This is a genomic window from Acidithiobacillus sp. AC3 (assembly GCF_050261095.1).
Taxonomy (GTDB): Bacteria; Pseudomonadota; Gammaproteobacteria; order Acidithiobacillales; family Acidithiobacillaceae; genus Igneacidithiobacillus; species Igneacidithiobacillus copahuensis.
This window is the reverse complement of sequence record NZ_CP189838.1, coordinates 2230001-2286282: the sequence shown is the minus strand read 5'-3', so window position 1 is coordinate 2286282 and position 56282 is coordinate 2230001. Positions and strand designations below refer to the sequence as shown.

The 56282-nt window shown below is 59.6% G+C and carries 58 protein-coding genes and 1 tRNA gene (2 of these 59 running past the window's edge); 35 read left to right on the top strand and 24 right to left on the bottom strand.

The genetic code is table 11. The annotated features are described in order from the left end of the window. The 22 genes from ACQAYK_RS11555 to ACQAYK_RS11450 all read left to right on the top strand — a co-directional run. Positions 1-2601, top strand: partial view of a bifunctional diguanylate cyclase/phosphodiesterase gene (locus ACQAYK_RS11555; RefSeq protein WP_215872949.1) — the 3' portion only. 1161 nt of this gene lie to the left of the window's left edge; the window shows 2601 of its 3762 coding nt (coding positions 1162-3762); its start codon lies off the left edge, out of view; the stop codon is at positions 2599-2601. Further along, a complete protein-coding gene (locus tag ACQAYK_RS11550) occupies positions 2588-5692 on the top strand; it encodes a bifunctional diguanylate cyclase/phosphodiesterase (RefSeq protein WP_483167620.1) in 3105 nt (1034 codons plus the stop codon). Before ACQAYK_RS11555 ends, ACQAYK_RS11550 begins: the two co-directional genes overlap by 14 nt. A 134-nt stretch (positions 5693-5826) precedes the next feature. Further along, entirely contained in the window at positions 5827-6171 is a 345-nt protein-coding gene (locus ACQAYK_RS11545; protein WP_226827671.1) for a hypothetical protein, read from the top strand. A gap of 22 nt (positions 6172-6193) precedes the next feature. Further along, the gene (locus tag ACQAYK_RS11540) at positions 6194-6448 is read left to right on the top strand and encodes a hypothetical protein (protein ID WP_215872090.1); all 255 of its coding nucleotides are present in this window, start codon (positions 6194-6196) and stop codon (positions 6446-6448) included. Between the two features lie 91 nt (positions 6449-6539). After that, positions 6540-7511 carry a pyruvate dehydrogenase (acetyl-transferring) E1 component subunit alpha gene (gene pdhA / locus ACQAYK_RS11535; RefSeq protein WP_215872091.1) on the top strand — a complete coding sequence of 324 codons (972 nt, stop codon included), beginning with the start codon at positions 6540-6542 and terminating at the stop codon, positions 7509-7511. Positions 7512-7513: 2 nt separating this feature from the next. Continuing rightward, positions 7514-8491, top strand: a complete 978-nt coding sequence (locus ACQAYK_RS11530) for an alpha-ketoacid dehydrogenase subunit beta (RefSeq protein ID WP_215872092.1) — start codon at positions 7514-7516, stop codon at positions 8489-8491. A 51-nt stretch (positions 8492-8542) separates the two neighbouring features. After that, entirely contained in the window at positions 8543-11503 is a 2961-nt protein-coding gene (locus ACQAYK_RS11525) for an FAD-dependent oxidoreductase (RefSeq protein WP_215872093.1), read from the top strand. Positions 11504-11508: 5 nt separating this feature from the next. After that, positions 11509-11985, top strand: coding sequence for a phosphate-starvation-inducible PsiE family protein (locus tag ACQAYK_RS11520; protein ID WP_226827668.1), 477 nt, complete (start codon positions 11509-11511; stop codon positions 11983-11985). 75 nt (positions 11986-12060) lie between these two features. Continuing rightward, on the top strand, positions 12061-12432 hold the full coding sequence (gene erpA, locus ACQAYK_RS11515; RefSeq protein ID WP_226827665.1) for an iron-sulfur cluster insertion protein ErpA: 372 nt from the start codon (positions 12061-12063) through the stop codon (positions 12430-12432). Between the two features lie 106 nt (positions 12433-12538). Continuing rightward, entirely contained in the window at positions 12539-13702 is a 1164-nt protein-coding gene (locus ACQAYK_RS11510; RefSeq protein ID WP_215872094.1) for a citrate synthase, read from the top strand. Next, on the top strand, positions 13699-14994 hold the full coding sequence (gene gshA, locus ACQAYK_RS11505; protein ID WP_215872095.1) for a glutamate--cysteine ligase: 1296 nt from the start codon (positions 13699-13701) through the stop codon (positions 14992-14994). The genes ACQAYK_RS11510 and gshA overlap by 4 nt, the downstream gene beginning before the upstream one ends. After that, positions 14991-15926: a glutathione synthase gene (gene gshB, locus ACQAYK_RS11500; protein WP_215872096.1), complete on the top strand. Its 936-nt coding sequence runs from the start codon at positions 14991-14993 to the stop codon at positions 15924-15926. The genes gshA and gshB overlap by 4 nt, the downstream gene beginning before the upstream one ends. A gap of 39 nt (positions 15927-15965) precedes the next feature. Then, complete coding sequence (locus ACQAYK_RS11495) at positions 15966-16523, top strand: YqgE/AlgH family protein (RefSeq protein ID WP_215872097.1); 558 nt, start codon at positions 15966-15968, stop codon at positions 16521-16523. Next, complete coding sequence (gene ruvX / locus ACQAYK_RS11490) at positions 16516-16956, top strand: Holliday junction resolvase RuvX (protein WP_215872098.1); 441 nt, start codon at positions 16516-16518, stop codon at positions 16954-16956. The genes ACQAYK_RS11495 and ruvX overlap by 8 nt, the downstream gene beginning before the upstream one ends. Next, positions 16935-17447, top strand: coding sequence for a bifunctional pyr operon transcriptional regulator/uracil phosphoribosyltransferase PyrR (gene pyrR / locus ACQAYK_RS11485; protein ID WP_215872099.1), 513 nt, complete (start codon positions 16935-16937; stop codon positions 17445-17447). The genes ruvX and pyrR overlap by 22 nt, the downstream gene beginning before the upstream one ends. Continuing rightward, positions 17444-18418 carry an aspartate carbamoyltransferase catalytic subunit gene (locus ACQAYK_RS11480; protein WP_215872100.1) on the top strand — a complete coding sequence of 325 codons (975 nt, stop codon included), beginning with the start codon at positions 17444-17446 and terminating at the stop codon, positions 18416-18418. The genes pyrR and ACQAYK_RS11480 overlap by 4 nt, the downstream gene beginning before the upstream one ends. Continuing rightward, the gene (locus ACQAYK_RS11475; RefSeq protein WP_226827662.1) at positions 18415-19701 is read left to right on the top strand and encodes a dihydroorotase; all 1287 of its coding nucleotides are present in this window, start codon (positions 18415-18417) and stop codon (positions 19699-19701) included. Before ACQAYK_RS11480 ends, ACQAYK_RS11475 begins: the two co-directional genes overlap by 4 nt. Then, a complete protein-coding gene (locus ACQAYK_RS11470; protein ID WP_215872101.1) occupies positions 19698-21188 on the top strand; it encodes a HAMP domain-containing sensor histidine kinase in 1491 nt (496 codons plus the stop codon). The genes ACQAYK_RS11475 and ACQAYK_RS11470 overlap by 4 nt, the downstream gene beginning before the upstream one ends. Further along, positions 21166-21501, top strand: a complete 336-nt coding sequence (locus ACQAYK_RS11465) for a hypothetical protein (protein WP_255789760.1) — start codon at positions 21166-21168, stop codon at positions 21499-21501. The genes ACQAYK_RS11470 and ACQAYK_RS11465 overlap by 23 nt, the downstream gene beginning before the upstream one ends. A gap of 1 nt (position 21502) precedes the next feature. Further along, entirely contained in the window at positions 21503-22876 is a 1374-nt protein-coding gene (locus ACQAYK_RS11460) for a sigma 54-interacting transcriptional regulator (RefSeq protein ID WP_215872102.1), read from the top strand. 23 nt (positions 22877-22899) lie between these two features. Continuing rightward, the gene (locus ACQAYK_RS11455; protein ID WP_215885407.1) at positions 22900-23247 is read left to right on the top strand and encodes a hypothetical protein; all 348 of its coding nucleotides are present in this window, start codon (positions 22900-22902) and stop codon (positions 23245-23247) included. Positions 23248-23288: 41 nt separating this feature from the next. Then, positions 23289-25343 carry a diguanylate cyclase domain-containing protein gene (locus ACQAYK_RS11450; RefSeq protein WP_215885406.1) on the top strand — a complete coding sequence of 685 codons (2055 nt, stop codon included), beginning with the start codon at positions 23289-23291 and terminating at the stop codon, positions 25341-25343. Here the strand turns inward: ACQAYK_RS11450 and msrB are convergent. Next, a complete protein-coding gene (gene msrB, locus ACQAYK_RS11445) occupies positions 25340-25789 on the bottom strand; it encodes a peptide-methionine (R)-S-oxide reductase MsrB (RefSeq protein WP_215873111.1) in 450 nt (149 codons plus the stop codon). The two genes, ACQAYK_RS11450 and msrB, sit on opposite strands and share 4 nt — an antisense overlap. Next, positions 25786-26376: a peptide-methionine (S)-S-oxide reductase MsrA gene (gene msrA / locus ACQAYK_RS11440; protein WP_215873112.1), complete on the bottom strand. Its 591-nt coding sequence runs from the start codon at positions 26374-26376 to the stop codon at positions 25786-25788. The genes msrB and msrA overlap by 4 nt, the downstream gene beginning before the upstream one ends. A gap of 136 nt (positions 26377-26512) precedes the next feature. Here msrA and ACQAYK_RS11435 point away from each other — a divergent pair. From ACQAYK_RS11435 to ACQAYK_RS11420, 4 genes are all read left to right on the top strand, one after another. Further along, positions 26513-27639, top strand: a protein-coding gene (locus tag ACQAYK_RS11435) for an IS3 family transposase (RefSeq protein ID WP_480082161.1) whose coding sequence is annotated in 2 segments (ribosomal slippage) — positions 26513-26779 and positions 26782-27639 — 1125 coding nt in all. Because the reading frame shifts where the segments join, the coding sequence is not laid out codon by codon here. Between the two features lie 170 nt (positions 27640-27809). Then, positions 27810-27885 (top strand) — tRNA-Lys (locus ACQAYK_RS11430). A 265-nt stretch (positions 27886-28150) separates the two neighbouring features. Next, a complete protein-coding gene (locus ACQAYK_RS11425; RefSeq protein WP_215872378.1) occupies positions 28151-28690 on the top strand; it encodes a protoglobin domain-containing protein in 540 nt (179 codons plus the stop codon). A gap of 7 nt (positions 28691-28697) precedes the next feature. Further along, positions 28698-29948, top strand: coding sequence for an EAL and HDOD domain-containing protein (locus tag ACQAYK_RS11420; RefSeq protein ID WP_215885800.1), 1251 nt, complete (start codon positions 28698-28700; stop codon positions 29946-29948). On the opposite strand, the gene ACQAYK_RS11415 is transcribed toward ACQAYK_RS11420, so the two are convergent. The 4 genes from ACQAYK_RS11415 to hemC all read right to left on the bottom strand — a co-directional run bounded on the left by ACQAYK_RS11415 (position 29945) and on the right by hemC (position 33313). Beyond that, on the bottom strand, positions 29945-30418 hold the full coding sequence (locus ACQAYK_RS11415; protein WP_255789757.1) for an energy transducer TonB: 474 nt from the start codon (positions 30416-30418) through the stop codon (positions 29945-29947). The genes ACQAYK_RS11420 and ACQAYK_RS11415 overlap by 4 nt on opposite strands. Positions 30419-30627: 209 nt before the next feature. Continuing rightward, the gene (hemB, locus tag ACQAYK_RS11410; RefSeq protein WP_215872681.1) at positions 30628-31614 is read right to left on the bottom strand and encodes a porphobilinogen synthase; all 987 of its coding nucleotides are present in this window, start codon (positions 31612-31614) and stop codon (positions 30628-30630) included. Further along, positions 31611-32399, bottom strand: coding sequence for a uroporphyrinogen-III synthase (locus ACQAYK_RS11405; protein ID WP_215872682.1), 789 nt, complete (start codon positions 32397-32399; stop codon positions 31611-31613). The genes hemB and ACQAYK_RS11405 overlap by 4 nt, the downstream gene beginning before the upstream one ends. Beyond that, complete coding sequence (gene hemC, locus ACQAYK_RS11400) at positions 32396-33313, bottom strand: hydroxymethylbilane synthase (RefSeq protein WP_215872683.1); 918 nt, start codon at positions 33311-33313, stop codon at positions 32396-32398. Before hemC ends, ACQAYK_RS11405 begins: the two co-directional genes overlap by 4 nt. 137 nt (positions 33314-33450) lie before the next feature. On the opposite strand from hemC, the gene pal reads away from it, so the two are divergent. The 4 genes from pal to queC are packed head-to-tail and all read left to right on the top strand — an operon-like array spanning position 33451 to position 36185. Then, positions 33451-34026, top strand: coding sequence for a peptidoglycan-associated lipoprotein Pal (gene pal, locus ACQAYK_RS11395; RefSeq protein WP_215872684.1), 576 nt, complete (start codon positions 33451-33453; stop codon positions 34024-34026). A 17-nt stretch (positions 34027-34043) separates the two neighbouring features. Continuing rightward, on the top strand, positions 34044-34856 hold the full coding sequence (gene ybgF / locus ACQAYK_RS11390) for a tol-pal system protein YbgF (RefSeq protein WP_215872685.1): 813 nt from the start codon (positions 34044-34046) through the stop codon (positions 34854-34856). A gap of 2 nt (positions 34857-34858) precedes the next feature. After that, on the top strand, positions 34859-35497 hold the full coding sequence (gene queE, locus ACQAYK_RS11385; protein ID WP_215872686.1) for a 7-carboxy-7-deazaguanine synthase QueE: 639 nt from the start codon (positions 34859-34861) through the stop codon (positions 35495-35497). A 10-nt stretch (positions 35498-35507) separates the two neighbouring features. Beyond that, positions 35508-36185 (top strand): 7-cyano-7-deazaguanine synthase QueC, encoded by a 678-nt coding sequence (gene queC / locus ACQAYK_RS11380; RefSeq protein WP_215872687.1) that lies wholly within the window; start codon positions 35508-35510, stop codon positions 36183-36185. On the opposite strand, the gene ACQAYK_RS11375 is transcribed toward queC, so the two are convergent. From ACQAYK_RS11375 to ACQAYK_RS11305, 15 genes are all read right to left on the bottom strand, one after another. Beyond that, positions 36182-36844, bottom strand: coding sequence for a LysE family translocator (locus ACQAYK_RS11375; RefSeq protein WP_215872688.1), 663 nt, complete (start codon positions 36842-36844; stop codon positions 36182-36184). The two genes, queC and ACQAYK_RS11375, sit on opposite strands and share 4 nt — an antisense overlap. Positions 36845-36889: 45 nt before the next feature. Beyond that, on the bottom strand, positions 36890-38155 hold the full coding sequence (gene tolB, locus ACQAYK_RS11370; RefSeq protein ID WP_215872689.1) for a Tol-Pal system beta propeller repeat protein TolB: 1266 nt from the start codon (positions 38153-38155) through the stop codon (positions 36890-36892). Continuing rightward, a complete protein-coding gene (gene tolA, locus ACQAYK_RS11365; protein WP_215872690.1) occupies positions 38148-39149 on the bottom strand; it encodes a cell envelope integrity protein TolA in 1002 nt (333 codons plus the stop codon). Before tolA ends, tolB begins: the two co-directional genes overlap by 8 nt. Then, positions 39146-39565 carry a protein TolR gene (tolR, locus tag ACQAYK_RS11360; protein ID WP_215872691.1) on the bottom strand — a complete coding sequence of 140 codons (420 nt, stop codon included), beginning with the start codon at positions 39563-39565 and terminating at the stop codon, positions 39146-39148. Before tolR ends, tolA begins: the two co-directional genes overlap by 4 nt. Beyond that, a complete protein-coding gene (tolQ, locus tag ACQAYK_RS11355; RefSeq protein WP_215872692.1) occupies positions 39562-40251 on the bottom strand; it encodes a protein TolQ in 690 nt (229 codons plus the stop codon). The genes tolR and tolQ overlap by 4 nt, the downstream gene beginning before the upstream one ends. A gap of 12 nt (positions 40252-40263) precedes the next feature. Next, complete coding sequence (ybgC, locus tag ACQAYK_RS11350; RefSeq protein ID WP_215872693.1) at positions 40264-40686, bottom strand: tol-pal system-associated acyl-CoA thioesterase; 423 nt, start codon at positions 40684-40686, stop codon at positions 40264-40266. After that, positions 40676-41722, bottom strand: a complete 1047-nt coding sequence (gene ruvB, locus ACQAYK_RS11345) for a Holliday junction branch migration DNA helicase RuvB (RefSeq protein ID WP_226827494.1) — start codon at positions 41720-41722, stop codon at positions 40676-40678. Before ruvB ends, ybgC begins: the two co-directional genes overlap by 11 nt. A 17-nt stretch (positions 41723-41739) precedes the next feature. Then, positions 41740-42321, bottom strand: coding sequence for a Holliday junction branch migration protein RuvA (gene ruvA / locus ACQAYK_RS11340; RefSeq protein ID WP_215872694.1), 582 nt, complete (start codon positions 42319-42321; stop codon positions 41740-41742). Beyond that, positions 42318-42827, bottom strand: coding sequence for a crossover junction endodeoxyribonuclease RuvC (ruvC, locus tag ACQAYK_RS11335; RefSeq protein ID WP_215872695.1), 510 nt, complete (start codon positions 42825-42827; stop codon positions 42318-42320). The genes ruvA and ruvC overlap by 4 nt, the downstream gene beginning before the upstream one ends. Before the next feature lie 35 nt (positions 42828-42862). Further along, on the bottom strand, positions 42863-43618 hold the full coding sequence (locus tag ACQAYK_RS11330; RefSeq protein WP_215872696.1) for a YebC/PmpR family DNA-binding transcriptional regulator: 756 nt from the start codon (positions 43616-43618) through the stop codon (positions 42863-42865). 65 nt (positions 43619-43683) lie between these two features. Beyond that, entirely contained in the window at positions 43684-44289 is a 606-nt protein-coding gene (locus ACQAYK_RS11325; protein WP_215872697.1) for a lysophospholipid acyltransferase family protein, read from the bottom strand. A gap of 8 nt (positions 44290-44297) precedes the next feature. Next, positions 44298-45389: a quinolinate synthase NadA gene (gene nadA, locus ACQAYK_RS11320; RefSeq protein ID WP_215872698.1), complete on the bottom strand. Its 1092-nt coding sequence runs from the start codon at positions 45387-45389 to the stop codon at positions 44298-44300. A gap of 39 nt (positions 45390-45428) precedes the next feature. Continuing rightward, on the bottom strand, positions 45429-45878 hold the full coding sequence (gene nudB, locus ACQAYK_RS11315; RefSeq protein WP_215872699.1) for a dihydroneopterin triphosphate diphosphatase: 450 nt from the start codon (positions 45876-45878) through the stop codon (positions 45429-45431). Beyond that, on the bottom strand, positions 45859-47649 hold the full coding sequence (gene aspS, locus ACQAYK_RS11310; protein ID WP_215872700.1) for an aspartate--tRNA ligase: 1791 nt from the start codon (positions 47647-47649) through the stop codon (positions 45859-45861). Before aspS ends, nudB begins: the two co-directional genes overlap by 20 nt. A 69-nt stretch (positions 47650-47718) precedes the next feature. Further along, positions 47719-47979 (bottom strand): FmdB family zinc ribbon protein, encoded by a 261-nt coding sequence (locus ACQAYK_RS11305; RefSeq protein WP_215872701.1) that lies wholly within the window; start codon positions 47977-47979, stop codon positions 47719-47721. A gap of 120 nt (positions 47980-48099) precedes the next feature. Between ACQAYK_RS11305 and ACQAYK_RS11300 the strand changes: the two genes are divergently transcribed. The 3 genes from ACQAYK_RS11300 (at position 48100) to ACQAYK_RS11290 (ending at position 51619) form a co-directional block, all read left to right on the top strand. Continuing rightward, the gene (locus ACQAYK_RS11300; protein ID WP_215872702.1) at positions 48100-48756 is read left to right on the top strand and encodes a MarC family protein; all 657 of its coding nucleotides are present in this window, start codon (positions 48100-48102) and stop codon (positions 48754-48756) included. A 156-nt stretch (positions 48757-48912) separates the two neighbouring features. Further along, entirely contained in the window at positions 48913-50442 is a 1530-nt protein-coding gene (locus ACQAYK_RS11295; protein ID WP_255790305.1) for a GspE/PulE/PilB domain-containing protein, read from the top strand. Then, positions 50435-51619: a GspE/PulE/PilB domain-containing protein gene (locus ACQAYK_RS11290; RefSeq protein ID WP_255789756.1), complete on the top strand. Its 1185-nt coding sequence runs from the start codon at positions 50435-50437 to the stop codon at positions 51617-51619. Before ACQAYK_RS11295 ends, ACQAYK_RS11290 begins: the two co-directional genes overlap by 8 nt. A 53-nt stretch (positions 51620-51672) precedes the next feature. On the opposite strand, the gene ACQAYK_RS11285 is transcribed toward ACQAYK_RS11290, so the two are convergent. Then, positions 51673-52179, bottom strand: a complete 507-nt coding sequence (locus tag ACQAYK_RS11285) for a DsrE family protein (RefSeq protein WP_226827496.1) — start codon at positions 52177-52179, stop codon at positions 51673-51675. A gap of 19 nt (positions 52180-52198) precedes the next feature. Next, on the bottom strand, positions 52199-53518 hold the full coding sequence (locus tag ACQAYK_RS11280; RefSeq protein WP_215872704.1) for a porin: 1320 nt from the start codon (positions 53516-53518) through the stop codon (positions 52199-52201). Between the two features lie 296 nt (positions 53519-53814). On the opposite strand from ACQAYK_RS11280, the gene tyrS reads away from it, so the two are divergent. Next, the gene (gene tyrS / locus ACQAYK_RS11275) at positions 53815-55023 is read left to right on the top strand and encodes a tyrosine--tRNA ligase (protein ID WP_226827498.1); all 1209 of its coding nucleotides are present in this window, start codon (positions 53815-53817) and stop codon (positions 55021-55023) included. A gap of 13 nt (positions 55024-55036) precedes the next feature. Further along, entirely contained in the window at positions 55037-55531 is a 495-nt protein-coding gene (locus tag ACQAYK_RS11270; RefSeq protein ID WP_255789755.1) for a glutathione peroxidase, read from the top strand. A gap of 91 nt (positions 55532-55622) precedes the next feature. Here the strand turns inward: ACQAYK_RS11270 and ACQAYK_RS11265 are convergent, their stop codons facing one another. Then, positions 55623-56282: the 3' portion of an ISNCY family transposase gene (locus ACQAYK_RS11265; RefSeq protein ID WP_483167386.1), read on the bottom strand. Its footprint extends 603 nt past the window's final position; only the last 660 of its 1263 coding nucleotides appear in the window; its start codon lies off the right edge, out of view; it ends in the stop codon at positions 55623-55625.

The window sequence follows — 56282 nt, the reverse complement described above, 5'->3', positions numbered from 1 at the left end:
GCCGTATGGATCGGGCATGTTCAGGAAGACGAGAACCGCATCGAGTTGACGGCAGCGGCCGGGCCTCTCGCCGCACCCTTGGCACGGGTGGTGCTGCCTTGCCATGCCCGTGCGGGAGTGCCGCAATCCCCTGCCGGACGGGCTATCGAAAGCCAGCGCACCATGCTGTTTTCCAGCGACGATCCGCTCTTTGCGCCGTGGGCAGACCTGATTCAGCAATACCGCATGGGGGGTGGTATCTATTCGCCTTTCACCTGGCCCGATGGTAGCGCCGGCGTGCTGGCCCTCTATCGCTACGTCGATACCGCCTTCCCGGCGGAAATCAATGAGCTGTTGGAACGCTTGAGCGCCGACCTTGCGGCTTTTCTCCGCCAGCGTCAGGTGGCGCGGGAGCTGGAGGATATTCGAACGCTCCAGAAGACTATGCTGGTGAGCGGTGACATTGCCCTGCGTGCTCGCGAGGCACCGCAGATGCTTCGTGCCATCTGCGATGAGCTGATCCGGAGTACCTTGTTCAATGCGGCCTTCATCATACGTCCAGATGCCGCAGGCGTGTTTCAGGCGCTGGCCTTGGCTGGACACAATGTCGAGTGGATTCTGCAGCGGCGTTGGACGATCCACCCGGACGATGTGCCGGACGGGCAATCTTTTACCTCGCGTGCCTGGCGTGAGGACAGATTCCTGGCGGTCCAGGATTATTTGGGCGCGTTGGGGGAAAATGCTGCCTGGTTTGCTCAAGCCCGAGAGAATCATTGGCATTCCGTCGCTACTTTGCCTATCTATCATCGCGAAGAACGCTGGGCGATGCTGAACGTCATCAGCGATCGAGCGCACTTGTTCAACGAGGAGATCATCGAGGTGTTGCAGCGCGTGGCATTGCTGGTTGGACATGCTTTGGATGAAATTCATCTGAAGGGACAGTTGTCGGAAGAACGGCAACGGCAGAGCCATCTCGCGCGTCATGATGCCCTCACGGGTCTGGCGAATCGACGCGGGCTTACCGAATTTCTACAGCCGGCCATGGCCCGTGCACGGCGTAATGACGGTTTGCTCGCCTTGGCGGTACTGGACCTCGACGACTTCAAACCGGTGAACGATCAGTACGGTCACGCAGCCGGGGATCTCTTGTTGCAAGAGGTCGCCAATCGCCTTCATTCTTCCTTACGGCAGAGCGATCATCTGGCCCGACTCGGGGGGGATGAGTTCGTTCTGGTTTGGGACAGCTTGCAAAGCCGCGAGCAAATCCATTCCATTTTAGAGAAGATTGGCGAAACCTTGGCACAGCCCTATTTTCTCTCCGATCTGCCGACGATCTATGTTCGTCTGAGCGCTGGGATCACGTTTTACCCGCAGCCGGATGTGACCCCCGGAGATGCCGACCTACTCCTGCGCCAGGCCGATCACGCCCTGTACGAAGCCAAAGAAAACAAAAAGATACGGGATTTCTTCTGGTCTTTCTTCGCCGATGACAAAGCGAACGAGCGGCGCCAGATTCAGGCGTTGTTGCGGGATGGCCAGCTACTTCTGCAGTACCAGCCAATTCTGGATCAGCTGCAAGATCGGATTGTCGGTGTTGAGGCCCTGGCACGACTTGCCGGCGCAGAGAGGGCGATATCGCCGGGAGATTTCCTGCCCTTCCTGTCTCCAGAGGATCAATGGACTCTCACCAAATTGGTCCTTGCTCAGCTCAGCAAGGACTGGGAAGAGTGGCAAGGCCAAGGAATCCATCTGTGGATCGCACTGAATATCCCCCCGGGTTTTCTGGCAAGTGAGCGCGGCCTGCAAAGGCTGCAGGAACTGCTCGCGGATTGCGCCGTCCCGGCCAGACATCTGGTGCTGGAAATACTCGAGAGTGAAGAGTTGTTGTTGCTCGACTTCACCGCGCAGTCGATTCGCAGTCTGCAGTCGCTTGGATACCGTGTTGGCCTGGATGATGTCGGAACAGGCTATGCCTCCCTTCTCTATCTGAAAGAGCTACCGGTAGACAAGATCAAGATCGACCAGGCCTTTGTGCTGCACCTGAGCGAGAATCCAAACGATCTGCACTTTCTGCGCGCCCTGCTCGACCTGGGGCAATCGCAGGGGCTGGAAGTCATCGTGGAAGGGGTGGAAAACCAGACCATTCGCAACGTCTTGCGCCTGATGCAGGTGCCTCTGCTGCAGGGCTTTGCCATTGCTCGCCCCATGTTTGCCGAGGCTATTCCTGCTTGGTTGCGAGAGCGTTCAGGCGTGCGCCCGCGGTCTGCGACAACGGATTATGATTTGTTGCAGCTCTACGCCGAGATTATCGACTATCAGAAGACCATCTTCGCCCTGGTGAGCTTGAATCCGGCCTGGTTTTTACGCTTGGCGCCCTGGTCCGGAAGCCAATGTCCCATCCACGCTCGCCTGTCTGCTTTTCCGTTTGTCGGCAGGGAAGAGGTACTGCAGGCCCACGTGGAATATCATCGACAACTCGAACGCATTACCACGGCCCTGGCAAGGGGTTCGGCTGGCGATATCTCTACCCTCCAGAGTGCCGGTGACCAAGTATTGCGTAGCATAGAACGAATTATCCACAGCCCGCGTTTGCCGCAACGCAATCGCTATGCCCAAGTCTGACTTCGCCATGCTCGCCGCGCAAGGTCAGCACGACTTTAATCGACGACGCCGGCGACTACGGCGCAGTATCCGTGGGTTTTTTGGGGGTATCGCCATCATATTTTTCCTGCTGTATGTTTGGCAGGCCCGCACAGAAATAGAGCGTCAGCAGGAAAACTTCTTCCATCTCAAAGCGCATCAGCTCAATACCATGGTACAGCAGATACGGCGACGTCTGGATGGCCATTTTCATGATCTGCTGTTTTTGCGGGAAACCTTGCATTTTGATGCGGGGCAGTCGCCCTATCCGGATCTCGAGAGCCGAAAGGCTCTGGAGAGTTACCAGAAGAACCACCGTAATTCTCTGGCGATCAATATCCAGGATGGCAGTGGAAATACCATTGTTTGGTCGACCAATCGCGCACAAAGTCCACATGCCATGGTCCCGGAGAGCGCGTTTTTTACTGCCAGTGACGAACCCGACTGGCTCGTTGCCGAACCCCTCTATGCGCCGAGGTATGGGTTGTGGATCGTTCCCACACGTATCCCTCTCTACGATGCACGGGGAAAACCGGCAGGTTTTCTGGGCCAACCGATTGCCATGCGGGATTTGCTAAGTGAGGTGCCTCAACCGGGAGTGGTGGTCTTGGTAGAGCACTTTGGTCAACCCATCGCGGAACTCGATGCCGATGGTCACTGGGGGCCGCCCGACCGGCAGAATATCTCCGATCTGCAGCGGGTACGGGCTCCCATACTGGACCTACCCTGGGATCTGGAGATGCGCTGGCGCGGCAGCGGTTGGCTGGATACCCTTTCTTTTGCCCAATGGTTGCAGCTCAGTCTGCCGTTTGTTGCGCTGGTGATCCTCCTTTGGATTTTTTATCGAATGGCGATCAAAAATGCGGATTCCTTGCTTGGCTTGCGGCAACTCCAGTCGGCAGCACTCGCCATTCATCATCGTTTGTTGCGGGTGAAAAATTTGTTCGATCTCTACCCTGCGATCTGCGATTCGGTAGTCCAGGAAAGTAGCATTCACAGTTGTTTTCTCCTGCAGGCCGATAGCAATGAATCCACCGTGAACTTGCTGGCCATGGCGAGTACCAATCGCCAGTTTGTCGCCTTGAAGGATCTCTCCCTACCCGTCGGGACGGCTGGAGAGGTACCCCAGACGTTGGTGGGTCGGGCGCTGCACCGTGGCAGTGTACAGCGCATCGACCGTATACAGGACTGTGTACTGCTTGCCTCGCTGAAGGAGTCGCTGACGAGGGAAGATCTGTGTTGCGCAATCGCCCAGCCCCTATTCCTGGAGGGGCGCTCCCAAGCCTGGGGCGTGTTGCTCTGTTTACTGCGAGAGCAAAGCCAGACGACGAATGCTGTGGAACCATTCCTGCAGCAGGTTGCGGAAAGCTTTGGCCTGATTCTGAGCCTCTGGCAGCGCCGGGATGCGCTGGAACAAGCCCAGGGAATGCTGGATCTTCTGGCGGACTTCGATCCCCTCACCGGTGCCGCGAATCGTTCGCGCCTGGAACAGGCCTATACCAGGTTTCACTTCCGGGTTGTAGAGAGTAGTGAGGGGGCGGCCCTGGCGGTGCTAGACATTGATGATTTCCATCAGATCAACGAACGTTTCCAACGTCAAACCGGAGACCAAATCCTAACGCTTGTACGGGAGCGTCTGGAGAGTGTCTTGGGACCGGACGATCTGGTGGCGCGTCTTGGGGGAGATGAATTCATCCTGCTGTTTTCCGTTGTGGGTGGCATGCCGGGTCTGCGGCAGAAGCTCAACGATGTGGAAAGCGCGCTCGGCATCGATTTTGCCTTGCCTGACGGTAAGTTGCGGTTGGCAGCCAGCATGGGCGTGGCGATGCTCGCCGGTGATGAGGAACATTACCTCGATAGCCTCCTGCGCCAAGCGCGGCAGGCATTGAGCTTGGCCAAGGCACACAAGGCCGACCGTTTGCACAGTTGGGCCATTGCCGGGCAGGAGCTGGAAACCAAGGCTCGCACCCTCGCGCAACGTCTACTGGCCGAAAACGCCCTGGAGGTCTGGTATCAGCCGATCATCGACGGTTTTGATGGTGGTGTCCGGGGAGTGGAGGCTCTTGCCCGTCTGCGGGATGTGGATGGCCGTGTCCTGACCCCGGCAGAATTTCTTCCCCATCTCAAACTAGAGGAGATCCAAAACCTGAGCTGGCAACTGCTCACAGCCGCTCTGCAGGACATCAGCGCCCTGGAGAAGGAGGGCTGGCTCCTGGGGCTTTCCTTCAATATCCCGGCACAATCATTCACGCGTTACTGCCTGCCTTGCCTGCGCGGTGTCCTGGCGGCAAGCCCTGTGTCGCCGGAACGCATCACCATGGAGATTCTGGAAGGTGGAGATTTCCTCGATCAGCCCGTGGCGGCAGAGGTGATGGCTGAGATTCGTGGCATGGGCATCCATCTGGCTCTCGATGATGTGGGTACCGCTTATGCCTCACTGCAGCGCCTGCGCGATCTACCAATTGACAAAATCAAGGTAGATCAACATTTTGTGCGCGCTTTGCCAGATCACCCGGAGGATCTGCACTTCATCCGGGTCCTGCAGGATCTCGCGGAGGAAATCGGCGTGGAGCTGGTGGTCGAAGGTGTCGAAACTGCTGAAATCCTCGATGTGCTTCTGACGCTCGGGGTCGCTAAGTTGCAGGGCTATGGCATCAGTCGGCCTCTTCCCTTCAAGGATCTGCGCCGTTTTCTGGAAGCCCCTCTGCGCCTGGACGGTGTAAGACCGGCCACATTGTTCGGATTATTTGCGGGGATTCTAAGTATTCACGCAGTGATCAAAAAGACCCTGCAGCCGCTGGGGCGACAATTGTTCGTTCTGGAGAGCGCCTTACGCCGCGATGGTCCCTATGATGCCGCCTTGTCTCGCTTAGGCTACACGCCAGGAGAACCTCTGCACATCGCCTATCGCCGGTATCAGTCGATGCTCTCCCGCGCTTTGGCGGGCGGAGCCGATTCTCCGCACAATCGCTACTGGCAGGACGTGGAGGAGGCGCTGCGCGACCTCCAGAGCCAAATCCTTGCCGAGCGTCAGCGAGAGATTCCTGGCAATGGAGACGAGCCCGCGCCCTAGGCGAAACTGTCGACATTTGGCGACAGTTGCCGAAACCAGCACGATGGTAGAGCGTTGATATTCCAACACCTTAATTTCCGGCATGTACTTTGCTTAGCAGTCTATCCGAAGGATCTGAACACAGAGGTGTCGCCATGAAATTCTTTGACAAAAAAGTTGTTGCTGCAATGGTGGGGGCGTTGTTGGGCCTTGCCTCCCTAGGCTACAGCGTGGGTGCAAGTGCCGACGATTTGAATCTTGGGGTTGCGGTCCCGGGCCTGAGTCTGTATCTGGGGGATGCGCCCCGTTACTATGTCGCTCCACCGGTGATTTATGCGCCGCCGCCCCGTCGGGTCTATTACGCTTCTCCGCCACCTCGGGTGGTGGTATATCAGCCAGCACCGCGCTGGCGTCCGGGCCCACCGCCATGGGCCGGTCGTTGGCAGCACGGACGCGATCGTGACGGGGATGATGGCTGGCATCGCGATTGGCATCACTAAGATTCAGAGAAGAGGAGATCGTATGAACATCATGACAGGCCGTATCGTAAAATCGGCGGTTCTGCTATTACTGGTCGCCGGCTTGGCGGGTTGCGCCAATATGAGCCCTACCGGCCAGCGTGCCCTGAGTGGTGGCGCTATCGGCGCCGCCGGAGGCGCCGTTCTAGGTACTGTCGTCGCTGGTAATCCTGCGGTGGGAGCGGCTGTTGGTGGCGCGGTCGGCGCCGGCGTTGGGGCGGCACTACCGAATATCGAGCGTTCCCTGAACGGGAATTGAAGTGGTTGCGGGGCGGCAGCGCTCCGCTTGACGCTTGTCCAACCCCTTTGCGATCATGGCACGATCTATCGGTTATGATCTTTGGGGGAATATGGAAGCCAGCGACCGAAAGCGCCTGCTGCGTGAAATGCTTTTTGCGCGTCGTTTTGAAGAGCGATGCGCCCAGGCTTATCAGGAACGGGAGATCGGTGGCTTTCTCCACCTCTATCCCGGCCAGGAGGCCTGTGCCATTGGGGTCCTGGAAAAGGCACGCAAGGGACAGGACTATGTGGTTACCGGGTATCGTGACCACATTCACGCAATCCAGTGCGGTGCCGATCCCAAAGAGGTTATGGCCGAGCTCTACGGCAAGGAAACCGGTTCTTCCCGCGGTCGCGGTGGTTCCATGCACATCTATGACGTCGATCATCATTTCATGGGTGGCTATGCCCTGGTCGGTGGCCCTTTCCCTCTTGCCGCCGGCTTTGCCAAGGCCATCAAGCTGCGCGGTGGGGACGAAATCGCCATCTGTTTTCTTGGCGATGGCGCTAACAATCAGGGTACTTTTCATGAAACCATGAATATGGCCAGCCTATGGAAGCTACCGGTGCTCTTCGTCTGCGAAAACAATCTCTACGGTATCGGTACGGCCATCGAGCGCGCCTCCTCCGAGATCAATCAGTACCTGCGCGTCGCCCCCTATAAGATCGCGGCTTCCCAGGTGGATGGTCAGGACATCGATGTGGTCATGGCGGAGGCAGAGAAGGCCATCACCCATGTCCGCGAAAAGAAAGAGCCCTATTTTCTCGAGTTGATGACCTACCGTCTGCGTGGGCACTCCATGTCCGACTCCGGCGCCTATCGCAGCAAGGAGGAAGTGGAGCAGTGGGCGCAGCGTGATCCCATCGGCATCTTCAAGAAACGACTGGAAGAAGCGGGCATCATCGATGCCGCTGCTTTCCAGGCGATGGACGAGGAAATCCTGGAGCAGATTGAGAACGAGATCGTCCGCTTTGCTCTCGCAAGTCCGGAGCCCCGGGTCGAGGATCTGGAGCGGTATGTGTATGTGGCAGAGGGGGCGTAAGCATGGCAGAGATGATGTATTGGCAGGCCATTTTGCGTGCCCACGACGAGGAGCTGGCACGGGATCCGTTGGTGTTTGCGATGGGCGAGGATATTGGTGTGGCCGGGGGGACCTACAAGGCGACATCGGGTCTCTACGCGAAATATGGTCCGGAGCGGGTAATTGATACCCCGATTTCGGAGAATAGCTATACCGGTATCGGGGTTGGTGCAGCCATGCTTGGTTGTCGCCCCATCGTCGAAATCATGAGTGTCAACTTCGCCTGGCTGGCGATGGATCAGCTCATGAACAACGCTGCCAAGATCCACTATATGTCTGGCGGCAAGATTCGCTGCCCCTTCGTCATGCGGGTGCCCGGCGGCACCGCGCATCAGTTGGGGGCACAGCACTCGGCACGGATGGAAAAGGTATTCATGGGGATTTCCGGCCTGCGCGTCGTGACCCCCGCCACCCCCCGCGACGCCTATGGCCTGCTCAAGAGTGCCGTGCGCTCCGACGATCCAGTCGTGCTTATCGAACATGAAAGCATGTATAACCTGAAAGGCGAGGTGCCGGACGAGGAGTTCTTTACCCCGCTGGAAGGCGTGGAAGTGATGCGTCCGGGGCGGGATCTGAGCATCTTTGCCTATAACATCAGTGTCCACTGGGCACTGCAGGCGGCGGAGCGTCTGGCCAAGGAGGGGATCGAGGCCGAAGTCATCGACCTGCGTGCCCTGAAACCTCTGGATCGTGCAGGCATTGCTGCCAGTGTGCGCAAGACCCACCGTGCCCTGATCGTCGAGGAAGATGAGGCCCCGGTGGGAGTGGGTGCCGAGGTGATGGCATTGATCAACGAAGATGCCTTCTTCGAGCTCGACGCCGCACCCGTGCGCGTACACGCGAAGGACGTGCCCATCCCCTACAATCGCCGCCTGGAAAAGGCGGCCATTCCCAATGCCGACGACGTAGTCGCAGCAGCCAAAAAACTGCTGGGTAAGTAATTTCCGGCGCCCCGCGAGGGGCGCCGCCCACCTATTTTGAAATGGTGAGATATGGCTGAAGCATACGTCATCAAAATGCCCCAATTGTCGGATACCATGACGGAAGGCGTGCTGGTCTCCTGGGAAAAGCAACCCGGCGAGCGCGTCGAACGCGGGGACGTGGTTGCGACGGTGGAAACCGACAAGGCCATCATGGACGTCGAGGTCTTCCGCTCCGGCTACCTGGTTGGCCCGCTGGCAGCCGTCGACGCCGTAGTGCCGGTAGGTGAAGCCATTGCCTATCTGGTCGATAGCCCTGACGTGAGCGTGGAGGCCAGTCCGGCACCGACATCGAGCAGCGCGACGTCTGGGCCAGCCACGCCTGGCGCTGACCTGGGGTATGCCATCAAGATGCCGCAACTGTCGGACACCATGACGGAAGGCGTGCTGGTCTCCTGGGAAAAACAGCCCGGTGAGCGTGTCGAGCGCGGTGACGTCGTGGCGACGGTGGAAACCGACAAGGCCATTATGGATGTCGAAGTCTTCCGCTCTGGTTTTCTGTCCGGCCCCTTGGTGGCGGCAGATGCCGTAGTCCCGGTGGGCGAACCCATTGCCTATCTGGTGGATGAGCCCACGCAGGTGCGGCGCGATACCGCCTCGGGGGCTGCGATGCCCACCAAGCCCACTGCAGAAACGGCGGCCCCTGCGCCCATGCCCCCTGCGCCCACTCCCGCTGCCAGCGCGCAAGCTCCGCTGCGGACGAGTGGCGCCGTCCAGCCGGCCGCCCGGCCGACGAGCGCTGCGGCCAGCCCCTATGCCCGCCTGCTGGCCGGGGAGCGCGGTGTGTCTCTGGAAGGGGTTCGTGGGTCGGGTCCCGCCGGCGTCATTGTGGCTGCCGATGTCTTCGCCCAGAGTTCCGCGCCGGCTGCCGTTACCGTCCCGGTAGCAACGCCGGTGCCTGGCAATGGCCGTGCGATGACTGCCATCGAAAAGGCCATCAGTCAGGCCATGACGGCTTCCCTCAGTATCCCGGTATTTCATGTGACCATCCACGTGCAGCCGGAGGCGCTGCTGCGCCTGGCCAAGGCCAGCGGGGTTTCGGTCACCGTGGCCCTGGCCAAGGCTGCCTCCGCGGCCCTCGCAAAGCATCCCCTGATCAACGCCGCCTATCAGCCGGGGGATCGCATCGTCGACAATCGGCCACACGATATTGGTATTGCTGCCACCACGGAAGATGGCGGTCTGGTGGTACCCGTCTTGCGCGACGTGGCCAGCCATTCCCTGCGTGAACTGCAGGCGGCGTGGAAGCCTTTGCTGGAGAAGGCGCGCAAGCGGCGCATGAGCCCGCCGGAGTATCAGAATCCCACCTTCACCATTTCCAACATGGGTATGTATGGCATCAGTCAATTCGATGCCATCGTCACTCCGGGTACGGCGGCGATCCTCGCGGTGGCGGCGACGGGTCCGCAGGGCATGCCGATCACCATCACCGCCGACCACCGGGTGGTCAACGGGGCGGAGGCGGCGGCATTCCTCAAGGATCTGAAAACGGCCATCGAGCAGCCCGAGGCTTGGGCCGGAAGCAGCGGTCCCGTCATCCCCGAGGGCGATTACGATACCCAGGTACTGGTCATCGGCGGTGGCCCCGGTGGTGAGGATTGTGCGCGGGAGCTGGCCGAGCATGGCATCCGGGTGACGTTGGTGAACAATGCCCCCTATCCCGGAGGCGAGTGTCTCTGGCGCGGTTGTATTCCCTCCAAGGCCTGGCGCGCGGCGGCCGACCGCATTCGCGATCGCGCCCACGATGCCGCCATGGGTATCGCCCTGGGCGAAGCCAAGCTGGATTGGGCGCAACTGGAAAAACATCGCCGCAGCATCCTGCAGACACGCGGTGAGATGGCGCTGAAGACTGACCAAGGTATGAAGATTCAGGTACTGGAAGGCTTCGCTCGGTTCACTGGGCCGCATAGCGTCGAAATCACCGGCAAGGACGCCCGCAGCCTGAGCTTCGGCGCCTGCGTTATTGCCACTGGTGCGCCGGCCTTCGTGCCACCCATTCCTGGCGCGCAGGAAACGCTGGCCGCTGGTGCTGCGGTGACCTCGGATACGGTCTGGGACCTTGCTGTGCCCCCGAAGAAACTCTGTGTCATCGGCGCCGGAGCCATTGGTATGGAAATGGCGCAGATGTTCCACGATTTCGGTGCCGAGGTGCTGGTGCTGGAGGCCCTGCCACGTCCGGTCGCCGAAATGGAGAAAGAGGTTGCTGAGCAACTGATGGCGGTGCTGGCCAAGAACAGCCCGCGTCTTACGGTGCGGACCGGTGTGGCGGTGCAGAAGATCAGCGGTGGCAAGGGAGATGTGACGGTATGCTATCGTGACGGAGAAGGTCAGGAACACGACTATGTCGCCGAGCTACTGCTGATTGCGACCGGAAAACGCCCGAATACCGAAGCCCTGCAACTGGACAAGGCCGGCGTACAGCTGGGCGAACGCGGCGCCATTGCCACCAATGATCGCTGTCAGACCAATGTGCCGCATATCTTTGCCGTCGGGGACGTCATCGGCGGCTACATGCTTGCCCATACGGCCGGCCAACAAGGGCGAGTAGCGGCGGCCAATCTGCTGGGTGAGTCGGCGCGCTATGATCAACGCAAGGACAGTGGCGTGACCTTCACCCGCCCGCAGGTGGCCTTCGTCGGTCTTTCCGGTGAGCAGGCCAAGGCCGCTGGGATGGATGTAGCAGAGGTCAAGGTACCCTTGTCCATCGACGCCAAGGCGATGATGACCGGCGAGACCGACGGCTTGATCAAGTTGGTCGCGGACAAGCAGAGCCAGCGTATCGTCGGGGTGCATTTCCTGGCGGATCACGCCGATACCCTGGTCGGCGAGGCCGTGTTGATGGTCCATGGCGAACTGACGCTGGAACAGGTGGGCAGCGCCATTCATCCGCACCCGACGCAGACGGAGCTCTTTGGTGAAATGGCGCGGCGTCTGCAATCTCGGCTGCGGCGCTCAGCGCGCAACAAGCACTAAACCCCTTGAACGAGCGCGCGCAAAAATCCGCCGCCAGCTACAGCGAGATCGCCGGCCTGCGCGGTTCAGTGATCCGTTTTTATGGAAGGATGCTGGATTTTGTCATCACAATCCTCATCTTCCTCATGCTGGTCACCTTGCTCTATGCGGTCTGGAGCCTGATTGGCGATGTCTACGCGGCATTTTTCAGTCTGCATCAAGAAGAGGTCATCTCTAGTCTGGTCTCGGATGTGCTCTCGGTTTTCGTGCTCATCGAGCTTTTCCGCACCTTTACCGATTACCTCGAGTTCCACCGCATTCGCCTGCGGGTCCTGGCAGAAGTCGCCATTGTCTTCATCCTGCGGGAGCTCTTCATTGGTCTCTATGCCCATCGGCTGGGCCCTTTGGACCTGCTGGCCACGGCGGCGCTCCTGGCAGTGCTGGTGGCAGCCCGCGTTGCCGCCATTCAGTTCGTGCCCAAGCGCGGTCAGGATGGTTCTTGACGCCCGCCGGTAAAGGCGAGCAAAATTGTCGGATATTTCTGATGGTACGCGCACGCGCGTGAGGAGAATGTGGGAATGAGCACAGCTACGGAAACCATGACGGATCTGGACACCCTGCCGCCGGTGATGACCCTGACCGACAGCGCCGCGGACAAGATCAAATCCCTGATCGAAGAGGAGGGCAGCCCGGATCTCAAGCTGCGGGTCTTCGTGACCGGGGGGGGCTGTTCGGGCTTTCAGTATGGCTTCACCTTTGACGAAAACGTCAATGATGGCGACACCGAGGTGGAGCAGTTTGGCGTCCGCCTCTTGGTCGATCCGATGAGCTATCAGTATCTGGTCGGTGCGGAAATCGACTATAGTGAGGGTCTGGAAGGCGCGCAGTTCGTTATCAAGAACCCCAACGCTACGACCACCTGCGGTTGCGGTTCGTCCTTCTCTGCCTGAAAGACCCCGGCAGAGCAAGGCCGAAAGGGAGGCGTCCGTCTCCCTTTCTTTTTTTGCGCGGGGTATGATGCAGTAGTTCCCTGCCCCTGTCCTAAGGAGAAACGCCATGACTGATGCCACTGTCGTCCCCGGACTGGAGGGGGTGCCCGCCACCCATTCCGCTATCTCTCATATCGATGGGACGGCGGGCTTGCTCTCGTATCGCGGCTATCCCATCGCCGAGCTGGTTGCGCAGAGTCACTATGAGGAGGTTGCTCTACTGCTCCTCGACGGGGAGCTGCCCAAGGCCAAAGATCTCGAACGTTTTGATGCGGGACTGCGGGCGCATCGCCAGATCAAGTACAACGTGCGGGAAATCATGAAGTTTCTGCCGGTGACCGGGCATCCCATGGACATGCTGCATTGCGCCATTGCCAGCCTGGGGATGTTCTATCCGCAACAGGAGCTATCTGATGCCGAACGGGACAATGCCTCGCATCTCGATGCCATGGCGATGCGCATCATTGCGCGGATACCCACCATCGTCGCAATGTGGGATCAGATGCGCTTTGGCAATGATCCCATCCCGCCGCGCAGCGACCTGTCGCATGCCGCCAACTTTCTCTACATGCTGCACGGGCGTGAGCCGGATCCGCTGCACGCGCGTATTCTCGATGCCTGCTTCATCCTACATGCGGAGCACACCATCAACGCCAGTACCTTCTCGGTCCTGGTCAGCACCTCTACCCTTACTAATCCCTATCATGTGATTGCCGGGGCGGTGGGCACCCTGGCGGGCCCTCTGCATGGCGGTGCCAATCAGCGCGTGGTGGAGATGCTCGAGGAGATTGGCAGCGTGGATAATGTCGTGCCTTTCCTGGAGGCGCGCCTCGCGGCCAAGGAAAAGATCTGGGGCTTCGGCCATCGGGTCTACAAGACCACCGACCCGCGTGCGGCCATCCTCAAAGAGATGATGGAGGACCTGGCGCAGGCGGGACATCTGCGGCAAAGCAGGCAGTTTGCCATCGCCCGCGCCCTGGAGGAGGCCGCTGCCGAACGCCTGGGGTCGAAAGGGATCCATGCCAATGTCGACTTCTACTCGGGTGTGCTGTACCACGAGATGGGAATTCGCAGCGATCTCTTTACCCCTATCTTTGCCATGGCGCGTAGCGTCGGCTGGCTGGCGCACTGGCGCGAGCAACTCAGCAACAACCGTATCTTCCGCCCCACACAAAATTATACGGGGGCCTCCACCCGCGCCTATCAACCTCTGTCGGAGCGTCACGCTTGATTTCCGTTCTTTCTACCCCAACGCGCCTGGTGACCAACCAGGTCGATCCGCTGCACGAACTGGAAGAGCACCTGATTCGTAACCAGTGTGCCATCGAGCGCTGGTTCCGCTGTCAGTGGCAAACCACCCCGCCGCCCTTTTATGGCTCGGTGGATCTACGCAACGCCGGTTTCAAGCTGGCGCCAATCGACACCAACCTGTTCCCCGCGGGCTTCAACAATCTCAACCCCGAGCATGAAGCGCTGCACATCACCGCGATCCAGCATTACCTGGATCAGTATCACCCGAGCTTGCAGCGCCTGCTGCTCCTTCCCGAAAACCACACGCGTAACTTGTACTATCTGGAAAATGTGGCGCGACTCGCGGAGTTGCTGCGGGAGGCGGGACTCGAGTTGCGTATTGCGTCCTGGATGCTGGAAGAGGCACATACTCATGAGCTGCCCTCGGGCGAGCGCCTGCTGATCGAGCCACTGCGCCGCGTAGGAGCCCGCCTGCAGGTCGATGATTTCGATCCGCAGATGATCCTGCTCAACAACGATCTCTCCGGTGGCGTCCCTGAGATCTTGCAGGGGCTGGAGCAAACGCTGCTACCGCCACTGGCCGCCGGTTGGCAGACGCGGCGCAAGAGCCAGCATTTTGCCCATTACCGGCGCTTGGCTGTGGACTTTGCCGAAGTCGTCGATATCGATCCCTGGCTGATCGACCCGTTCTTTCGCCGCTGCACGGAAATCAACTTTCTGCAGGCCGAGGGACTGGATTGCCTAGTCACCAATGTCGACGCGGTCATCGCCGAAATTGCCGAGCGCTACCGCCACTATGGCATCGACGCGCGCCCCTTCGTCATCGTCAAGGCCGATGCCGGAACCTATGGCATGGGAGTGATGACCGCCTACTCGGGTACTGAGCTGCGTGAGCTCAACCGCAAAGCGCGCACGCGCATGGCCAAGAGCAAGGAAGGACTACCGGTGAGCGATGTTTTCATCCAGGAGGGCGTGTATACCTTCGAGCGGACACCGGAAGACTTCGTTGCCGAGCCCGTCGTCTATCTGCTCGGACAACAGGTCCTCGGGGGATTCTATCGCGTACATCGGGAGAAGGGTGAGGATGAGAGCCTCAACGCCCCGGGTGCCCATTTCGAGCCGATGGCCTTTGCCGAACCGGGGATCAACCCCTGTCGTAAATCCGCGCCGGATGCCCCCATCAACCGCCATTACGCCTATGGCGTCATCGCCCGGCTGGCGTTGCTGGCGGCGGCACGCGAGGCCGAAGACTGGGCCAAGGCGGGGCGATGACCATGCGCGTTGCCGTAGTCATGGATCCCATCGCCGGGATCAAGCCCGCCAAAGACAGTACCTTTGCCATGTTGCTCTCCGCCCAGGCGCGCGGTCATGAATGCTGGCTCTGTACCCTGGATGGATTGTCTTTGCGAGATGGGCAGGCTTGGGGCCGGCTCCAGCCGGTGCAGGTCTGGGACAATAGTGAACGTTTTTTTGCACTGGGTGAAGCGCTTGCGCGACCCTTGCGGGATTTTGATTGCGTGCTGATGCGCAAGGATCCGCCGGTGGACATGGATTTTCTCCATGCCTGCCAGATTCTTGAACATGCCGGCACCTGGGTGGTCAATGATCCGGCCTCGATCCGGCTGGCCAACGAAAAGCTTTTCCCGCTACAGTTTTCGCGTTGGCTCCCCCCCTATCTGGTCAGCCGCGATATGGCGGAGTTGCGGGATTTTCTGCAGCAGCACGGGGAAATTGTCGTCAAACCGCTGGCCGCGCGGGGCGGCGAAGGAATCTTTTACCTGCACGCTGAAGATCGTAACCTGGGTTCCATCCTCGAAACGATCACGGCGCGCGGCACGCATTTCGTCATGGCGCAGCGGTATCTGCCGGCGATCCGTCAGGGCGACAAGCGTATCCTGCTGGTGGATGGAGTGGCAGTACCCGGCGCGATGTTGCGGATCCCCGCGGCGGATGATTTCCGTGGCAACCTCGTGGCGGGCGCGCAGGCCGTAGCTGCGGAGCTCAGTCCCGCCGAGCAGGAGCTGTGCACAGAGATCGGACCCGTCCTGCGTGAGATGGGGCTGCTCTTTGTCGGCATCGACGTGATCGGCGAGCGTCTCACCGAAATCAACGTGACGAGCCCGACCGGCGCCCGTGAAATTCGCCGCTTTTTCGGTATCGACGCGACGGATTTGCTATGGGCACGGATCGAACAGGGTCGCTGAGACTGCCCTTTGCTGGGCAAAGCGCGGTATCATAGCGGCATGGAATTTTCATCGCTTAAAAATCACCTCTTGATTGCCATGCCCAGTCTGCATGATGGCCTCTTTGACCGTAGCGTCATCGTTGTCTGCGAGCACAATGCCGAAGGAGCGATGGGGGTAGTCATCAATCGCATCCTCGACATCAATATGGCCGACGCCCTCAAGGCCATCGACATTAGGCCATCGGAAGAGATGATCCACCGTCCAGTCTACTGGGGTGGACCGGTCAGCCCGCAGCACGGTTTCATTCTCCATCAGCCCCCGGGTGACTGGGAGTCCTCTTTGCTGGTAAGTGATACCCTGGCCTTGACCAGTTCGCCAGATATTCTCGCGGCGATCGCCGAGCACCGCGGGCCGGAGCAGTACCTGCTGACCCTGGGCTATGCCGGTTGGGGCGAAGGGCAGCTGGAGAAAGAAATCAGCGAAAATTCCTGGCTGCACGGCCCGGTCGATCCGCGCGTGCTATTCCAGCTCCCGGCTGGCGAGCGCTGGCAGGAGGCAGCGCGGGTGCTTGGTATCGATATGCGTCTGCTCAGTGGCGCGGTGGGTCATGCCTGAGCTTGGGCCCTGGCTCGGGATCGACTACGGCAGCAAGCGGATTGGTGTCGCCTTTCTCGGGGAAGCCGGTCTCGGCGCGCAACCTCTGACCACCGTTCGCAACGGAGCCGGCGGGCCAGACTGGAGTGCGCTGGGGCGCTTGATCGCCGACTGGCAACCGCGCGCCGTGGTCATTGGCCTGCCATTGCAGGCGGATGGCAGCGAGGGGCAGACCGCTGCTGCGGCAAGGCGTTTTGCGCAGACGCTCGCGCAGCGTCATCCCTTGCCGCAGCACTGGATCGACGAGCGACTCAGCAGTCATGCGGCCGAGGCGCAAATGTGCGCGCGCGATCTCTCCCGCGTCGAGCGCGATCGTCTGCGTGACCAGCTAGCTGCCTGTGCGATCCTGGAGAGCTTTTACGAGGAGCAACGATGGCATCGACCTGGGACCTGAGTATCCTGATCGACTCCTTGCAGCGTGATCTGCAGGCTCGGATCGATCCGCAGAGCTGCGTGATGGTGGGGATCTACACCGGTGGCGTCTGGATTGCGCGGGAGCTGCACCGGCGCCTGGGGGTTGCTGCCCCTCTGGGAGAGCTCGATATTTCCTTTTATCGGGACGACTTCAGTCGTGTCGGGCTGCATCCCGAGGTCAAGGCCTCGCGTATCCCGTTCTCCGTTGATGGCAGCCATCTGATCCTGGTCGACGATGTTCTCTACACCGGCCGGACGATTCGCGCCGCGCTGAACGAGATCTTCGATTATGGCCGTCCGGACCGAATCACCCTGGCAGTCCTCGTCGACCGGGGTCTGCGGGAGTTGCCCATCTGTGCCGATGTCGCCGCCCTGCGTTTGCGCAGCAACCCCTCTGATTACATCAAATTGCGCGGGCCGAACCCGCTGTCCCTGGAGTTTCTCCCGGGTGGGGAGTTGGCACCGGCATGATGCCCTGGCGCATGGGGGAAGGCGATCCACAGCGGGATGCCGAGGGACGTCTGCGCAACCTGCTGGCGATCGAAGGCTTGCGCGAAGGGGAGATTCTCGAAATTCTCGATAGTGCGGAGTCCTTTTTGGGGATCGGCGAGCGCACGGTCAAAAAAATCCCCATCCTCCGGGGGCGGACCCTGGTGAATCTGTTTTACGAGAACAGCACGCGTACCCGCAGCACTTTTGAGCTGGCGGCCAAACGCCTGTCGGCAGACGTGCTGAATATTGCCGTGGCGAGCAGCAGTGCCAGCAAGGGCGAATCCTTGCTCGACACCGTCGATAACCTGCTCGCCATGCAGGTGGATGGTTTCATTCTGCGCCATCCGGAGGCTGGGGCCGCGCACCTCCTCGCACGTCATCTCGGCGAGCGCGCCTGGGTAGTGAATGCCGGCGACGGACAACATGCCCATCCCACCCAGGCTCTGCTCGATGTCTTCACTATTCGCCATCTGCTGGGACCCATCTCGGAGCGGGTGGTGGTGATCTTGGGAGATATTCTGCATTCCCGTGTGGCCCGCGCCCTGATCCATGCCCTCTCCATTCTCGGTTGCCCGCAGATTCGTGTGGTCGGTCCACGCACCCTCGTCCCGCCCGAACTCCAGGGCCTGGGCGTCCACGTCTTTCATGAGCTGGAGCCGGCCCTTACCGGTGCCAATGTCGTATATGCCCTGCGTATGCAGCGCGAGCGTATGGACAGTCAGCGCCTGCCCAGCTTGGAGGAATATCACCGCCGCTTCGGCCTCACTGCAGCGCGCCTGCGTCTAGCGGAGGACAATGCCGTGGTGTTGCATCCGGGTCCCATGAATCGCGGCGTCGAGCTCAGTGCTGAGGTGGCCGATGGTCCGCAAGCCATTATCCTGGAGCAGGTGACCCACGGCCTGGCCCTGCGCATGGCCGTCCTTGCCCGCCTCGCCGGAGGCAATCCATGAGCCTGCGTCGACGGATTCGTAATCTGCGCTTGATTGATCCGGTCAGCGGCAAGGATTACCCAGGAGATCTCGCCCTGGCGGCAGGAAAAATCCTTGCGCTGGGCGAGATCTCCGACGACTTCCAGGCGGACGAAGAGATCGATGGCAGTGACCTCATCGCCTGCCCGGCCTTCCTCGAAACGCAGTTCCAGGCGCATACCCCGGGGTCGGGGCTGCATGGTGACCTGTGTAGTGAACTACACGCGGCGGCGGCCGGCGGTTTTGGCAGCGTCGTATTGGATCCGGATACCGCTCCGGTTGCCGATACGCCTGGCGTCCTCTACCAACAACGAGCGGCAGCGGAGGCCGTCGATTCTCTGCGCGTGTACCTGAGCGGCGCTTTAACGAGGGAGCTGCGGGGAGATGACCTCAGCGAGATGGTGGCCCTCGCCGAGGCCGGGGCGCAAATCTTCAGCCAGGGACGACAATCCGTGGCCGATAGCCAACGTCTGCGCCTGGCCCTGAGCTATGCCGCGGATCTTGGACGCACGGTCTTTCTCTGGCCGGAGGATCGCTGCCTTGCCGCCAACGGCGTCATGGATGAAGGTCCGTTGAGCCTGCGCCTGGGACTCGCTGGGCGTCCGCAGGCAGCTGAGGAGATTGGCGTGGAGCGCGATCTGCGCGTTGCGCGCCTAGCGGGTGCGGCGGTGCATTTCCCCAGTCTCAGCTCAGCAGCGGCCATTGCCCGGGTTGCCGAGGCACGGCGCGGGGGGCAGGCGGTAAGCTGCGGGGTCAGCCTGCACCACCTGCTGCTGAGTGCCGAAGATATCGGTTATTTCAATACCCACACCAAGATCCTGCCGCCATTGCGCAATCAGAAAAACCGTGACGATCTGCTGCGCGCGTTGGCGGATGGGGCCATTCAGTGTCTCAGTAGCCAGCATGTGCCGTGGGGCCGCGAAACGGAAGGGCAGACCTTTGCGCAAGCGCCTTTTGGCATCGCTGCGGTGCAGTGGACCCTGCCTCTTGCCCTGCGCCTGGTCGAAGAAGGCAGCTTGGACCTGCTGCAAATGATTCGTCTGTTGACCACCGGCCCCGCTGCCGTCCTTGGCCTGCCGCCACCGTCCCTGGCGCCGGGGGCAAACGCCGATCTTTGTCTCTTTGACCCTGACGCTGAGCTGCAGCCTAGTGCGACGGGCTTCAGCCGTGCCCGCAATCATCCCTACCCGGGCTGGCCACTGCGCGGGCAGGTACGCTACCTCTTTGTCGGCGGACGGCTTCGTTACTGCAGTGCCGCCGGATGAAGCGACCTAATTCCCTTTCCTGGCTGACGGTTTTTGGCTTCGGTCTGGCCATTGTGCCGTTGGTCCTGGTGATCGTGAGCATCACCCTGACCATCTCCCGTTTTGCCGAGGAGGGGCAGAGCAGCATCCTGCGCGCCGTAGCCCTGAGTGATAGCGCCAACCGTATGGCCAATGCGGTCCGCTCCATGGAGCGTTACGGCCTGCAATATACGGTGCTGCAGGATTCCGCGCTGCTTGTGCTCTTTCAGCAGAGTTTTGAAGAATATCAACAGGTCAGCAAGCGTTTTGCCGCCGCGGGTCCAAGTGTGGTCGATCAAAAGCGTTTGCATCGTCTGGATGAGAACCTGGCCAAGGCCCGCCGCGCCTTGCCTCTCGCCGCCCTTGAGGGTGGGCGGGGCAGCCTGGATCAGAGTTTCAGCACGGCCAGCCGCGAAATGCAGCAGCTCCAGGAAGACGTCAATGATGGCATCAGCGCGCAGGTCAAGCACCTGGGCGACCGTGCCCTGAAGATCAAGCGCCTGACGCTCTACGAGGTGTTGCTGGCGCTACCGTTGACCATCGTCGTGGCTATCTTCTTCATCATCCTCATTACCCGCCCCATCAAGCGGCTCGATCGCGCGATTTCCAGTCTCGGAGATGGCGACCTCGCCAGTCCTATCCAAGTGAACGGTCCCAAGGACATTGCCGCGCTCGGCGATCGCCTGGAGTGGCTGCGACAACACCTGCAGGAGCTGGAGGCGACAAAAATTCACTTCCTGCGGCAGCTTTCGCATGAGCTGAAAACGCCACTTACCGCGATCCGCGAGGGCTCGGAGCTGTTGCAGGAAGATCTTGGTCAGGGCCTCGCCGCCGAGCAACGCGAAATCGTCGATATCGTCCGCGACAACAGCCTGCGTCTCCAGCGTCTCATCGAAGATCTCCTGCGTTTCAGTGTTGCCGAGGGGCCAGCGGTGAGCGCCGGCATGCGCCATCCGATCCCGCTGCACGACGTCATCGAAGAGCTGCTGCAAAGCTATAAGCCGTTGCTGCGCAGCAAGGGTATGCGCGTAGACCAGCAGATTGCCGAACTCTGGACGGCGGCACACCGCGACCGGATCCGCACCATCTGCGATAATCTTTTGTCTAATGCCGTGAAGTTCTCACCGCAAGGGTCTACTATACGGGTGCGCTTGTGGCAGGATGGCGAAGAGGCGGTGCTCGATGTCATCGATTCCGGCCCTGGAGTGGCGCCTAAAGAGCGCGACAAAATTTTTGATATTCTGTATCGGGGTAGCGCCAGCGAATCGGGAAAGATCGAGGGCAGCGGACTGGGTTTGGCCATTACCAGGGAATATGTTTTGAGTTATGGGGGAAGTCTTGAAATTCTCGACAGTGAGGGGCAAGGGGCACATTTTCAAGTTCGTCTCCCCAGTATTCAGCATGACTCTTTTAGCCCTGAGTCTGAGCGGTTGCGCCGAGATGCCGGTGAGCAAACCCGAGCCCCATAGCGTCGTTCTCCAAGCGGACCAGATCATCGTCTCGCGCGCCGCCTACCAGCAGCTGCAGGAAAGGGCAGCCCAGGCGCAGAGTCAGGCGGCAGCCACGGCTGCCTGTGTTTCCGCGCAAAGCCGGATCGCCGGTCTGCAAAAAGAACTCGCAGACTTACGCGCCGGAGATCCAAGTTACCAAAATCTACAAAACAAGATCAACGACTTGCAGGGCCGCCTCAACCAATCCCAACAACGGGAAGGGGAGTTGCGAAAAAAGCTCAGCGAATTGATACAAATCGAAAAAAATTCCCGCATAGTGGGAGGGCGATAAATTGGCTAAGCAAGCGAAGGTCTTACTGGTAGATGACGACGCCGATTTATTGCGACTTCTGTCATTGCGGATGAAAAGCGCGGGTTACCAGATCAGTACCGCGGCCAATGGGCGGGAGGCCCTTTCGCAGTTGGCCGTCGAACATCCGGCCCTGGTCGTTACCGATCTGAAAATGGATGAAATGGATGGGATGGCGTTGCTCGATGCGATCCGCCGCGACTATCCCACCCTGCCGGTCATCATTCTAACGGCCCACGGCTCGATCCCGGATGCCTTGCTGGCCGCCAACCAAGGAGTTTTTGCTTTCTTGACCAAACCGTTTGATGGCAAAGAGCTCATGGCCGAGGTCGAACGCGCTTTTCAGTTGACCGCTGCCGCCCCCCAGGGAAAGCGCGGCAAGGAAGCCGCAGGCTGGGAGCGTATCCTGACCCGCAGCGCCAAGATGCAGGCGCTGCTCGATCAGGCGCGCCTGGTGGCGGCTGCAGATGCCAGCGTTTTCATTCACGGTGCCAGCGGCACCGGTAAGGAGCTTCTGGCGCAAGCCATTCATCAGGCGAGTCCGCGTCGTGATCGTCCTTTTGTGGCCGTCAATTGCGGGGCATTTCCCGAGCAGCTCCTCGAATCCGAACTCTTTGGCCACAAAAAGGGCGCATTCACCGGGGCTGCCAGCAATCACGTGGGACTGTTTCAGGCGGCGGATGGTGGCACCCTCTTTCTCGATGAAATCGGCGACATGCCTCTGGCCTTGCAGGTCAAGCTCCTGCGCGCTTTGCAGGAGCGGCAGATCCGTCCAGTTGGCGCCACAGAGACCATTCCGGTGGACGTCCGGGTGATTTCCGCCAGCCACCGCGACCTGGAGCGGGAAATGGCCGAGCGCCGTTTCCGCGACGATCTGTATTACCGGCTCTGTGTCGTCACCCTGGAGCTGCCGGCGCTGGCCGAGCGCGCCGAGGACATCCCGCTGCTGGCAGAGCATTTCCTGCGCGAGGCGGCCACGCGCAACCGCAAAGATGTGCGGGGTATCGCGCCCGAGGCCATGGAGTTGTTGGTTACCGCCCCCTGGCCCGGAAACGTTCGCCAGCTGGCCAATGTCATCGAACAGGCCGTCGTGCTTTCCACCACGCCGCGTATCGGTGCCCCCCTGATCCGCCATGCCCTGCGCGATCGTGACGGCGAAGTCGTCCCCCTCGCCGATGCCAAGGGCCGTTTTGAGATGAACTATCTGATTCAGCTCATGCGCATGACCCGTGGTAACGTCAGTCAGGCTGCACAGCTCGCGCAGCGCAATCGTACCGAATTCTATCGCTTGCTGCGCCGTTATCATCTCGACCCGGCGACCTTCAAAGAGGACGAGGAAGAGAGCCCGGAAACTTGAATAGGGAACTAGGAGAATAGTCCATGCCGATGGTAACTGTCCTTGCCTATGTGGAAGTGCTGATTGCTCTGCTGATTCTGGTGTTTTTGCTGCTCACGTTTTTTTATTTGGTCGCCCCGCAGGGGCTTGACACCTTTTTGCGTCGAGTTGGTGTAGGTCGGGGGATTGGCGCCCTGAGCGCGCGCAATGTCTTTGCAGTTCTCCGCCAACTCGGCATTCTGCTCTTCGTGCTCGGGGTCATCACCCTGGCGATGATTCTCTTTCGCGCCTGGCCCCAAGGCTGGCTGATTCCGGCTATCCAGGAACTGGTCATGGCAGTGGTGCTGTTTTTTGTTGGCCACTGGGGTGCCAAGGGTCAAAAAAAGCCATAGACTGCTACCTTCTCTCACTTTCCCAGAACGAGCGTGTCGAAGTGATACCCGAGGGTTCCAGCACCCCAATCTTTGTAGAATCGGAACTGCAGCGCGCAGAGTTCTTCGCAGCGATCGAAGAGGCCTCGCGCCGGGCATTTGCGGAGCTTTGTCGGGAGCCGGAGGTTGCGGCGTATGTTGCCACTCTGGACAGTGCTACGCTGGAGCATATGCAGGCGGCACAGCACCGCCACTTCGCGCGCTTGTTACTGGAAGAGGATCCCGTGGTACGGGAGGAGCTCAGCCAGAAAGTGGGCGTAGTTCACCATCGTTTGGGCCTGCCTGCCGATTGGTTGGTGGTGGCCAGTGGACTGTTTTCGGCACAGCTGCGGCGCGGCCTCGCGGCCTTTGCACAGCCGCTGCCCGAGCTGGATCAGCGCATTAGTCAACGGCTGGCCAGCGACTTGGTCGTACAATTGCGCGGCATGCGACAGTTGGAAGCGGACGAAGAGCAGATCATCGAAAGAATCGACATTCTTTTGCTCAGCGAGCCGGATGAGAGACAATTGCTGCGGCGCATGATCAACAAGATCGTACTGCTGCCCGGGGTGGACGGTGCGTGGATCGGCAAACCCTATGCGGGGCAACTGCAGCCTATCGCCATTGCTGGTGCGCAGATGGCAAACTATCTCGAGCAGGTCAACATCCGTATCGACGCTGGACCGACCGCCCACGGTCCCATGGGGCGGGCTTGGAACACCGGGCAGCCGGTGGCTGTCGATGATCTGGAGACAGACCCCCTGTTTCTGCCATGGCGGGAGACCTTGCACAATACGGGGGCCTGGCGCAGCACCATTGCCTGTCCGGTGCAGGTCGCGGGCAATCTCGAGGCGTTATTTGGTGTGTACAGCCACACGCCAAGGTATTTTTCCGCGTCCTCCCGCCGGCGCACCCTGATGCGTCTCACTCGCATGCTGGGCATTGCCCTCGAAAAACAGGACCAACGCGAACGTCTGGAACGCAGTAATCGATTGTACCAGACCTTTCTGAGTCAGGGAGACATCATCATGCGCTCCCGCTCCGCCGCCACGATTTTGCGTCAGACCTGTCATCGTCTGGTGGAAAATGGCCTGTTCAGCACCGCTTTTGTCGCGCAACCGGACAGCCATGGCTATTTCGTGCCGATCAGTGCTGCGGGCAGAAACAGCGACAAACTGACTCGCGCGCGGGTGCATGTCGATCAGCGCGAGCCCGCGTCTCTCCTCGCCACGGCCTGGCGAGAGAGAAGATTGCAATACCACAACCACTATCGTGAGGATCCGAAATATCAAAGCCTTGCCAGCCTGATCGCCGAGTTCGGCTGGAGCAGCCTGGCGATCATTCCTATCCAGCATCAGGGCGATCTCTGGGCTGTTCTTTGCGTAGCCAGTTCCCAGCCGGCATATTTTGACCACACACTATTGTCGGCCCTGGCGCGCACAGCCAAGATCCTGGGTTTTGGCCTGGACGAATTGGCGCTGAAGAATCAGATCGAAGCGGAGCGAGAGGAGCAGAGCTGGCGTGCCAGACACGATGCTCTGACCGAACTCCCAAATCGTGCTGCATATCTGGCGGAGCTGCCAAAAGCCCTGGCGCGCACCGAGGAATGTCTGTTGGCAGTGTGTATGATGGATCTCGATGATTTCAAGCCAGTGAATGACCAGCACGGGCATGCGGCGGGGGATCTGGTCTTGCAGGTGGTGGCTCGGCGCCTGCGTGCTGCCGTCCGCGAGGGCGATCTAGTGGCACGCTTTGGCGGCGATGAATTTGCATTATTATTGGGGGAGCTGACTTCCATGGCTGTGCTGGAGCGCGTCCTGAATCGGGTCCAAGGTGCGATCCGGGAAAAAATTGTCCTTGCCGACGGTAGCGAAGTGCAGATAGACAGCAGTTTGGGCGTTACCCTCTATCCTCTCGACGATGCGCCGGAGGAGATCCTGCTACGACATGCCGATCAGGCCCTTTACGCGGCGAAAAGTACGAAAGGCCAGCGCGCGAAAACTTTCTCTCTCTATGATGCTATCGACGATACAGTACTTCTCTCGGAACCTCCCACTGCCCCTAGGGATGCCAATTAGTCTGACAAGCCTTCGGCTGCTGGCGCCTCATCGCGGAATTCCAATGCCGCAGAGTTCAAGCAATAGCGCAGCCCGGTAGGTGCTGGCCCGTCGCTAAAGACGTGTCCCAAGTGACTGTCACAGCGGGCGCAGCGAATTTCGGTGCGGATCATGCCATGACTCGTGTCGCGCAGCTCACGGATATGGTCGCCAGCGAACGGAGCAAAGAAGCTTGGCCAGCCGGTTCCCGAATCAAATTTTTCCCGGGAACGAAAGAGTGGTAGATGGCACAACGCGCAGACAAAGACGCCCGGGCGTTTCTCGTCCAACAATCCACCGCAAAATGGCGGTTCAGTGCCGTGCTCAAAGAGGACGTGGCGCACTTCGGCCGAAAGGTGCCGGGCGCGCAGCGCACGCTCTTCGGCGCTGATTGGGGTAAGATCATAACCTGCCGAAGAACTCTTCATGCCTTCCTCCGATATTGCGGAAACAAGCTTGCCAGGGCCTGGATTTTGGGCTGCGCAACGGCGCAGATATAGGATTGATCGGGGTTGCGGCGCGCATAGTCCTGGTGGTACTCCTCGGCTGGATAAAATGTGTCGAGGGCTTGCAGCTCGGTAACGATCGGCTGTCGAAAAAATCCTCCCTTTTCCAGCTGGGCGATATAGGCGCGAACCATGTCGGCCTGGGCATCGTTCAGAAAAAAAATGGCGGAGCGATACTGGCGGCCGATGTCGTTGCCCTGGCGATCGCGCTGAGTGGGGTCGTGGGCCACCCCGAAAAACACCTGCAGTATTTGCCCGAATCGCAGCTGTTGCGGGTCATAACGCAGCTCTACCGCTTCCGCGTGATCCGTGGCACCACTGCAGACCGCACGATAATTGGCGTCCTTCTCCTGCCCACCAGCGTAGCCAGAAAGCACCGCCTGTACTCCCGCCAGTTCGCGATAGACCCCCTCCACGCACCAAAAGCAGCCGCCAGCCAGAACGATTCTGGCGGGCACGTCGGCTTCTGGATCCTGCCACTCGGGAAGAGGGAGAACATTTGTCAGCATCCGCAAGCTCCTGAAAAACGCTGGTCGATGCGAGCAAGATAGACCTTCCTGGCTGGCCGCCGCAAGGGCGAGGTGAAGTGGCCCCCGAAAGTTGGACAAGGGGTTAAGCTCTGGGCTTCAGGAAAGGAGTCGAGGGATGAAGGGAAAACGCAAGCAGTACAAGCCGGAATTCAAGGCGCAGGTAGCCCTGGCGGCCTTGCAGGGCGATAAGACGATGGCCGAGCTGGCGCAAGAATTTGGGGTACACCCCACCATGATCAATGCCTGGCGCCGGCAGCTGGTGGAGCATGCGGCCACGGCCTTTGAACGGGGAAAGTCCCGGACCGAGGAGCCCGTGGACGTGCAGGCTTTGTATCGGAAGATCGGACAGCTGGAGATGGAACGCGATTTTTTAGCCTCCAGGCCCGGTCTCATGTCTCGGATCGGGAAAGGCGCCAAATGATCGACCGGGCCCAAACCCCAGTTTCTGTGCAACGGCAATGCGCTCTTTTGGGCGTGCCCCGCAGTACGGTCTATTACCGCGCGCATCCTCGGCCGATGGGCGACGGGCTGTTGCGGGCGATCGATCGCCTCTACACCGCCTTTCCATTCATGGGTAGGCGGCAGATCCATCGGATGCTGAAAGCGGAGAATGTCGTGGTCAACCGCAAAACGGTACACCGGGCCATGCGTATCCTCGACATTGCCGCGGTGGCGCCCGGACCACACACCAGCAAGCCCCATCCCCAGCACCCAAAATATCCTTATCTGTTGCGTGGCGTGACGGTGGACCGTCCCCACCAGGTCTGGTCCGCGGATGTGACCTATCTGCCCATGGCACGAGGATTTCAATACCTCGTAGCCGTAGTGGACTGGTTCAGTCGTAAGGTGTTGTCCTGGCGGGTTTCCAACAGTCTTGACGCGGGTTTCTGCGTAGAGGCCCTGAAAGAGGCCATACGCCGCTATGGCACCCCCGAGATCTTCAACACGGATCAGGGTGCTCAGTTCACCGCGGAGTCCTTCCTCTCTGTACTCCGCCAGCACGGCATTCGAATCAGTATGGACGGCAAAGGCCGGGCCCTGGATAACGTCTTTGTCGAACGGCTTTGGCGCACCGTCAAATACGAGCACGTCTACCTGCGGCCAGCAGAAACTGGAACCGAGTTGAAAGCTGGCCTCAGAGCCTACTTCGACTGGTATAATGCCGAAAGACCGCACTCCTCTCTGGGAGACAGAACACCCGATGTGGTCTATGCAGAAGGTTTACAAAGGCTGGTGGCCTGACCCGCCATGGAAACAGGTTCAGAGCTTAATCACTCCAGCAGGCTGTCCAATCCAGGGGGGCCACCTCAAGGGGGCCTGATCACATCAAGACCGTGCCCAATGCCCCGTGATTGCACGCGATTGCCGGCGGTTGACCCTATAGGGGTGGACAACGCATAATTCGGGGCCCCGGGGGTGTAGCTCAGTCGGTAGAGCAGCGGCCTTTTAAGCCGTGGGTCATGGGTTCGAATCCCATCGCTCCCACCATGTCAAATTTTGCTCTCTCCTGTCGCGTGGCCGCTCGTGCCAGCGCAAGCCGATCATGGTTGGCAGCGACTCCGCGGCCTGGACTCGAATCCCTTGCAAAGCGCAGGATATGCTCTAATCTCCCCATCACGGGGTGGTGTATCTGCCAGCTAGGAGAACGAGGAGAGTTTCCTGTTTTCGGCTTTCCGCCATCAGTATGGTGGGCGCAAAGGCAGCAGAAGCAGATCGCCCGATTAAGAGAATGGTGAACAACCTGGAGGATTGGATGGAGTTGTTAGAATGTGCCCAGCAAGACTCGCAGTTACAGGCTTTCATTGCAATCGCCGGGATTACTGCAGAGGATCTTTGCTTGTTGCAGCAGGCAGCACCCAAAATCGTTCCGATCGTTCCCGAGGTGGTGGATCTGCTGCAGGCCAATCTGTTGCAGCAGGAGCAAATTGCCGCCAAGCTTGGCCAGGCGTATGGCAACTACGCAGCACACCTTGGCCAGTGGTTGACGAATCTTTTTTCGGGTCCGCACGATGCCGACTTCTTGCGCCAACAAGAGGAGTTGGGCAAACAAAATGTACAACACAAAATCCCGCCCTTGTATAACGCCTTTATCATGAGCTTTTTGCGCGCGGCATTGCCGCATTCCTTCGGTAAAAATGCCATTGCCCGAGAGTTTCCGGACGGTGCGCTGACTGCGGCTACCCTGCGGCTTCTCGATTTTTGTCAATATCTTACGGATCGAGCGTATACCACCCGTCTACTGGAGGTTACCGGCATCTCAAAATCACTCCTTGATCGTTTGATGACCGCATGACGACGGTATGACGGAAGAATCAGATATAATCGCCGCAAACCTGGACCTGGTAGCCCGTCAGGCCATCCTTGATGCCAAGGGCAACGTGCAGGCCTACGAATTGTTGGCGCGGGAAGAATATAGTCCAACCGAAGATCCGTTTCTGGCTTCGGCACAGGTTTTGGTAAAGGTGTTTTCGATCTACCAACTGGAACAGCTTCTCGACGGGAAAAAAGCCTTCATCAACTTTACCAATAGTTTGTTTGATGAAAAAACGTTGGAATTGTTTCCCTGCGATCGCGTCGTTCCGGAGTTTACCATTACCGAGTCTCCCAGTCGTGAATTTCTGGGGAAAATACAATATTTGAAGAAGGCTGGTTTTCGGATTGCCATCGACAGATTTTCTGGTAAAGCGTGGGAAGTTCCGCTGTTACCATGGATGAATTATGTAAAAATCGATGTCAACGCGATTGCTGCGGCGGATATGCAAAATTTAGTGAAACTGGTCCGCGCACAGAAATACGCTACCCGCATGCCGCTACTCATTGCTACCCGCGTAGAGACGCGGGAACAGGCAGCCAACTGTTTTGCTGCGGGTTTTGACTGGAGTCAGGGATATTTTTTCATGCGGCCGCAAGTCGTTTCCAATCGTCATGTTGGCAACGATCAAAGAAATCTCTTTCAGCTATTGAATTTGCTCTCCGGGGATGGACCGATTGACGAGATTGAGGAGGGCTTTCGTCGCGATCCGGCCTTATCGGTGCAATTGTTGCGCTATCTGAATTCTGCGGGCATGCGCCGTGGTCGTGAAATAGATAGTATTCGGCAAGCCTTGCTTGTCTTGGGTCGAGTTCCCCTGCAACGCTGGCTGACGCTGCTGATGTTCACCAGTCAGGGGCCACGCAAGCACTCCCTGCTGGCAATGGCCAGCAGCCGTGCGCGCCTTGCGGAATTGCTGCGGCAAGAGAGTACACATCTGGAGCAATCATCGGAGGCGCTGCACCGCTCATTTCTGGTGGGAATGCTGTCGCTGGTGGATGCCCTGTTCGACCAGCCGCTGATGGACATCCTGAAAGAACTGAAACTGCATCCCTCAATCACTACGGCATTGTTGGAGCGTGATGGTGAGGATGGTGTCCTGCTCCAGCTTCTCGAGAGTATAGAGCGGGGAGATTATCCGGCGATGCAACAGTGGGCGACCCGCGTGGGAGTTCCCGTGGAGAGCGTCAATCGTTTGGCTCTGGAGGCCATGGCGTGGACTGCGGCGCTGCCGCGTTAGCGAAAATTCCAGGTCCTGATAATCCGCAGATTCTGTGGTGGCTGTTGCCAGGCCGGCGGCAGGGAGGGGAACGGCGCTGCGCTGATCAGGATTTCCCGTACCGCTTTGGCAAGGATCTGATTTTTCTCGCCCTCTACTATCTCTATGCCCAGTAATTCTCCGGAAGGTGAGATCGTCACGGCGACCACGATCTTGCCGGTGGGGAGTTTTTCTTGAGTGAGCTGGGCTTTGGCCATATCGACGATATGTTTTTGCCAGAGTAGGAGATAGTCGGCGAGTTCCCGTTGTTTGAGCGCCGTTGGCGGGGTCTCAGCTCGTTCTTGGCTGCTGGGTAGCCCTCGTCCTTGTGCCAGACTCGGGATATCGTTGGCCGGATGGAGCTGGTGGCGTTGCGGCAGGGGGGCCAGGGTGATTTCCACCCGCGAATCATGCGCTCGCTGCGCATTCTGGATGGCTTGTAGTGCGGGCATGAGATCTGCCCAAAACAGCAGAAATAGAGATCCGACGACCGCAGTAGCGGCAAGAAGCCAGGGAAAGAGTTGATCGAGGTCGTCTGCCTTGGGTATGAATAGTCGAGTCAAGTACAGCATCGTACGAATGGAAATCACCCGGAGCCAGAACCATGGCAAGGCCAGTGATTCTCGGGTCCGGGATCGACGGCGACGGGAAGCGGCTGGATTTACCGGAGCCAGTCACAAACCTCCACGGCCGAATAGGTGATGATACCGTCGGCGCCCGCACGTTTGATGGCAAGCAGGGACTCCAACACCGAATTCTGCAGATCCAGATAACCGGCCTGGGCCGCAGCGCGCAACATACTGTATTCCCCCGACACCTGGTAGGCGAAGACGGGAAAGTCGCAACGTTCCCGTACATCGCGGATGAGGTCTAGATAGGCCATAGCCGGTTTGACCATGACCATGTCGGCCCCTTCTCCCAGGTCCAGGTCCAGTTCGCGAAAGGCTTCGCGACGATTGGCCGAATCCATCTGATAGGCGCGGCGATCCCCAAAACTGGGGGCGCTGTCGGCCGCATCGCGAAACGGTCCATAAAACGCGCTGGCATACTTGATGGCGTAGGAGAGAACCGCGACGTTTTCGTGCCGTGCTGCATCCAGCGCCTCGCGAATGGCCAGTACCATGCCATCCACCATCCCGGAAGGGGCGATGACATCTACCCCCGCCTCGGCGTAGGAGAGGGCTTGCTGCTGCAGGTTTTCCAGGGTGGCATTGTCGTCGCGATCACCGTGGGCATCGAGCACGCCGCAGTGGCCGTGATCGGTGTATTCGCAAAAACAGGCATCAGCAATCACCAGCAGATTGGGGAAGCGTTCCTTGATGGTGCGGCTGGCGCGCTGTACCAGTCCCTCACTCGCCCACGAGGCGCTGCCCACGGCGTCCTTGGCCTGGGCATCCAACACGCCAAACAGCAGTACCCCGGGAATGCCACGATCTACGGCATCGCTACAGAGGCGTAACGCCGAGTCGATACTGTGGCGAAACACTCCAGGCATGCTGGCGATTTCGCTGCGAATCGCCTCGCCCTCGACGAGAAAGATCGGTAACAGAAAGTCGCTGGGATGCAGATGGGTCTCACGCAAGAGGGCGCGCATGGCTGCCTGGCGACGCAGGCGGCGGGGCTGATGGCGCAGGGAATGGGGTTTCATGCACTTTTCTCCTGCTGCCTCGCCCAATCCTCCAAGGCGGCGATCAAGCCGGCATTGCTTGCCTCCGGTGCCACCCAGGGAGCGGGTAGGCCCTTGCTGGTGATGGCTTCTGCGGTCAGCGGGCTGATGGCGATAATGGGGGTCTTTTTCAGCCAGCGCTGCCCAAGTCCCCCGACCATCTGATAAAAATTGTGAAAAATTTCTGGGCTGGTGACGGTGACCGCATCGAGCTCGCCCCGCGCCCAGGCATGCAGCAGTGGCGTTGGGTTCGCCCCGGGAACGACGCGGCGATAGCAGAAGATCTTCTCTACCATGGCGCCCCGCTCTTCGAGGGTCTGCTGGATGAGCTCGCGCCCCTGGTCGCCGGCAAAGAGGGCAAAGCGTTGCCCCGCAACCGTCTGCCACTCCGGGTTTTCCAACAGGCCTTCCGAGCCTGCGCGCTTGGGTGCCAGGGCCACCTCGATGCCAAACTCGGCAATGGCTTTGGCGCTCTCTCGGCCGACGGCGGCGACCCGGACCGATGCCGGCCATGTATGTTGACCACGACTCTGCCATCGACTCAAGGCAAAATGCACCGCATTGCGGCTGGTAAATACGGCCCAATCAAAGGAATCGAGCTGGTCCAGGGCCGCATCCAGGGAGTGCCAGGTCTCCGGCGCATCGATCTGTAACGCGGGGAAGGCGATGGCGCGCGCACCCAGGCGTTGCAGCTCCGCAATCAGTTCGGCGGACTGTTCCTTCGGCCGGGTGACGACGATGCCTTTGTTCTGCAGGATAACGCTCATGCTGGTTGTAACTCCTTGATGATCTTTCCCGCCCCTTGCTGCAGAAGGTCCTCTGCAACCTGCTCGCCCAGGGCGATGGGGTCGCTGCCGGCCGCCTCTGCGCGCAATACGGTCTGGCCGTCCGGGCTCGCCACGCGACCTTCGAGTTTCAGCATGCCTTCTTTCCAACGAGCGAGGGCGGCTACCGGTAGACGGCAGTCGCCGCCCAGGGTGCGATTCATGGCCCGTTCCGCGCGGACACAAAGACTGGTTTCCTGATGCGCAAGGGGCAGTACCAAGGATCGGGTTTTTTCGTCATCGGCGCGGATCTCGATGCCAATCGCCCCTTGTCCCACCGCTGGCAGGGAGTCTTCCACGGCAAAGAAGCTGCGGATCCGTTCCTCCATCCCCAAGCGCTTGAGTCCGGCCGCTGCAAGAATGATCGCGTCATAGTCGCCGCAGTCGAGCTTGGCCAGGCGGGTAGCGACATTGCCACGCAAATCCTCGATCTGCAGGTCGGGTCGCCGGTGCAGTAGCTGCGCCCGCCGCCGCAGGCTGGAGCTTCCCACTCGCGCGCCTTTGGGAAGCGCTATTTCATTCTCGTACTGCGCGGCGACAAAGGCGTCGCGCACATCTTCCCGCTCCAGGATCACCGCCAGCTCCAGACCCTCGGGCTGCAGCGCGGGTACATCTTTCATGGAATGGACGGCGAGATCGACTTCGCCTGCGAGCAGCGCGCTCTCGATTTCTTTGACGAACAGACCCTTGCCTCCTAATTGATGCAAGGGGACTGCCAGCTCGCGGTCGCCAGTCGTGGTCATTGGTACGAGGTCCACGGAGAGGAAAGGGTCCCGTGTCAGCAAGGCCTCGCGCACGTGCTCTGCTTGCCAGAGTGCGAGGGGGCTGGCGCGAGTACCGATACGCAATGGGTCCATGCCAAATTTCGTCGATTGCCGGAGAATGTTCCTCACCATAGCAGTGCCACTACTCCTGTCAAGCAGTGGTGGATGAATGATTGCTGAATTTCCAGTGCCTGCGATACAATCCCAATTATTCCTTTGGAGAAGAAACCATGCAGCTTCGCGGTGTCGTCGTCGTGTTCGGCCTCTCTTTCTTGGCGCTATCTGGTTGCGCGCGCAATGTCGGCAGTGGTGCGCCCACCGCAGTCACGCCCGTGGCGCCGGTGAGCTCGGTCGCTACCAATGGCTATAATGGCCAGGGCGTCGGCTCTCAGGACCTCAATACCAACGGTCCTATTGGCGGTAGTAACCGCGGCCTGACGGCGGCGGAATTGGCGGCATTGCCCAGCCATCTGCGTGTTCATTTTCCCTTCGACAGCGACAGTATGGATGCCAACGGCCAGGCCATTGCTGCCGAAAACGCCCAGTTCATGATGAATCATGCCCACGTACAGGTGCGCCTGGAAGGCAACACCGATGATCGGGGCACGCAGGAATACAATCTGGCCCTGGGCGAACGGCGTGCGGAAACTGTCAAGCGCTATCTGGAGTCTCAGGGAGTAAGCGCTGCCCGTATCAGTACGGTCAGCTTTGGCAAGGACAACCCTCTCTGCAGCCAGAATGATCAGGCATGCTGGGCGCGCAATCGGCGCGTCGACTTTGTGTACAGCGGGGGGTACAACGGCTGATCTGGAGGTCGTTTTCGATGAAGGGTAAGTGGACTGCAGTTATGGCTGCTGGGCTCCTGGCTGGTAGTTCTCCGGCCTGGGCAGAATCCCAGGGGCAGCAGATTCTGCAACTGCAACAGCAAGTGGCGGTGATGCAGGGCGAAATCCAAAGCCTAATCGCCGTGCAAAAGGCTAGCCGGGGCAGTCAGTCTGCTCTCGGTGATCTACTCAATCGCTCGCAGCAGATGCAACAGGAAATCCGTGAGCTGCGCGGCGAGCTCGAAAGCAAAACCCACGCCCTCACTGCTGCGCAACAGGAAACCGATACCAAGCTGGCGGCGCTGTCTGCTGCTGTCGCGAGCAGCGGTGCTGCTACGGCGGTCACCGCCAGCAGTTCGAGTGTCGCGGTGCTGAATCAGGCGCCAAGCAGTGCCATTGCTGCCGAGGCCAGCAGCGCGGCCAATTCACCCGTGCAGGGGTTGGGGCAAGCGGATTATCAGCGTGCCTTTGATCTATTGCGCTCGGGGAAATATGGAACGGCAGCCACTGCGCTGCAGGACTTCATCCATAAATATCCGCAAAGCAGCCTCGTTGTAGATGCCTATTACTGGCTCGGCCAGGCGCAGTATGTACTCGGACAGAATGACGCCGCCATCAAGAGCCTCAGCGCCGCTGCCCAGCATACGCAGAGTAGCAAAGCGCCAGATGCACTCTTGCGCATGGGACAGATCTACCAGGCCATCGGACAGCCGGCCAAGGCGAGAGCCACCTTCAACCGGATTCTGAAGCAGTTCCCCAACACCCCGGCGGCACAAAAGGCACAAACCCAGCTACAGGCCAGCGGCCAGTAGCTATGGCGCGGCTGCGCATCACGGAAATTTTTCATAGCCTGCAGGGAGAAACCAGTGCCATGGGTCGTCCGGCGACCTTCGTTCGCCTTACGGGCTGCCCGCTGCGCTGCCAATATTGTGACAGTGCCTATGCCTTTCACGGGGGCGAATGGATGGAGCTCGAAGAGATCCTCGCCCGGGTAGAGGAGCGTACAGACCAACTGGTTGTGGTGACTGGAGGTGAACCCCTGGCCCAAGCCGGGGTGCATGATCTGCTCCAGAGTCTCTGTAACGCTAATCGTGAGGTCTATCTCGAGACCAGCGGCGCCCTTTCCGTGCGCGACGTCGATCCACGGGTGGTCAAAATTCTCGATATCAAGACGCCGGGCTCCGGGGAGAGCGAAAAAAATCATTGGCAGAATCTGCAATACCTGAGTGCCCGCGATCAGGTAAAGTTCGTTCTGTGTGACCGCAAGGATTACGAATGGGCACGCGACGTTGTGCGGGAGCATCCCTTGCCGGTTGCAGAGTGGCTCTTTTCTCCCAGTTATGGCGAGCTGGATCTGCGCGAGCTGGCCGAGTGGATACTGGCGGATCAATTGCCAGTCCGTTTGCAGGTGCAACTGCACAAATGGATTTGGGGCGACATCCCGGGTCACTAATGGAGGGGGCATGACGGCTAACGAAGCGATTCTGTTGCTTTCCGGGGGCCTCGACTCGGCTACCGTGGCAGGTCTTTTGCGGCGCGATGGTCGTGTCCTCCACGCCTTGTCTTTCGACTACGGGCAGCGTCATCAAAACGAACTGGATTACGCTCGCGCCGTGGCGCAGACCATGGGGGTGGCCAGTCATCGGATTCTCAAGATCGACCTGGGTGGGTTGGGCGGTTCGGCCCTCACCGATGCTGCCCTGGCGGTGCCGGAAACCGGCGTTGGCGAAGGGATTCCGATCACCTACGTGCCGGCGCGTAACACCGTATTCCTCTCTTATGCCTTGGCCTTGGCGGAAGTGCTGGGGGTTACGGATATCTATGTCGGGGTCAATAGTCAGGACTACAGTGGCTATCCCGATTGCCGACCTGCCTTTATCGATGCCTTCAATCATCTTGCGGCGGTGGCGACCAAGCTTGGCGTGGAAGGCGCAGCGCCCCAGATCCACGCTCCTTTGCAGCAGTTGCGCAAGGCAGGAATCATTCGCGCTGGACTCGATGTTGGCGTCGACTACAGTCTCACCCGTTCCTGCTACCAGTTGGATTCTGCGGGACGCTCCTGTGGCCGTTGTGACGCCTGTCGCCTGCGCCTAGCGGCCTTTGCCGAACTCGGCATTGCCGATCCGGCCCCGTATCGCTAAAAGTGCAGCTCAGCAATCGCCAGGGCTAGCAGCGCCAGTCCAAGAAGCACGAAAATCCCTCCAGTCCACTGTTGTAGGCGTTTTTTCGCGATGGGGCCGCGTAGCCACCGGGCAAGACGCGCGCCGGCAGCGGAGTAGACGATATACCAACTGAATTCAATGACGGCAAAGCTGAGAATCAGCTCGGCAAATTGCAGCTGCAGATTATCCTGATAGCGCATGAATTGTGGCACCAGAGCAAGGGTAAAAAGGATGGCCTTGGGATTACTCATGGCTACCAGAAATCCGGTGCGATACAGGGCGCCCGGTGCGTGTCTACCGATTTCTGCCTCTGCGTCAGTCCCTTGCGGTTCTGTTGATGCGCTGCCGTTCCTGCCTGCCTGTCGCCAGGCTGAGATGCCGAGATAGAGCAAATACAGCGCTCCAATGACGCGCACGAGGGTAAAGAGCCGAGGCCAGCTTTGCAGAAACAGGCCAAGGCCGCCTACGGAAACCAGCATCATCAACAGCAATGCAGAAAAACAGCCAAACATGGTAGCGACCGAACGCCTCAGGCCGTGTATTGCACCATGGGTCATCAGCAGGAGCATGTTGGGTCCTGGGATTCCAGAAATGACCAGGACCGTCAGTACATAGAGAAGCCAAAGATGCAGACTCATCGGCGCCGCGGAATCGAGACGGAGAGTGTCTACCGCTTTCCGTCTTTAGTGTGACCAGGCCGGCTGGCTGTCCTCTCCCGCGCCGTGCAAGATCGCCAGGGTACGACCGTCGACGCTGGCCTCGGCCAGAACCTTGCGGCCGCCGCGGTGGGTACCGTAGATCACCATTTCACCATTGTCGGCAAAACTTGGGTGGTCACAGTTGCCTTGGGCATCGAGAACCTTCAGATCGCCGCCCGCGGCATTCATCACTGCCAGGGCATAGACGCCATCGGTACGATGGATGAAGGCGATGCGCTGCCCATTGGGGGAAAAGGCCGGGCTGGCATTGTAGTTGCCGCTGTAGCTAATGCGGTGTTGGCCGCCACCCTGGGCGTTCATGACAAAGATCTGCGGACCACCGTCGCGGTCCGACACAAAGGCGATTTGCCCGCCATTGGGAGACCAGCTGGGGGAGGTGTTGATGCTGCCACCGCGAGTCAATTGTTGCCGCTGCCCGGTACGCAGATTGACGCTGAAGATGTTGGTCTCGCCGCCTTCCGAGCGTGCGTAGGCAAGCTCCTCTCCGTTGGGCGAAAAACTGGGCGCACTGACGATCTGTCCTCCTGGGGCAATGGCTTGACGCGTGCCCGTGGCGAGGTTCTGCACGAAGATGGTGGCCCGCGAATTCACATACGTTACGTAGGCCAGCCGTTGGCTGTCTGGAGACCAGACCGGGGAGAGCAGAGGCATGCGCCCCTGCACCACTACGTGCGGATTCCAGCCGTCCGATTCCGCCACAATCAGCGAATACTCGGCCCCCACCTGACGCACGTAAGCGATGCGGCTGGCAAAGGGCCCGGGTTTGCCGGTAAACGCCTGATAGATCACGTCGGCTACGTGGTGCGCGGTCATATGCAATTCTGCCGGCGAGCAGGTGAAGCGTTTGGCGGCGAGTTCCTGGCCGGTGGCCACATTGTAGACATAGACGGTGACCGTATAACCTGCGGCGCTCTTTTCCACCGCACCGACGGCGAGACCCGTGGCGCCGATGCCGGTCCAGGCGCTGGACTGCACCGCACCCGGTGCCTGTGGGTCACTCGGATAGCTGGCTGGGCTGAGAACCCGGAACAGGCCGCTGTGACTCAGATCGGCCCGCACCACGTCGGCCACTGTCGGTTGTCCCGCAATGCCAGGGCCGAACGAGGGAATGGCAATCGGCAAGGCTGTGGAGACGCTTTTGGTCACCTGGACGGTCAGGGCCGCCTCGCTGGGCAAAACGAAAGCGAGGGCCAATAGTCCCAGAAGAAATACGATGACGCTCTTACGCATGGTTGAGATCCTCGGCGTTGAATCGGATGACGACGCTTTTGTAGGCACTGTATGGTAGACCAATGGGAGGAACAAAAGGTGCCGCAGCTTCGACCGCGCGAATCACTGCCTGATCAAAGGCGGGATTGCCGCTGCCGCTGACTACGCGGGGCTGACCGATGATTGCCCCCATTGGCGTCAGTTCGATCGCCACCTCGCAGTTCAGCGATGCGGCAAAGGTGGTATCCCAGGCGCGGTATACCCGACGCTGGATTTTCTGTCCAAAGAGCGCCGCCAGGCGTTGATCCTCGGCGGCTTGCTGTGCCTTCGCGGCCGCCAGATTGGCTTCGGCCTGCGCCTTGGCCTGTGCCTCCAATTGTTGTTGCAGGGCCTTGGCCCGGGCTGCCTGGGCGGCCTTGGCCGCTTCCTCGGCCATTTGCTTCTTCAGCGCCGCGGCTCTGGCTGCTGCTGCCTTTTCTGCTGCGGCCTTTTCGGCTGCCTCTTTGGCGGCGCGTTCTTCTGCTGCCTTTTGCGCTGCGGCTTTAGCTGCCGCCGCACGTTCGGCCGCCTTTTGCGCCGCAGCTTTCTCCGCTGCGGCTTTTTGTTCGGTGGCCCGTCGGGCAGCTAGCTCCTCCGCGTGCTTTTCCGCAGCCGCCCGTTTTGCTGCGAGCTGGGCGGCAGCTTCCCGTGCCTGCTTTTCGACTTGGGTGGGCGAGGGCTTCGCAGGCTGCGGCGCTGGCTTGGGCTCTGGCTCCGGCTTAGGTCTCGGGATCGGCTTCGGCGCAGGTTTTGGTGCCGGTTGTGGCACTGGCCTGGGGACCGGTGCGGGGACGGGTGTAGGCTTTGCCGCTGGAGCGGGAGCCGGACTTGGCAGAGTGCTCTCCAGCGTCGCCTGCATGGCGGCGTGCCCAGCCGCCGGGATATTGACGTGGAAGGTCCAGAACAAGGCCACCAGGACCGCCACATTGAGGATGACGGCCAGCAGTAGCGGCAGAATGCGGGGTTGTTCGTTCAATGCCGTTCCGGTCGGGTAAGCAGGCCCACGTGGGAAATGCCCGCCTGCTGCAGGGCCGCCATGACTGCCATCACCTTGCCGTAGTCCGCATGGGCATCGCCACCGACCAGCACCTGCAGCTGCGCCGGATTACCCGCCCCGATCTTTTCTATGGAGTGCGCGAGGTTCTGTAGTTGCGGGCTCAGGTGTTGATCCTTGTACTGGAGATCGAGCTTGCCATCCTTGGCTACCGAGATGACGATAGGCGGGATTTTGTCCGGCACGGGTTTGCTCACGCCCTTGGGCAGATTGACGTTGACACCCTGGGTCAAGAGTGGCGCGGAGAGCATGAAAATCACCAGCAGCACCAACGATACGTCGATGTAGGGCACGACGTTCATCTCGGCGAGCAGACGACGGCGCTTCCGGCTTCTCATACTTTGCTCTCAGGCAATTGGCGATGCAGGATGTTGGTGAACTCATCCATGAAGACTTCATAATGGGCATCGAGTTCATCGAGGCGATGGACAAAGCGGTTATAGAAAAAAGTGGCCGGGATGGCGGCAAACAGACCCGCGAGGGTCGCGATCAGCGCCTCGGCGACGGGTGGTGCCACCGCTGCCAAGGTTGCCTGTTGTGCCATACCGATGTTCATGAAGGTGGTCATGATGCCCCAGACCGTGCCGAGGAGGCCCACGAAGGGGGCTACGGAAGAAATCGAAGCGAGCAGGGGAAGATTGCTCTCCAACTGGCCAATCTCGCGGATCTGGGCGCCGCGCATGGCGCGCCGCGCGGCATCCAGGGCATCGCCAGCGTGCCCCTTGCGCTGCCGCTGAAATTCTTCATAGCCCGCGCAGAAGATGCTTCCGGCGCCCATTTCCAACTGCGGATTGTTACTCACATTCTGGTAGATCTGTGCCATTTCACCGCCACTCCAGAAGCGTTTTTCAAAGCGTTTCAGGGCCCGATGTGCGCTAGAGAACACCATCCCTTTTTGAAAGATGACGAACCACGATACAACGGATGCGATCAGCAGCAAGAGCAGGATACCCTGCACGACCGGACTGGCATGCAGGATCAGGTGGCTGAGGGATAGATGTTGGGCTGGGGCAGTGGTGTCCATGGGGTCTCGTGTTCAGGGATGGTCGGGGAAGAAGGCACGCAGCACGTGCCGGGGTATGGGGGTGGGGCGAAAATCCGCAGCCGTCAGACAGGCAACCTCGACCTCGCCGCGGCAAAGCAGCATCCCGGCATGCGCAACCTGCTGGGTAAAGCGCATGCGCAGGGGACGGACTTCGTCAATTTGGGTCTCGATGTCCAGCAAGTGGTTGAAGCGGGCCGGAGCGCGGAAGTCGAGGCGTGCGCGACGCACCGCAAAAATCACGCCATCGTCTCGCTCCAACTGGTCCAACTCGAGGCCCCTCTCGCGTAACATTTCCGTGCGGGCGCGCTCCATAAAGCGCAAATAATTGGCATGATACACCACGCCGCCGTGATCCGTATCTTCATAATATACGCGCACGGCGAAGTGGCCTTGTGGCGTAGCGCTAGCCCGCATCGAAGAGACTCCCGGACTGCCCGGATGCCGGTCGTGGCAGCCCCAGGGCGAGGTAGCTCTGCGCCGTTGCGCAGCGGCCCCGGGGCGTGCGAATAAGGTAGCCGGATTGGATAAGAAAGGGCTCGAGCACATCTTCGATGGTGCCGCGATCCTCGCCCAGCGCTGCGGCCAGGCTCTCCACCCCCACCGGTCCACCGCCAAAGCGCTCGATGATGATGCCGAGCAGGCGACGATCCTGGGGATCAAAGCCGTGCTCATCCACTTCCATCAGCTCCAGGGCGGCGCGGGCGGTGGCATGGTCGATCGTGCCATTGCCGCGTACCTGGGCATAGTCGCGTACCCGGCGCAGCAGGCGGTTGGCGATCCGTGGGGTACCGCGGGCACGCGCGGCGATTTCACGCACGCCTTCCGGGGCCGCAGGTACCTGCAGAATCCCCGCCGAACGTGCGACGATGCGACTCAGCTCCTCGACGCTGTAAAACTCCAGATGAAAACTGATGCCAAAGCGATCGCGCAGCGGCGAAGACAGGAGCCCGGCACGGGTGGTGGCGCCGATCAGCGTGAAAGGCGGCAAGCCGATCTTGATGGAGCGGGCCGCCGGACCTTCGCCAATCAGGATATCCAGTTCAAAATCTTCGAGGGCCGGGTAGAGGATTTCTTCCACTACCGGGCTCAGACGGTGGATCTCGTCCACAAAGAGCACATCATGGGGTTGCAGATTGGTGAGGATGGCGGCGAGATCGCCGGCCTTGTCGAGGATCGGGCCGGAGGTTACCTTGAGGCCTGCGCCCATCTCCTGGGCAATGATGTGCGCCAGGGTCGTCTTGCCGAGTCCCGGGGGCCCAAAGAGCAGGACGTGATCCAGTGCCTCCTGTCGTTGCCGCGCCGCGTCGATGAACAGTGACAGAGATTCGCGCAGGCGTTCCTGCCCAAGGTATTCCTGCAGCAGCCGTGGACGCAGGGCGTGATCGACCTTATCGCCCGATTGCTCGGTGGCACTCAAGTGGTCTCGGTTCATGGCGCTGGGAGTACTCATGGTCGACAAAGTTCCCGTTAACGACGCGCAAGAATTTGTAAAGATTGACGAATCAGATCTTCGATGGGGAGCTCTCCTGATAACCCATCGACTACCCGTTGCGCCTCGATGGCCTTGTAACCCAGGCTCTGCAAGGCGGCGATAGCCTCCTGCTTGGGATCACTGGCCAGCGTGCCGGGCTGCAAAGGGGTGCCGCCGGCAGCGATCTTGTCCTGCAACTCGATGATCATGCGCTCCGCCGTTTTGGCGCCAATGCCGGGAATGGCCGTGAGCCGTCTTTTGTCGCCCAAGAGCAATGCCTCGCGCAACTGTCCCACTTCCAGTCCCGCCAGGCAGGCGAGGGCTACCTTGCCGCCAATGCCGTTGACCTTGATCAGCAGACGAAAGAGTTCGCGCTCGTCGAGAGTCAGAAAGCCATAGAGTAGTTGGGCATCTTCACGCACGACAAAATGCGTAAAGACCTGCAACGAACTCCCCTCGGCGGGGAGTCGATAGAAGGTGGAAAGCGGCATCTCGATTTCGTAGCCCACGCCGGCGACGTCGAGCCACAGCCAGGGTGGGCGGCGCTGCAGGATCTTGCCGTGCAGGCTGGTGATCATCGCCCGACGATCTCCCGGGACTGCCAGAACTGTTGCGTGCCGGCGCTATGGGCGTGGCAGATGGCACAGGCCAGGGCATCGGCAGCGTCGGCCTGGATCGCTTCGTGCACACCGAGGAGACGGCGCACCATGTGCTCCACCTGCGTCTTGTCGGCATGGCCGGCACCAACGGTCGCCTTTTTGATTTGCAGCGCCGTGTATTCACAGACCGGTAAATCCTGCTCCAAGAGGGCGACCAGCGCCGCGCCGCGCGCCTGCCCAAGCTTTAACGCAGAATCGGCATTGCGCGCGAGAAAGACCTGTTCTACGGCAGCGCTTTGCGGCGCAAAATCTTGTAGTACCTGCCGCAGTCCTCGATGGATGGCGGCAATGCGTTCCAGAAATGGTCGCCCGCTCACGTTGACGCAGCCGTGGGTGATATGGCGCAGACGCCCCGCGGAATCAGCCTCGATGATGCCGTAGCCAGTGCGCAGGGAGCCGGGATCGATGCCGATGATACGTTGCATGGTTGCTGGGGATTGGTCCGTCGCTCACCGCATCCTCAGGATGCCGCTGCCTCCAACCGTGCCATCTCTTCTTCACTCAGTTCATAATTGGCGTAGACGTTCTGCACGTCGTCATTTTCCTCCAGAAACTCGATCAGGCGCAGGAGCTTTTCCGCCTCCTCGCCGCTGACTTCAATGGTGTTTTCGGGGATCATGGTGATCTCGCTGTCCTCGGGTTGCAGCCCGGCATCTGTCAGTGCCTGTGTCACTGCGTGCAGGTCAGTAGCCGCGGTGTATACGGCGATCCGTTCCCCCTCATTGACCACATCCTCTGCCCCAGCCTCCAAGGCCGCCTCCAGAATACGGTCTTCATCGGCATCGGCAGGGAAGGTGATCAAGCCCAGCTTTTTGAATTGATAGGCCACCGAGCCCGCAGTGCCCATATTGCCACCGCGCTTGGAAAAGATATGGCGAATCTCGGCTACCGTGCGCACCTTGTTGTCGGTCATGGTCTCCACCAGGATGGCGACGCCGCCGGGGCCGTAGCCCTCATAGGTGACCTCCTCGTAGTCCACGCCCTCCAGCTCTCCGGTGCCCCGCTTGACGGCGCGCTCCACGGTATCCTTAGTCATATTGGCCGCATAGGCCTTGTCGAGGGCGAGACGCAGCCGCGAGTTGCTGCCCGGGTCACCACCACCGGCGCGCGCCGCCACGGTAATTTCGCGAATGAGGCGGGTAAAGACCTTGCCTCGTTTGGCGTCTTTGAGTGCCTTCTTGAATTTGATGGTGGACCATTTGCTATGACCGGACATACCCAACTCCTGAACCTTCACAACGCGCTGATAGCGCGCATGATAGCCCAAATATCACGCAAACGTCATGCCAGGGTGGTGATGGCGCTGCGCGTCGCACCGAGGATCTCGCCAGCATCGGCATCCGGATGAAAATGCAGGGGAACTCCGTAGCGCAGCACGGGATGCTGGCGCCGCAGCCAGGTCTGCCAGTCAGAGGAATATTGATGCACTCCCAGGACCCGGGCGGGGACGACCGGCGCGGCGCTCTCACGGACCAGCCAGGCCAGGCCCTTTTCCATCCCTTCGCGGGCAATGCCGCCTTCGGGAAAAATGCCGAGAACCCGCCCGGCCTGCAATTGCCGACGCGCCTGCAGCAGCGCGCGCAGATCGCGGCCATCGCGGCGCACCGGGATGCACGCGCTCAGGTCCAGCCACGGGCGCAGCCAGCGGAGATCGTAGTATTCCTGTGCCACCAGAAAGGAAATCAGGCGCTGATTGCTGGCGATCAGAAGCAGGGGGTCAAGCACCGAAAGGTGATTGCAGGCGATGATGGCGGCGCCGGACGCCGGAACCGTGCTGGCGTCCCAATGGCCCCCTTGGTACTGTCGTGCGTAGCAGAGGATTCCCCGATGTGCGGCACGTTGCGAAAATGTCCAGTCGCTGCTCTGATCGGCGGCAGCCGCCGGCATGATCGCGCTCAGGACTGCTCCAGCATGCGTTGCAGGGCGACGCGTGCCTCTACAGCGGTTTGTTCGGCTACGCGAATGACATTGCGCTCGCGACCGGCGACCAATTCCTCCAGCGTCAACGCCAACTGCTCCGGGTCGATGCGGAACATGGTCGAGCACATGCAGACCATGGGCGACATGAATTCCACTGTCTTCCCCTCGGGACGCACCTCCTCCGCCAGGCGGGTGACGAGGTTGATTTCCGTACCCACCAGCCACTCACTGCCGGATTCTGCAGCCTTCACGGTTTTCAGGATGAAATCCGTGGAGCCGACGGCATCGGCCATGGAGCAGACCTCAAAGGCGGCCTCCGGGTGGGCGATGACCTTGCCTTGGGGGTGTGCGGCACGCCAGCGTTCGATATGAATGGGCTGGAACATCTGATGTACCGAACAGTGCCCTTTCCAGAGCAGGATCTTTGCCTGGCGAATCTCCTCGGGAGAGAGCCCCCCCAGAGGCAGCGCGGGATCCCAGACCGGCATCTCGCGCAAGGGAATGCCCAATTGATGCCCACTCCAGCGCCCCAAGTGCTGATCAGGAAAGAAAAAGGCCTTGGGACGCTGGTGAAAGCCCCAGTCGAGGATCTTGCGGGCATTGGAGGAGGTGCAGACCGTGCCACCATGGCGTCCACAGAAGGCCTTGATTTCGGCGCTGGAATTGACGTAGGTGACGGGGGTGATCTCCGCCTCGGGATCGAGCACCGTGCCCAGCTCTTCCCAGGCGCGCTCCACCTGCTCGATACTTGCCATGTCGGCCATGGCGCAGCCCGCCTGCAGGTCGGGAAGGATGCTTTTCTGCTCGGGACGGCTGAGAATGTCCGCCACCTCAGCCATGAAATGGACCCCGCAAAACACGATATACTCGGCATCCAGCTCGGCGGCTGCCCGCGATAGTTGCAGGGAATCGCCATGGAAGTCGGCATGGCGATATACTTCCTCGCGCTGGTAGTGGTGGCCGAGGATGACGGCACGCTTGCCCAGCGCCGCCTTGGCGACGCGAATCCGGGTATCGACTTCCGCCGCTTGGTTGCGTCCGCGAAATTGCACCGTGTCGACCGTCATTGCCACCTCCGTCCGATCATCCGCACTAACACTACCAAGCTAAGAGGCTGCACGCCCGGCGTCAAGGTTACCGAAGAGGCGAATGATGGCGTTACGGTTGGTCCAAGAACCGCAGCGTTCCGCTGCTTCGGTGGGGGATAGCCAAGCAAAGGCACAATGCTCCTCGGGCCGCAGGCGTGGCGTTTCCGTCCTTGCCAGACAGAGAGTGAAGATTCGCTCCTCGTTTTCTGTTACCCCTGGCGCATAGCGCTCCGACCAGGGTGGAACGATGGGAAAACGGTTACGCACGCCGGTATCAATCAGGCCCGTGGCGGCAAAGCCGGTTTCCTCGCGCAGCTCCCGCTCTGCCGCTTGTTGCCAGCGTTCTCCCGCTTCGAGGCTGCCGGTGACCGACTGCCAAAAACCTTGAGGTCGAACCCGTTCCAGCAGCAGTACTTGGGTTGCGGTATGCACGAGTACGAGTACTGACTTAGGGATTTTGTAGTCCATCTCCCACTCCCGGCCGGAGCCGGATACCAAGCTCCTGCAACTGGCGGTCGGCCACTGGACTGGGCGCTGCGGTGAGCAGGCAACCCGCCTTTTGCGTCTTGGGGAAAGCGATGACGTCGCGAATGGTATCACTGCCACTCATCAACATCACCAGACGATCGAGCCCGAAGGCCATGCCGCCATGAGGTGGCGCACCAAAGCGTAAGGCATCGAGCAGAAAGGCGAACTTGTCCTGCGCTTCCTCGGGTCCGATTCCCAGAGCCGCGAAGACCTCCTTCTGCACCTCCTCGCGATGGATGCGGATGCTCCCGCCACCAATCTCGTTGCCGTTCAGTACCAGATCATAGGCGCGGGCGAGGGCGTGTTCCGGATCCGTCCGCAGGGTTGCCAGATCGGTGGACTGGGGCGCGGTAAAGGGGTGATGGGTGGAGCTCCAGCGCTCCTCTTTCTCGTCAAACTCGAACATCGGAAAGTCGGTGATCCAGACGGGTTTCCATCCTGCCTGTACGAGCCCGAGATCCGTTCCAACGCGGTTGCGCAGGTTACCCAGGGCCTCGTTGACGATCTTGGCGCGGTCGGCCCCAAAGAAGAGGATGTCGCCATCCTCGGCGCCACTACGCTGCAGAATCTCCTGTAATACGGGTTCAGGCAGAAATTTGACGATGGGCGACTGCAGGCCGGAAGCCCCCGAAGCAAGATCATTGACCTTGATCCAGGCCAGCCCCTTGGCGCCATAGATGGCGACAAACTCGGTGTAACCATCGATCTGTGCCCGGCTGAGACTCGCCCCACCGGGCACCCGCAGGCAGGCCACGCGGCCGTGCGGTGCATCGGCAGCAGCGCGAAAGACCTTGAATTCGACACTGCGCATCAGATCGGTCAGCTCAGTGAGCTCCAGCGGGTTGCGCAGGTCGGGGCGATCCACGCCAAAGCGCTGCATGGCCTCGCCATAGGTCATGTGTGGGAAGGGGTCTGGCAATTCTGTCTGCAAGACGTCACGAAACAGGCCGCGAATCATTGGCTCCGCCAAAGCCATGACGTCTTTCTCTTCGACAAAAGACAGCTCGATGTCGATCTGCGTAAACTCCGGTTGCCGATCAGCGCGCAAATCCTCGTCACGGAAACACTTGGTAATCTGGTAGTAGCGGTCAAATCCCGCTACCATCAACAGCTGTTTAAAGAGTTGCGGGCTTTGCGGCAGGGCGAAGAATTCCCCCGGGTAGGTGCGCGAGGGTACCAGATAGTCGCGTGCGCCCTCGGGCGTGGAGCGCGTCAGTACCGGGGTTTCCACATCGATACAGCCGGCGGCATCCAGGTAATTGCGCACGTGGCGCGTGATCTGATGGCGCAGGCGAAGATTGTGCAGCATCTGCGGTCGTCGCAGATCGAGATAGCGATATTGCAGACGCAGGTTCTCGCCGATGCCCTCTTCATCCAGCGGAAAGGGCAGGGCATCAGCGCGACTCAAAATTTCGATTTCCTCCGCCAGAATCTCCACCTTGCCGCTGGGCAGCTGCGGATTTTCCGTCCCAGCAGGGCGCGCCCGCACCTTACCGACCACCCGCACGACAAACTCCGAGCGACAGTCTTCGGCACTGGCAAAGGCCGCCGGGCGATCGGGATCGACCACCACCTGCACCAGACCCTCACGATCGCGCAGATCGAGAAAGATTACTCCGCCGTGGTCGCGCCGCCGTTGTACCCAGGCGCAGAGGGTGACCGACTCGCCGATTTGTTGTTCTGTAACCTGGTGACAATAATGACTGCGCATAAGGTGTATCCTGGCAAAAAATGAGGGCCCGATCGGGCCCGCTAATGGTGTCGCTCCCGACGTCCTACGTCAATGACAGGCGCAGGCGCCGCCCGCACAAGGGGGTGCCGCGCTGGTACTGCCCTCCTCGCTCTTGGTCGTTTTACTGGAACCCTTGAAATCTGTTTCGTACCAGCCGCTGCCCTTCAGGGCAAAACCGCCAGCGCTGAGCTGCCGCTCCAATCCTGGCTTGCCGCAGGCCGGACAATCTACCAGGCGCGGGTCAGACATTTTTTGCTCAGCGCTGAGCTGATGACCGCATTCCTTGCATACATATTCATAAGTTGGCATCGATGCTACTCCTTTCCTGTACCAATCAGCCTATTATAAATATGTACTCGCTCTTGCCAATGCAAGAGAGTACCATCTGCCCGCCGCGTTCTTTACTTGTCGTTTTCGAGGTACACAGATTTGCTTGGCGCTGACATCCATGGCGCATTGCGCACCCTCATCGCACTGCTCGCAATTCTCAACCCCATTGGAGCGGTCCCCATCTTCATCGCCCTCACCAATGATGAGAGTCCGGCGCAACGCCTGCAGACCGCCAAGATGGCGGCGCGCGCGGTGGCGGTGGTGCTCCTGATTTCTGCCTTTCTAGGGGAATACATCCTGCGTTTCTTCGGGATCAGCATCGCCGCCTTCCAGGTCGCCGGTGGCATGATTCTCATGCTGCTCGCCCTGAACATGCTGCAGGCCAAGTCCGGCGGACGTTACAAGCATACCCCGGAAGAGGCGGCAGAGGGTATGCAGAAGGAGGCGGTGGCGGTAGTACCGTTGGCCATCCCGCTGCTCGCCGGACCGGGCACCATGGTCACCGTCATCATTGCGCACAATCGGAGCAATACTTGGCTGGCCAGTGGTCTCTTGGTCGTCGACATTCTGATCATTAGTCTGGTGGCGTATGCTGCTCTGCGTCTTGCCGAGCCCCTGAGCCGGAGAATGGGGGTAACCGGAATCAATATCTCGACGCGGATTTTTGGATTGATCCTGGCCGCCATTGCGGTCACCTTTCTTGCAAATGGCTTGTCCACTCTTTTCCCCGGTCTGCACGCGACAGTCATCTCATAAGGGAATCTAAATCGCCTATCAACTGCTATTGTTGGTAAGAAAGCTACTTTTTTGTATAAAATAAACGGTTAATGAGGGAAACATTAGTTGCCACCCGTTTCTCCTATCGGATCAAGCCGCGGCATATGTTGCTCGGTAAGAATTTGAGGTACGAAGATTAACGCACAGGTACAAGAAAAAGATCTGCAACTCCAGGAGCTGTCTGCTCGCTACGACTGGCCAACGGTCGAGTACGACGAATCGCTGACCGCTTCCGCCGCCATTTTGCGCCGACTGAATGTCGATTCACTGCGTGACGAATTATGGTTGCCTATCCGCTGGGATGATGACAGCGCTGAAGTCATCGTTTGCAACCCGGAAGATCCGCAGCTTGTAGAGCACATCCGCAGCTCTCTGGGGGTGCGGGAACTCTGCTTCCGGGTGGCGACGCCGTCGGATCTCGTGCGTCTGATTGAAAACAGTGCGGACCTCAACGAGCATTTTCCCGTGTATGCCGGGCGCACACCCCTGGCCAAGGTGCGCACCTACCTGGCGGGCCTGCGTACCCGCTACTCAGCGCAGAGGACGCAGTTTGCCCGCAGTCGTACGGGTCTCGCTCTCGCGCGTACTGGGCTCACCTTCATCACCATCGCGGTCGCATTTTTTCGTTTGTTTGGTACCGGAGATCTGCTTATTTTTGAGATTCCGCTGCTCATTATTGGCCTATTTGCCATTGTCGATGGCCTGCTTTGGTATTTTCCAGCACGGAAGGAATCGCGCCGAATCAAGAGCTATCCCCCATACCCGGTGCCAGAAGGATACACCGCTATCAATATGGTAGATCCGGGTGGCGCGATGGAGTTTTCGCGCAGTGCCATCGTTCCCGGCAGTACGGCGTTGCGGCAAAACTGGGATGCCCTCTCTCCGGTGGAGCGCCGGCGCTTTCTGGCGAATGACCGTACCAACCTCGCCGAAGAGCGAACCATATTAGCCTATCTGCGGGTGATGATGGCCAAGGCCCGCACCGGGCTCGCCTTTGCCCGTACCGGAGTCGCTTTTGCTGGTGTGGGTATTGGCTTTATCCGGAAATTCCCTGCCGGCCCCTGGTCGATCTTCGACTGGAGCCTCGTCGTTATCGGTGTGTTGATGCTGATCGAGGGCTTCCTCTGGTATGGGCCGGGGCGGCGTGCCGCCAACAAGGCGCTGGCAGCGGTGGCAGAGAAACGCGACGTTGCCGGCCTTTGGGATACGATTTTTCCTTCTCTGTGTCTCTATGCGCAGGGCATCGATCCGGTAGCAGAGGCCAATTCGCCGCAGGCTCAGCCCGGCGTCTTCGCTACTACCGGACTCGCCCTGGAGCGCACCACCCTGGCAGACAAACGCAATACCATGTCGCGGCTGCGAACGATCATGGCGCGGGCGCGCACCGGCATGGCCTTCATCCGTACCGGCTTCAGTGTCATGACCGTGGGCACCGGCCTCTTTGTGTATTTTCATTTTACCGGGCATGTGCATGTCTTCTGGTCCATTTTCGATATCGCTTTGGTCATCGCCGGCCTGTACCTGATCGCTGATGGATTGCACTGGTATCTGCCCGCCGAGCGGGTCAAGCGGCGTTCCAGGTATGTCGATAACGACTTCGAAATTGCTGATGCAGACTACAGTCTGCCGCGCAGCGCCTGGAAGCGAGAGCTCTACCGTGAGTGACGACTTGCGCATCTACGACGCCCTGCTCGACAACGGCGTTCTCAGCGCTGCGGAATTGACGGAGGCAAAGCGTCAGGCGGCGTGGCGTGGCATCGAGCTGGAGCGCGTTCTGCTGAGGGACTTTGCCGTAGCGCGTTGCGATTTGCTGTCGGCGCTGGCAAAGCGTTACGGCTGCGCCTGCGTGCAATACGACGAGCGCTTGCCGGTTCCTACCGAGCTCTTCGCAGGCCTCGATGCCAAGGTACTGCGTATGAATGTCTGGTTTCCGCTGCGGCGCGTCGACAACACGGTCATCATTGCCGCAGCCGATCCTAGCAATGAAGCGATGCAAGAAGAGGTACAGCGACTCATCCCCGCGCCGCGCTATGAGTTTCGTGTTGCCCTGCGCGAAGACATCCGCTGGTATATCCAGGACTACCTGCATGCCGAAGCACCGTTTCTCATCGGCATAGAACGCACGGGGCTGGCCTACTGGCGCAACACCATGGCGCATTGGCGCACCAAGCTCGCGGCACATCGTACGGCCCATGCCCGCGCGCGGACATCAATGAAGCTTCTGCGCTGGGGCTTGACCCTGGTGGCCATATCCAGCGTAGTCTCGCATTTTCCGCACTCGTTTCTGGCTCCCTATCACTTGCCCATCTTGCTCTCGGGTGCGGTGCTGGCCGGTTTCGGATTGCTTGATTACCTCAAGGTGCGACGAGCGCGTATGGACTTGCCGTGCCAACGCGCGCTGATCGATATCACCACGCAAAATATTCGCTTTACCGAGCGTTATCATCTTCCCGAAGCGCCCATGGAGGCCGAGGACCAATCGGCGCTTGCCAAGCTCGCTGCCGCAATTCCCAACTACTGTTCGGTGTTGCGCCCGGTGCCCGCGAGTAAGGAACGTACCCACCTGGCGCGAGAACGTAACATTCTTGCTGCGCAACGGACTATCGCTGCCAGCCACCGCACCTCCTATGCCCGAGCCAGAACGGGATTGTCCCTGATTCGTACGGGTGTTTCTTTTGTCGGTCTGGGCATTGCCATGCACAAGTTGCTGAATGCCAGCGCTTATAGTTTCACCGACTATGTTCTCATTGGCGCTGGATGCTTGATGTTCATCGATGGGCTGCGTTGGTATCTACCCGCGCGTCGTCTCAAATACGGTATCGGCCGCGACAGTAAACCGTAACAAAAAAGGTGGCCGGACATCGACCACCTCAAGCGGGCTGAGAAAGCCTGAAATTATGGTTTCACATAGTCAAAGCCATGCGACTCCAGTTGCATGATGCGCACGATTCCCGCCGGAACAATGACTACTGAGGGGTCGAGGGGGGGCAGATGACCCGTCTTCTTCTTGAACGCCTCCATGCTGTTATGACAGACATCAAATTCCACCCCCTCGGCGTTGATGGCAGCAATGCGGTCCGCGATTCCCTTGTTTTTCGGCAGATACATCTTGATGCCGGGACCAAAGGCCACGACGATGACTTGTACCTGCTCCTGCCCAAAATAATTGAGTAAATTCTGCGCATTGTTGAGGGTCAGGTTCCAGCGCGCGGGATCGGCCTGACTGACCTGCAGGACCACTTTGGCCTTGGCGAAGGGGTGATTGTGTATGAAGGTCGGTTTGCTGTAATCGAAATCGTGCAGCATCGATACATTGGCCCAGGCCGGACTTGTTCCCAGGACGAGGAGAAGCGGAATGCCAAGCGTAAAGAGAACGCGACGGAATAGCGAAGAGTGACGCATTTGTGGGCTCCTTATGACGTTAGAAAGCAATCATTGCCTGCAGGGCAAAGACATTATCGACAGCGCTGGCTACGCTCTCACTGGTGGCGTTCGGATGGGGAACATCCAGCGTGCGGAAATAATATCCCGCCATCACCTTGGTCAATGGCGTGAAATGGTATTGCAAACCCAGCGCATAGGTCTTGAAAATCCGGTTTTGGGCAGGATTGTTGGGCAGGCGGTTGTAGTAATCGTAGCGCAGATTTACTTCGATGTTTTTGGTCAGGAAAAGTCCGCCTTCCACCATATACCCCCAAGCCTTGTTGCCAATACCCGGATATAGCTGAGTTTGGTACAATGCCGCTTGTTTCAGATCGGCCTTGTTGAAGGCTGCGGGTGCATCGATCCAGCCATTGCCGCGCATATATTCAAAACGAAACTGCCGACCCCAGGGATGCATGTATCCCTGCAGATATTGCAAGTCGGCACCGTAGCGGTTCATGTCATAATTTGCGCCATCAAAACGTGGCACGGCGTGCTGATACCAAATGCCGCCCTGGATATCGCTGCGAAACGGTCCTTTCCCGCCAAGGATATACGCTTCTTGCAAGCGTACCGCTTCCATAGGCTCGTTCGATTGGTTGCCTGCGGCGACGGTACCGTACATGCCGACCATGGCTCCATAGGTGAACTCCCATGGCCCGCTGCGAAACCAGTCAAAGATCATGGCACCGGGGTAGCGATAGCCATTGACGCCCAGTTTTTCCGTGCCAGGAATCAGGTAGCCGGCGGGACTATCTTTGCTGATGTAGGCGGAATTCAGCATGGGCTGGTTCATCAACTGGTTAATGACCGTCGAGCTGATGACATAGTTATAAGTCATAAAGCCCTGCATGGCGCCTTCGCTACTCGGAGCGCGAATCAGGCCCACCTCCACCCGGGCTCCGGGGATGTAGCTGAAAGTGACGTGACCATCGATCAAACCCGGCTGGTATCCGCTCCGTACATGGGTGTAGCCATTATTGCCAAACTCCCCAGCGACAAAGTACGAGATATTGGGATTCAGGTTTCCGCGAAACATGATACGAGCGCGTAAAATACCGGCGGTCGTACCCTGGCTAAAATCCGGGCCGACCAGGTTGATGTGCGGTACCTCATGCAGCAGCCCATCTTCCGTACCAGGCTGTACCCAGATCGTCGGCTCGATAAAGCCCGATACCCCAAACAACGGCGCTTTCGCTGGAGAAATGCCCTGCAGTTCGAACCAATTTGCGGCTTCCGCCCCCGGTGCATACAGAAGGCCGGCAGCGAGCGCGGCAGATACTACCCCAGACAACAGTAGCGGTTTCGTTCTGGTCATATATCACCCCTATGATTGTGATGTGCAAAATACTAGCAAGGCATGTGCCATGATAGGCGCTTGCGCAAAATGCAATGGTTAATGGGCATTACTGCTGATGGACTGGATGTTGTTTAGCCAGCTTTGTGCGCCAAAATGCATCTTCCCTGTTCTCTCGGGAACACCAGAAAATTCGTATAAATTTATCGTCATTGCCGACGGGTTCGGATAGTGCTGTATCGGTCACCCGCGCCCGGCTTCGCCCTGATCGGCAGCGATGCTACCATCGCCGGTAAATTTGGCAGATGGAAGGCAACATGGATCACGCGACAGCTCTAGGCCAATTACAGCTCGGCGCAGCCGATATCCTGCCCGAGGGCGGTCTGGTCTCGCTACTGCAACGGGCAGAAAACGAAAAGCGGTCCCTACGGATCAAACTGGGTATGGATCCAACCGCCCCGGACCTCCACCTTGGTCACACGGTTCTGCTCCACAAGGCTCGCCAGTTTCAGGATCTGGGGCACGAATTGCTGTTTGTCATTGGTGATTTTACCGCACGCATCGGAGATCCCACCGGCAAGAACAGCACCCGCCCGCCGCTCAGTGCGGAGGATGTGCAGGCCAACGCCCAGACCTACCGCGAGCAGATTTTCAAGGTCCTCGACCCAGAACGTACGCAAGTCGTGTTCAATTCCCAGTGGCTCGACCGCTTCAGTCCGAGTGAAATGATCCACCTCGCGGCGCAGTCCACGGTGGCCCGCATGCTGGAACGCGACGACTTCAGCAAGCGCTACGCTGCCGGCCAGGCCATCGCCATTCACGAATTTCTCTACCCCCTCCTGCAAGGGTACGACTCCGTTGCCCTCAAGGCTGATGTCGAGCTGGGTGGCACCGATCAGCGCTTCAATCTGCTGGTCGGTCGCGAGTTGCAGAAAAATTGGGGGCAGCCCCAGCAGCTGGTTTTTACCATGCCCATTCTCGAAGGGCTGGATGGCATACAAAAAATGTCCAAATCCCTGGGCAACTACATCGCCTTACAAGACCCTCCGGAGCAGATCTTTGGTAAGGTGATGTCCATCTCCGATACCCTGATGTGGCGCTACTACACTCTTCTGTCGCGTCTGCCAGCGGCAGAGCAGCAGCGCCGGCAGCGAGAATGTGAGAGCGGAACGCGCAATCCCCGCGACTGTAAACTTGCCCTGGCACAAGAGCTGGTCGCGCGTTTTCATGGCGCGGATGCCGGACAGTTGGCGTATGATGGTTTTCTGGCACAATTTCAACGGCATGAGCGTCCAGATAACCTCCCTTTGCAGGAAATTGCCATGGATCAGCCGTATAGCATAGCGCGTCTTCTACAGAATCTGGGTTGGGTGCGCAGCAGCAGTGAGGGGATGCGCAAGGTGCGCGAGGGCGCCGTTCGCCTGCAGGATGCGCGTGTCGAAGACCCTGGGCTAGCCCTCGCTCCCGGCGAAGAATATCTCGTGCAGTATGGCAAAAAGCATTTCGCCCGCGTGATCTTGCGGTAAAGAGGTAGGCCTGGTGATAGAAAAAACGGAACTCTACGATTTTTGTTTGCCTTTGCTAAACGGCAAGGACTGCTGCCTGCGCGATTTCGCCGGACAGGTCTTGCTCATCGTCAATACGGCAAGCCTCTGTGGCTTTACACCGCAGTACCAGGGCCTGCAGGCGCTCTATGAGCGCTACCGGGAGCGCGGCTTCACCGTGCTTGCTTTCCCCTGTAACCAGTTCGGCCACCAGGAGCCCGGCAACGCCGATGCCATCGGCGATGTCTGCTATGGGCGCTTCGCCGTCAGCTTTCCCGTTTTCGCCAAGGTCGATGTCAACGGACCCGGTGCCGAACCCCTCTTTGACTACCTGAAAACTGCCCTGCCTGGTTGGCTGGGGCCACGCATCAAATGGAATTTCACCAAATTTCTGATTGACCGCAGTGGCAAACCCCGGCGTCGTTACTCGCCCCGTGTCTCGCCGCAGAAGATCGCACCGGCCATCGAGGCCCTGCTGCAACGGCCCTGAAAGAGATTTTGCGAAACTGTGTCAAGGCACATTAGAAATGTCCGGTGTTGGGCAAGATAGAGATGTCCGGTTTCCTGGGTGTTGGTTTCTTTCAAGGACAATCTGAGGTGGGGTAACGACGCCAAGGGTGGTCGGCAGCAGGTCGGGATTTTTCGGACCAGCGGCGGGACGCCAGGATCGTGTCGACACGTGCGTTGAGGCCTTTGTCATCGACAGGACGAGGGATTTCCTGGGCGGGATCGAAGACCTTGTAGGGCAAGACTGCCTGGGCGGCTACTAGTTCTACTTGCCCGTTGGCATGGACCACGACATCGACTTTCCGTCCGCGCAGTGCATAACGTGGGGCACCACCGGTCTGGATGATGTAGCGTTGTCTCTGGAAAGACAGCACCAAGTCTTTGGATAGGGTACGGCGGTGGTGGATGGCGCAGATCCGGGCGAGAGTTTCTGGACTTCCATCATAGGGTTGGTGGGCGTCCTCGTCGTCGCATGCCGCCACGGCAAAGCGCGCATTGTGTTGCTGCAGGTACTGGGGGAGCCAAGCGTTGGCGGTATCCTGATCGCTGATACCCTTCAGGCGCAAGGCCTTGACCAGGCGATCCTGAAGCGTTTGGAACAGGCGTTCTACCCGACCTTTGGCCTGTGGGCTCAAGGCCTGGATGGTGGCAATTCCCAAGGCTTCGGTGGCACGCTGAAACTGCGTGGGTTCGTTGTCTTCTGGGTTGTGTTTGGTGAAGATGCTGTGCCGATC

Bases quoted from the DNA above. Each gene is read 5' to 3' on its own strand.
- ACQAYK_RS11455 (WP_215885407.1), top strand. From the start codon at position 22,900: ATGCCGATGGTAACTGTCCTTGCCTATGTGGAAGTGCTGATTGCTCTG.
- tolR (WP_215872691.1), bottom strand. From the start codon at position 39,565: ATGAGAAGCCGGAAGCGCCGTCGTCTGCTCGCCGAGATGAACGTCGTG.
- ruvA (WP_215872694.1), bottom strand. From the start codon at position 42,321: ATGATCACCAGCCTGCACGGCAAGATCCTGCAGCGCCGCCCACCCTGG.
- aspS (WP_215872700.1), bottom strand. From the start codon at position 47,649: ATGCGCAGTCATTATTGTCACCAGGTTACAGAACAACAAATCGGCGAG.
- ACQAYK_RS11470 (WP_215872101.1), top strand. From the start codon at position 19,698: ATGAAGCGACCTAATTCCCTTTCCTGGCTGACGGTTTTTGGCTTCGGT.
- ruvC (WP_215872695.1), bottom strand. From the start codon at position 42,827: ATGCAACGTATCATCGGCATCGATCCCGGCTCCCTGCGCACTGGCTAC.
- queE (WP_215872686.1), top strand. From the start codon at position 34,859: ATGGCGCGGCTGCGCATCACGGAAATTTTTCATAGCCTGCAGGGAGAA.
- ACQAYK_RS11415 (WP_255789757.1), bottom strand. From the start codon at position 30,418: ATGCCCGCACTACAAGCCATCCAGAATGCGCAGCGAGCGCATGATTCG.
- ACQAYK_RS11375 (WP_215872688.1), bottom strand. From the start codon at position 36,844: ATGAGTCTGCATCTTTGGCTTCTCTATGTACTGACGGTCCTGGTCATT.
- ACQAYK_RS11480 (WP_215872100.1), top strand. From the start codon at position 17,444: ATGATGCCCTGGCGCATGGGGGAAGGCGATCCACAGCGGGATGCCGAG.
- ACQAYK_RS11540 (WP_215872090.1), top strand. From the start codon at position 6,194: ATGAACATCATGACAGGCCGTATCGTAAAATCGGCGGTTCTGCTATTA.
- tyrS (WP_226827498.1), top strand. From the start codon at position 53,815: ATGGATCACGCGACAGCTCTAGGCCAATTACAGCTCGGCGCAGCCGAT.
- ACQAYK_RS11530 (WP_215872092.1), top strand. From the start codon at position 7,514: ATGGCAGAGATGATGTATTGGCAGGCCATTTTGCGTGCCCACGACGAG.
- ACQAYK_RS11550 (WP_483167620.1), top strand. From the start codon at position 2,588: ATGCCCAAGTCTGACTTCGCCATGCTCGCCGCGCAAGGTCAGCACGAC.
- tolQ (WP_215872692.1), bottom strand. From the start codon at position 40,251: ATGGACACCACTGCCCCAGCCCAACATCTATCCCTCAGCCACCTGATC.
- hemC (WP_215872683.1), bottom strand. From the start codon at position 33,313: ATGGACCCATTGCGTATCGGTACTCGCGCCAGCCCCCTCGCACTCTGG.
- ACQAYK_RS11280 (WP_215872704.1), bottom strand. From the start codon at position 53,518: ATGACCAGAACGAAACCGCTACTGTTGTCTGGGGTAGTATCTGCCGCG.
- ACQAYK_RS11510 (WP_215872094.1), top strand. From the start codon at position 12,539: ATGACTGATGCCACTGTCGTCCCCGGACTGGAGGGGGTGCCCGCCACC.
- ACQAYK_RS11495 (WP_215872097.1), top strand. From the start codon at position 15,966: ATGGAATTTTCATCGCTTAAAAATCACCTCTTGATTGCCATGCCCAGT.
- ACQAYK_RS11420 (WP_215885800.1), top strand. From the start codon at position 28,698: ATGACGGAAGAATCAGATATAATCGCCGCAAACCTGGACCTGGTAGCC.
- ACQAYK_RS11525 (WP_215872093.1), top strand. From the start codon at position 8,543: ATGGCTGAAGCATACGTCATCAAAATGCCCCAATTGTCGGATACCATG.
- pdhA (WP_215872091.1), top strand. From the start codon at position 6,540: ATGGAAGCCAGCGACCGAAAGCGCCTGCTGCGTGAAATGCTTTTTGCG.
- queC (WP_215872687.1), top strand. From the start codon at position 35,508: ATGACGGCTAACGAAGCGATTCTGTTGCTTTCCGGGGGCCTCGACTCG.
- gshB (WP_215872096.1), top strand. From the start codon at position 14,991: ATGACCATGCGCGTTGCCGTAGTCATGGATCCCATCGCCGGGATCAAG.
- nudB (WP_215872699.1), bottom strand. From the start codon at position 45,878: ATGGACTACAAAATCCCTAAGTCAGTACTCGTACTCGTGCATACCGCA.
- msrB (WP_215873111.1), bottom strand. From the start codon at position 25,789: ATGAAGAGTTCTTCGGCAGGTTATGATCTTACCCCAATCAGCGCCGAA.
- msrA (WP_215873112.1), bottom strand. From the start codon at position 26,376: ATGCTGACAAATGTTCTCCCTCTTCCCGAGTGGCAGGATCCAGAAGCC.
- hemB (WP_215872681.1), bottom strand. From the start codon at position 31,614: ATGAAACCCCATTCCCTGCGCCATCAGCCCCGCCGCCTGCGTCGCCAG.
- ACQAYK_RS11405 (WP_215872682.1), bottom strand. From the start codon at position 32,399: ATGAGCGTTATCCTGCAGAACAAAGGCATCGTCGTCACCCGGCCGAAG.
- ybgC (WP_215872693.1), bottom strand. From the start codon at position 40,686: ATGCGGGCTAGCGCTACGCCACAAGGCCACTTCGCCGTGCGCGTATAT.
- ACQAYK_RS11305 (WP_215872701.1), bottom strand. From the start codon at position 47,979: ATGCCAACTTATGAATATGTATGCAAGGAATGCGGTCATCAGCTCAGC.
- ruvB (WP_226827494.1), bottom strand. From the start codon at position 41,722: ATGAGTACTCCCAGCGCCATGAACCGAGACCACTTGAGTGCCACCGAG.
- ACQAYK_RS11545 (WP_226827671.1), top strand. From the start codon at position 5,827: ATGAAATTCTTTGACAAAAAAGTTGTTGCTGCAATGGTGGGGGCGTTG.
- ACQAYK_RS11330 (WP_215872696.1), bottom strand. From the start codon at position 43,618: ATGTCCGGTCATAGCAAATGGTCCACCATCAAATTCAAGAAGGCACTC.
- pyrR (WP_215872099.1), top strand. From the start codon at position 16,935: ATGGCATCGACCTGGGACCTGAGTATCCTGATCGACTCCTTGCAGCGT.
- ACQAYK_RS11325 (WP_215872697.1), bottom strand. From the start codon at position 44,289: ATGCCGGCGGCTGCCGCCGATCAGAGCAGCGACTGGACATTTTCGCAA.
- pal (WP_215872684.1), top strand. From the start codon at position 33,451: ATGCAGCTTCGCGGTGTCGTCGTCGTGTTCGGCCTCTCTTTCTTGGCG.
- ybgF (WP_215872685.1), top strand. From the start codon at position 34,044: ATGAAGGGTAAGTGGACTGCAGTTATGGCTGCTGGGCTCCTGGCTGGT.
- ruvX (WP_215872098.1), top strand. From the start codon at position 16,516: ATGCCTGAGCTTGGGCCCTGGCTCGGGATCGACTACGGCAGCAAGCGG.
- nadA (WP_215872698.1), bottom strand. From the start codon at position 45,389: ATGACGGTCGACACGGTGCAATTTCGCGGACGCAACCAAGCGGCGGAA.
- ACQAYK_RS11285 (WP_226827496.1), bottom strand. From the start codon at position 52,179: ATGCGTCACTCTTCGCTATTCCGTCGCGTTCTCTTTACGCTTGGCATT.
- ACQAYK_RS11425 (WP_215872378.1), top strand. From the start codon at position 28,151: ATGGAGTTGTTAGAATGTGCCCAGCAAGACTCGCAGTTACAGGCTTTC.
- erpA (WP_226827665.1), top strand. From the start codon at position 12,061: ATGAGCACAGCTACGGAAACCATGACGGATCTGGACACCCTGCCGCCG.
- tolB (WP_215872689.1), bottom strand. From the start codon at position 38,155: ATGCGTAAGAGCGTCATCGTATTTCTTCTGGGACTATTGGCCCTCGCT.
- ACQAYK_RS11475 (WP_226827662.1), top strand. From the start codon at position 18,415: ATGAGCCTGCGTCGACGGATTCGTAATCTGCGCTTGATTGATCCGGTC.